The following is a 55,021-nucleotide window of genomic DNA, read 5'->3' on the forward strand; positions in this document are numbered from 1 at the left end:
GGGCGCGGGGGCAGGACAACCGCGCCCGTGCGCGCCGATGCGGCTGCGTCGGCTGCCGCAAGCAGCTCCCGTTGCAGGACCAGCAGCACCCTCGCCCGCGCCAGATCGATCGGTGCCGCCCCCCAGGCCAGAGCGGCGAGGCGGTAGGGCGACGGCGGTCCGGGAAAGATGGCGGCGGCGGCGGCCGGGGCCGGGGCCGCGGCGGCCGCAGGGCCGGTGGCGAAGGGATTTTCCCACCACATCGCCCGCGCCCCGCACCACCCGCCGATCAGCAGCACGAGCATCACGAGCGGGCCGCCCCGCATCCCGCCGCCGGCCTCGCCCCGGATTCCGGCCCGGACGCCGGAGGCGGCGTGGCGGGCCATGGCGGTCACGGTCGGGCTGGGCCGAACCGGCCGGCGGCGGTGGGATGCGCGTCATGCTCGGTCTTGTCCCACGCCGCCGCGCCGCCGCGCAGGGTGCGGGCATAGGCGAACACCGCGCGCCGCCCGGCGATGATCGCGATGACATTGGCGAGCGGCAGGCGCAGCACCGACCACACGCCCTCGACCAGACCATATTCGCGCGCGGTGAAGGCAAAGCGCAGCGCGATCCGCCAGGTGAAGGCCGCGCCATTGGCGGCGAGCACCGCGACCAGCAGCGGGGTCAGCGGCGGCGGCTCGGCAAGGCCGAAAGCGATCATCAGGCCCATCAGCGCAGTCAGCACCACCAGCGCATAGCCGACCAGCAGCACCAGCGCGGTGAGCGGCCCGCGCCGGTCGCGCGCGCGCATCCAGTATTCGCTCAGCCCCCCGGCCCAGCCCACGCGGTCCCAGCCGAGCAGCGCGATGCCCAGCACCCAGCGGCTTTTCTGGCGCACCACGGTGTCGAAGCGATGGGGGAAGAAGGCCCGCGTGGCGATCAGCCGGCCGTCCTCGCCGCGCGCACGCACGAAGCGGCAGCGCCCGCCCTCGGCGGCGATGGCGAGGCCGAGCTCGTAATCCTCGGTCAGCGAATCGCTGGCAAAGGGCAGGCCCGCACCGGTCTCGCCGCCCTGCCCCTTCACGTGCCGCGCCACCAGCCAGTCGAGCGCGCGGCGCGAGGTGGCGCAGCCGACGCCTGCCCCCGGCAAGCCCGCCCCCAGCGCATCGCGCACCACCATCGCCTTGCCGTGGGCCTCGGCGAATTCCTCGCAGTAATGCGCGCCGATGTGCCGCGCGAGCCAGCCGCGGTGGCGCGGCACCAGCGGCTCGACCGGGAGCTGCACGAAATCGGCGCCGGCGGCAATGGTCTCGTCAAGCAGGCCGAGCGCGCCGGCATCGACCATGTCCTCGGCATCGTGGAACACCAGCATCGCGAAGCGCTGCCGGCTGCGTTCCTCGTCGAGGGTGAGCGCGGCGAACAGGCGGTTGAGGCAATCGGCCTTGGTGGTGGGCCCCTCGCGCCCGTGAATCACCAGCCGGAAGCGCGGATCGCCGCGCGCGGCGGCGATCGCGGCGCCGATCGTGGCGGGATCATTGCGGTAGCAGCCGACATAGAGGCGCAAGGAGGCCTGCGGCCAGGTTTCGAGCAGGTGGCGGATGGTCTGGCCGATCACCGCCGCCTCGCGCCAGGCGGGGATCAGCACCGCGACCGGCCCGGCGAGGCTGCGATGCGCGAGGCTCGCCCGGCTGCGCCGCGGCGTGACCGCGCGGCCGCGGGCCCTGAGCCACAGCCACGCTGCATCCACTGCCAGATCGTCAAGCGCGCCGACGAGGAAGAACACCCCGGCGAACAGCAGCAATTCATGCTGCAACAGGGCGAGCCCCTGCCACAACGCAGGCTCTGCAATGGACAAGGCGACCCCCTTCCCCAATCGAGTTCTTAATCTACATTAGAGAAGGGCCCCTTGCAACTGCGCAGGCGATCATTGATAGTTTAAATGGCTCTAATTGCGGGACTTGTAGATAAGCGACAGGTCACCACGTGCCGGAATTGGGCATGCTTGCCCAGGGCTCGGCCGGCGCGAGATGACCCTCCTGCAGCAGCTCGACCGAGATGCCGTCGGGCGACTTGACGAAGGCCATGTGCCCGTCGCGCGGGGGGCGGTGGATGGTGTGGCCGGCGTCGAGCAGCCGCTGGCAGGTCTCGTAGACATTGTCGACGCGGTAGGCGAGGTGCCCGAAATTGCGCCCGCCGGTGTATTCCTCCGCCGGACTGCCGTCCTCGGGCGGCCAGTTGTAGGTGAGCTCGACTTCGGCCACCCCGGCCTGCCCTGGCGCGGCAAGGAAGATCAGCGTGAAGCGCCCGGCCTCGCTGTCGAAGCGGCGCACCTCCTCGAGGCCGATCAGCTTGAAGAAGGCGACCGTCGCCTCGGGGTCGGCGACGCGGATCATCGAGTGAAGATATTTCACCATGGCTCATTCCATTCAAAAACGGTTCATCGACGCTGATGCACAACTCGTCGCACCAACTCTTGTGGGGGAACATGCGATGAGCGGCGATGACATGCAACCGGCAAACACGGCCGGAGGTGCCCTGGGAGAGCCCGCCAGCCTGCGCTGGTTCGGCACGGCGGCGATCCTGTCGGTCGGCCTGATCGCGGGCGGATACCTCCTCGGCGATGGCCTCCTGCGCGCCAAGGACGCCGAGCGCGCGGTCACCGTGCGCGGGCTCGCCGAGCGCGATGTCACCGCCGACCTTGCGACCTGGACGATCTCCTACTCGGCCTCCTCGACCAGCCTGGCCGAGGCGCAGGACAAGGTGCGGCGCGACACCCAGGGCATCGAGGCCTTCTTCGAGGAGCTCGGCTTTCCCGCCGACGCGCTCCAGCCGACCGGCGCCAACGTGACGAGCTTCACCAACGAGGGGCTGACCACCTACACCGTGCGCCAGCGGCTCGCGCTGCGCACCACCGACATCAAGCGCGCCCAGAAGGCGGTCGCGCGGCAGTTCGACCTCGTCGGGCGCGGGGTGTTCCTCGAGGAGGGCTCGGGGATGGCCTACACCTTCACCAAGCTCAACGACATCAAGCCCGAGATGGTCGCCGCCGCAACCAGGGACGCGCGCGCCGCTGCGCAGCAATTCGCCAAGGATTCCAATTCGTCCGTCGGCAAGATCCGCGACGCGACCCAGGGCTATTTCGAGATCGAGGCGCGCGACGGCGATGCCGGCGGGTGGGGCTCGGCCGACAGCCCCTACAAGAAGGTGCGGGTGGTCACGACGGTGAGCTTCACGCTCGACTAGCGCGCCCGCTGGCTGCCGCCTGCCGACAATTTGCCACCTTTGGTCGCTCGCCGCGGAGGGTTGGTTGCGCCGCCACGTTGAGCGCGTTATCGCGCCCCCGACAACAGGGGCGTGGTCATTTCTGCCCGACTTCCAGGCTTCGCCCGGGTCGCGCCAACCTGAAACACCACAAGGCTCATGCTACAGCGTCTGCGCGAATTCTTCACTCCCCCGCCCCCGGCCCGGCTGCCGGCCGTTCCCGATGGCCGGCGCTACTACGCGATCGGCGACATCCACGGGCGGCTCGACCTCTACGAGGCGCTGATCGGCGCGATCGAGGAAGAGATCGCGGCTGCCCCCGGTGTCGATCACCGTATCGTGCTGCTCGGCGATCTGGTCGACCGCGGCGCCGACAGCGCGGGCGTGGTCGAGCGCACCCGCAGCTGGCAGCAATCGCGCAATGTCCGTGTGCTCGCCGGCAATCACGAGGAGATGTTCCTCGCCGCCTTCGACAGGCCCGAGGCGCTCCGCCACTTCATCAAGCATGGCGGGCACGAGACGCTGCTGAGCTACGGCTTCACCCGGCAGCAGCTGTCCGAGCTGTCGCTCGAGGAGATCTTCGAGGAGCTGCCGAAGGTCGTCAGCACGGCGACCCGCGACTACATCGCCGGGTTCGAGACGATGATCCGCGCCGGCGACTATGTCTTCGTCCACGCCGGCATCGACCCCTCGCGCCCGCTCTCCGAGCAGACCCGCGGCGACCTCCTGTGGATCCGCGAGCGCTTTCTCAGCCACGAAGGCCCGCTCGAGAAGGTCGTGGTGCACGGTCACACGATCTTCGAGAAGGTCATGGATTGCGGCAACCGGATCGGAATTGACACTGGCGCTTTCCGCTCGGGTGTGCTTACCGCGCTCGTGCTCGAGGGCGACCAGCGGCGCATCCTGCAGGCCCGGACCGTCGACGGCGGGACGGCGCAAGTGTTCCATGGCGACCGGGCGCAGTAGGCGCGCCGACCCGCATGCGGCGCCGACCGATGCCGATTTCAATCTGAGGGCCGAAGTTTCATGAAAATCGCGATGGTGGGATCAGGCTATGTCGGGCTCGTCTCGGGCGCATGCTTTGCCGACTTCGGCCATGACGTGGTCTGTATCGACAAGGACCAGGGCAAGATCGACCGCCTGCACGCGGGCATCATGCCGATCTACGAGCCCGGGCTCGAGGGGCTGGTCGAAAGCAACGTGAAGGCCGGACGCCTCAGCTTCACCACCGACCTCGGCGAGGGGATCGCCGGCGCGGATGCGATCTTCATCGCGGTCGGCACCCCCAGCCGCCGCGGCGACGGCCATGCCGACCTCACCTTCGTCTACGAAGTCGCGCGCGAGGTGGGCGAGAAGCTCAGCGGTGACGCGGTGGTCGTCACCAAGTCGACCGTGCCCGTCGGCACCGGCGACGAGGTCGAGCGGATCATCCGCGAGACCGGCACGGCGCACCGCTTCGCGGTCGTCTCCAACCCCGAATTCCTGCGCGAGGGCGCGGCGATCGGCGATTTCAAGCGCCCCGACCGCATCGTCATCGGCGCCGAGGACGAATTCGGCCGCGAGGTGATGCGCGAGGTCTACCGCCCGCTGTTCCTCAACGAGAGCCCGATCCTGTTCACCTCGCGGCGCACCAGCGAGCTGATCAAGTATGCGGCGAACGCCTTCCTCGCGACCAAGATCACCTTCATCAACGAGATGGCGGACCTGTGCGAGAAGGTCGGGGCGAACGTGCAGGACGTCAGCCGCGGGATCGGGATGGACAACCGCATCGGCGCGAAGTTCCTGCACGCCGGCCCCGGCTATGGCGGCTCCTGCTTCCCCAAGGACACGCTCGCGCTGCTCAAGACCGCCGAGGACTACGACAGCCCGACCCGGATCGTCGAGGCGGTGGTCAAGGTCAACGACAGCCGCAAGCGCGCGATGGGCCGCAAGGTGGTCGATGCGCTCGGCGGCTTCGAGGCCGCGCGCGGCAAGAAGGCTGCGCTGCTCGGCCTGACCTTCAAGCCCAACACCGACGACATGCGCGACAGCCCGGCAATCGCCGTCGCACAGACGCTGATGGACGCGGGCGTGGCCGTCGCCGCCTATGACCCCGAGGGCATGGAGCAGGCCCGCCCGCTGCTCCCCGGCGTCACCATGTGCGAGAACGCCTACGAGGCGATCGCGGGCGCCGATGTGGTGGTGATCGTCACCGAATGGGACGCCTTCCGTGCGCTCGACCTTCGCCGTGTCAAGGAGTTGGCCAACGCGCCGGTGATGGTCGACCTGCGCAACGTCTACAAGCCCGAGGACATGCGGGCGGCGGGGTTCCAGTATGTGAGCGTGGGTCGGGCGTAACAGCTGGGGCATTTTGCCCTTGAGCCCCTTCCCTTGAGGGAAGGGGTTGGGGATGGGTGTTCGACGCCCGCTGTTGCCGTACCCCCACCCCCAACCCCCTCCCCAAGGGGAGGGGAGAACCGAGCGCCTAACCCGGCGAAAGGTCGATCCCCTCGCCAAAGCCCGCGCGGGCGCCGCAGCTGATGAACTCCATCGCCTCGTCCGGCGTGTTGCCGATGTTGCCGCTGTAGTAGAAGAATATCCGCCGCCCCTCGACGCGGAACAGCGGCACCCGCTTGCCGCCCTCGGCGCGGGCGCTCCACCAGCCGGTCTTCGGATCGAACCGCGCCGCCGTCACGCTGAGATCGCACATGTGGGCATTGGCCCCGATCGCGTCGCCCTCTGCCGCGATGCTGCCGTCAGGATTGCCAGTGAGCGTGACGCGCTGATAACTCGCCTCGCGCAGCACCGGCAGGATGCGCGCGTAAAGCTCGCCCGTCCGCATCGCATCGGGCAGGGGCAGGGTGTCGTCGTGATAGGTCACGCTTTCGCCCGGCTTCAGCGCAATCCGGGGGCCGAGCAAGGCGCGCAGCCGCTCGATGCGCGCCTGATAGAGCAGCGAGATGCAATCGCGATCCTGCCCGCATTTCGCGCGTGACGCGAGCCAGCGGCGCTGCTGCGCAAGATCGCCCTTGCCGACCGCGACGACCTGCGCCCACATCGCGGCCAGCTCGCGGTCAAGGCTGCGCAGATCGGTCTCGTCCGAGACGCAGATGATCCTTTCGGTGAGGGTCGCGGCCTTGGCGCAATCGAAACTCGCGCGGTCGTCCACTTCGGCCAGCGCGCGGGTGGCGGCGATCAGGCTGCGCGCCTCTTCGGGCGTGAGGGTGACGATCGTCGGATAGGCGGTCGGCGCGGGGGTCGGCACGGGGGGCGAGGGCTCCTCGACAAGGTAATCATAGGGCGAGGCGACGTCGTTCCCTAGCCGCACCGGCCCTTCGATCCGCGCCGCGGCCAGTGCGCCCAGCGAGTGCGGAGGGATGATCGTCCCATCGATCCGCGCGCCCTTGACCTCGTCTTCCAGCACCCCGATGCTGCTGAGATCGGCGCGGGTGAGGTCGGCTCCGGAAAAGTCCTGAAACGGGTTGATGCACCACACGTCGATGGTGATGCCGCAGGCGAAGCTTGCCTCCGTCAGGTTGGCACCGCGGAAACTCACGTCGCGAAATGCCGCGCCCTGCCAGGCCGAGACGAAGCGCATTCCCGCCAGATCGGCAGCCGTAAAGTCGCTGCCCTCCGGGTCGACCCCGTGGGTCGACAGCCCCGGCCAGCGCACGCGGGCGGCCTTCGCGCCGATGAAGGCGATGTGGACGAGGCGCAGGTTGGGGATGTCCGAGCCCTCCCAGGTGGTGCCCTCCAGCTCGGTTTCGACCAGACAGGCCCCGGCCAGCAGCGGCGCGAGCGGGCGCATGTCGGCGCCCTTGAAGTGGCCGCCGTGGACCACCCGGCGCTTGCCAGCGGGCGCGTTCTTGAGAGCGTCGGCGAAGACCTTCGGGCTTGTGATCTCGCGCGCGTCGATGATCGCCCAATCGGCACGGGCGGCGGCGGCATCCTCGCCCGGGAGTGCGCAGAGATCGGTAAGGGGCGGGTCTTGCGACGGACCATCAGGCTCCAGCGCGGCCAGAGCGAGCGCGGCGGCGAGTGTGAACATCGGCGGCAAGTCCTCCCGATCAGGAGGTTACGCGAAGGCGGGGCGCGAGACAAATCCCGTTGGCTGGGGGGCCTCGTCAGTCCCTCCCCGTCCTCTCAATGATGGGGAGGTGGCAGACGCCGCAGGCGGCTGACGGAGGGGCCTGCCCGCTTGCCGCCTTACCCCTCCGTCACCGCTTCGCGGTGCCACCTCCCCATTCCTGCGGAACGGGGAGGGACTGGCCACATAACGATGATCCGGCCCGCCAACGGACGGGCCGCAAGGCCGACCGGCCGCCCGCAGGTGCCCGGACCCCCGGCCTTGAGCCGGGGGGAGGAACAGCACCGAGGACGTCCTCGCGGAGGCGAGGACGCACACAAACCTCATATCAGGGGGCCATCATAAGCCGGGTTCTGTCTCCCCGGACGGTATCCTTGCGGACCTGCGCCGGGGTGGCAGCCATTCATCTGGGCCGCCGGTTGCCCGGCGGCTCTAGCAGCCAACCCGGGTCTCTCGGCGCGAAACACGCCTGCCTTTCGGCGCGAGACCCCTATTCGGCCTTGCTCCGGGTGGGGTTTGCCATGCGGTTGCCGTTGCCGGCCCCCCGGTGCGCTCTTGCCGCACCCTTTCACCCTTGCCTGTGCCCTTTAGGGGCCATCGGCGGTATACTCTCTGTGGCACTTTCCCTTGCCGCTCTTGCGAGCGACCGGCGGGCGTTACCCGCCACCCTCGTTTCGTGGAGCCCGGACTTTCCTCGCATCTTGCGACACGCGGCTGCCTCAGGCCCCCTGACCGGGCGGCCTATAGGGGCACATTGTCAGGAAAGCAAAATTAGCGCGTCCGCCCCTGGTCGCGGTCGAGCAGGAGTTGCCACAGGATCGCGGCCACCTCGCCGTCGGGAACGCCGGTGATGCGCTCGGGCCGCCAGCGGCGCTCGAAGGCCTCCACGGCCTTGGCCTGATCGGTGATGTCGTAGCCGAAGCGCTCGAGCGCTAGGAAGAAACTGCCCCAGTTGTGGAACGGATTGCCCGCCGCAAGGCACGCGGGGCGCGGCAGGCACAGCTTGGCTTGCGCGAGGCGGTCCCACGGGAACAGCTCGCCCGGGTCGACCTTGCGCATCGGCGCGACGTCGGAGTGGCCGACGACATTGGCGCGCGGGATGTCGTACTGCTTCACGATCCGCGCCAGCAGCGGGATCAGCGCATCGATTTGCGCCTCGGCAAAGCCCCGGTAGCCGAGCGCGTGACCGGGGTGATCGAGTTCGATCCCGATGCTCGCCGAGTTCACGTCCGGGATGCCGCGCCAGTAGCTTGCGCCTGCGTGCCAGGCGCGGCGGTCCTCGGGCACCAGCCGGATCACCTCGCCTTGTTCGGTGATGCAGTAATGCGCGCTGACGCCGGCCTCGGGATCGCACATCCGCGCGAGCGCGGTCTCGACCGGCTTCATCTCGGTGTAGTGGATCACCACCATGCTGATCGGCAGCGTCCGCTCGCCGTGGTTGGGCGAGAGCACCTCGCGGTGGACCAACTCGTCTTCAGTGCCCCCCGACACGCGTCCGGCCCTAGCCGATCATGCCTTCGGGCTCGGGCAGCACCGCCCCCAGCACCAGCGCGCCATCGCCGAGCTTGTACTGGAGCCCGCCCTCCATCTCCTCGGCGAGCACCGCGATCATGTGCGCGGCCGCCGTGCGGCTGGTGATCTCGTGCGCGGCGAGTTCGCCCTGGAGCGCGCGGCCGATGGTCTCGTCGAAGGCGATCCGGTCACCGCGCGCACGGGCGACGATCTCGACCGCGCCCTCGCGCCGCTCGGCCCCGATGTCGAGCGTCCCGCCGCGCACCAGCGCATCCAATGCGATCTGCGCGAGGTTGAGCAGCACCTTGACCGCGGGCTTGGGCAGGCTCGGCTCGGCAATCGCCCAGTTCACTTCCACGCGCTTGGCGTCCGAGGCGAGCGCGTCGATCACCGCCTTGGCCTCGTCCACCGGGATCGCCTCGCCGAAGCCCCCGGCAGCGCCGAAGGCGAGGCGGAAGAACTTGAGCTTGTCGGTGCTGATCCTCGCCGATTGCTCGAGCAGATCGATCACCTGCGCGCGCATCTGCGGATCCTGCTCCTCGGCGAGCAGCTCGAGCCCGTTGGCGAGCGCGCCGACCGGCGAGAGCATGTCGTGGCACAGGCGCGAGCACAGCATCGCGGCGAGATCGGTCTGGGAAATCATGGGCGCATTCCTAGCCTTCGATCATGGTAAAGGGAAGTGCGGCAAAGCCCTGCTCCTCGTCTCTCCAGAACCTTGCGTCGTCGCCAGCGATGATCGCCCAGACCCTGCCATCGCCGCCGGCCGAGGCGCGATCGGTGGCGGAAGGGATCGCGGGGCCGCGCGGGTGCGAGTGGTAATAGCCGATGACCTGCGGCCCGCCGGCGCGCGCGGCGCGGTGCGCGTCGATCAGCGCCTGCGGGTCGATCTCGAAATGGGTTTGGGGGGACGGGTGGACGTTGCGGGCTTGGCGCGCCTCAGTGATCCGCCCGCCCTCGCCCAGCAGGATACCGCAAGCCTCACGCGAGTGCGCAGCGGCGGCATGGGCGCGCATGGCGGCGAGGGCTTTCACGCTAACCTCTAACTCCGTTCGCCCTGAGCTTGTCGAAGGGCCGCTTTTCCCTTTTGCGAAGCGCGAAATTGCGTCCCAATCCGCTCGAATCAGGGCCATCTTCTTTGCCCGCGACCAACCCTTGATCTGCCTTTCGGCGGCAAGCGCCTCATAGCGGGTCGGGAAATCCTGCGACCACACCAGTTCGACCGGCAGCCTGTCACTCGTAAAGCCCTTGATCGTGCCCGACCTGTGCTGCGCGAGGCGACGTTCAAGATCATCGGTGTGGCCTGTGTAGAAGGCACCGCCACGGCAATGAAGCATGTAGGCCCAGAACACCATGCGAGACGGCTAAGTGAAAGACGGCCCTTCGACAAGCTCAGGGCGAACGGTTAGGGGGGCGGGGTGACTGAACCGCAAATCATCACCGGCACCATCATCGGCCCCGGCCGCCTCGACAAGACGCTGGCGGACGCCACCGGCCTCAGCCGCGCGCGGGTGCAGGGGCTGATCGAGGAGGGCCGCGTCGATGTCGCGGGCAGGACTGCCGTCTCGGCATCGGGCAAGGTGGCGGAGGGAACGCCGTTCCGCATCATCCTCGCCGCCGCCATGCCCGCCGCCGCGCAAGCAGAGGACATCCCGCTCACCGTCGCCTTCGAGGATCAGCACCTGATCGTGGTCGACAAGCCCGCAGGCATGGTCGTCCACCCGGCGGTGGGCAACATCTCCGGCACGCTGGTCAACGCGCTGCTGCACCATTGCCGGGGGCAGCTCAGCGGCATCAACGGGGTCGCGCGGCCCGGGATCGTCCACCGGATCGACAAGGACACCTCGGGGCTCCTCGTCATCGCCAAGTCCGATGCCGCCCACGAAGGCCTCGCCGCGCAGTTCGCCGCGCACACCGTCCACCGCCGCTACATCGCGGTGTGCGCGGGGCACCCCTCCCCGTCCGAAGGAACCATCGATGCGCGCATCGGGCGCTCGGACGGCGACCGAAAGAAAATGACGGTGCTCCCCAACAATTCCTCGCGCGGCAAGACGGCGATCACCCATTACAAGGTGCTCCAGCGGCTCGACCATGCCGCGCAGATCGAATGCCGGCTCGAGACCGGGCGCACCCACCAGGTGCGTGTTCACTGTGCGTCAATCGGCCATCCGCTATTGGGAGACCCTGCCTATGGCCGCACACCCAAACAGCTTCGCCCCGCTCTCGAGCGACTCGGCTTTGCCCGCCAGGCGCTTCACGCCGCCGAGCTCGGCTTCCAGCACCCGCTCACCGGCGAGATGGTGCTATTCCGGAGCAATCTGCCGCAAGACATGGCGGAACTGATCGACCAACTCAGTCATTCTGATCGATGAATAGTGCACACAAGCGCATTCGCCCGGTCTATAAGTAACCCCGTGGCCCAGCGCGACGGATGCCCAGCAGGGGTCCCCGCCAGTCGGTCGACGCCAGAAAGGTTAGGTAACCAGTGACCAAGTCCAAATCTCCTTCGGTCCCGGCGCTGTCCGGTGAGCAGTCGCTCAACCGCTATCTCGCCGAGATCCGCAAGTTCCCGGTGCTGACGGCCGAGCAGGAATACATGCTCGCCAAGCGCTATCAGGAACACGAGGATCCCGAAGCCGCCGCCCAGCTCGTCTCCAGCCACCTGCGGCTCGTCGCCAAGATCGCGATGGGGTACCGCGGTTATGGCCTGCCCGTTTCCGACCTGATCTCGGAAGGGAACGTCGGCCTGATGCAGGGCGTCAAGAAGTTCGAACCCGATCGCGGCTTCCGCCTCGCGACCTACGCGATGTGGTGGATCAAGGCGAGCATCCAGGAATTCATCCTGCGCTCGTGGAGCCTCGTGAAGATGGGCACCACCGCGGCGCAGAAGAAGCTGTTCTTCAACCTGCGCCGGATGAAGAAGCAGCTCGAGGCTTACGAGGACAGCGACCTCTCGCCTGAAGACGTGACCAAGATCGCCACCGACCTCGGCGTGCCCGAGCAGGAAGTGATCAACATGAACCGGCGCATGATGATGGGCGGCGATGCCTCGCTCAACGTCAGCTTGCGCGGGGCCGAGGAAGGCTCGGGCGAATGGCAGGACTGGCTGGCGGATGACCGCCCGCTGCAGGACGAGACCGTCGCCGAGGCCGAGGAATCGCAGATGCGCATGGCGATGCTCAGCGAGGCGATGCAAAGCCTCAACGAGCGCGAGCGGCACATCCTCACCGAACGCCGCCTGACCGAGAAGCCCCAGACGCTGGAAGAGCTCAGCCAGGAATACGACGTCAGCCGCGAACGCATCCGCCAGATCGAGGTGCGCGCCTTCGAGAAGCTCCAGAAGGCGATGCAGCGGATCGCGGGCGAAAGGCTGCTGCCGGGGATTGCCTGACAGCGCGCCGGACGCGTCGCCCCAGCGCCACAAGATCTCCAGCCCCCCGGTCGCCGCATGCGATCGGGGGGCTTTCCTTTCGCCACAGCCTCGCTGCGAGGGATGGCACCGGTAGAACTGGAGTTTCACGCAGCGGCGCTGAGGGAGCGGAGGCGCACAGGTGTCGCGCTTGCGGCAAAGCCGCTTCCCAACGCCGAGCGGCGGCCTTTGTAGGCGTCGCCGCATCGGCGGGTATTGCGCAGGTATTTGTCACCTATTGAGGACATGCTTGCAGCGATCTGTGCCGTCAAAGCGGGGCCGATGCATGGTCACAAGGCCCATTTTCACAGCAGGATCGGCCATCCCGCCCTACCGTCGCCGAGAGGCGCAATCGGGTTGGAACCGGTGCCGTAATGCATTGCAAATAAATGTTTTTTCAGCGCCGACGCAGGGAGCGGCGCCGCCGACGCAGCCTTGCCCTCCCCTACATGCCGCCTGCCCCGCGCCCGCATCCGGTCGCCCCCGCACAGACCCTTGCCTGTTCAGGGATCACCGATGTTTCACGTGAAACATTTCGGGAACGTTACTTCTTCCCCGCCAGGTCCATCACCGCCGCGATCATCGCCCGCGCGCCCAGCGTGATGCTCTCGCGCGGGGCGACCTGGAACAGCGGGGAGTGGTGCCCGGCAATCGCCGGCCCGCCCGCCTTGGCCGCCGCGATGCGCTCGGGCGTCGTCCCGCCGACCGCGAAGTAGTAGCCCGGCACGCCGGTGCCGGGGGCGACGAAATAGGTGAAATCCTCCGCGCCCATGTTCTGCTGCTCGAAGGGCACCACCGCGCCCTCGCCCAGCGCGCGCTTCATGACCGCATTGAGGCGGCGGGCGAGCGCGGGGTCGTTGTTGGTCACCGGCGTGCCCGAGAACTTGGTCACCGTCACCGGCATGTCGTCGGGGAGCCCGTGCGCCTTGCCGATATTGACCGCGATCCGCTCGACCAGCGCGATCACCTGCGCGCGGGTCTCCTCGTCATTGGCACGCACGGTGAGCTTGAGGTTGGCCTCGTCCGGGATGATGTTGTAGGCGCTCCCGGCGTGGATCGAACCGACCGTCACCACCACCGGCTTGAGCGGAGAAATCTCGCGCGAATCAATGGATTGCAGCGCGGTGACGATCTGCGAGGCGATATAGACCGGGTCCTTGCCCAGATGCGGCGAGGCGCCGTGGGTGCCGATCCCGGGCACGCGCACATCGAGCGTGTCCGAGCTCGAATACTGGATGCCCTCGGCGGCCGAGACCACACCCGTCGGCAGGTTCGCCGCGACATGGAAGGCGAGCGCATAATCGGGCTTGCCGAAGCGCTGGTAGAGCCCGTCCTCCATCATCGCCTTGGCCCCGCGCACGCCTTCCTCGGCAGGCTGGACGACGAACATCAGCGTGCCGCTCCACTGCCCCTTGGTGGCCGCCAGCCGCCGCGCGGTGGCGATCATCGCGGTGATGTGGGTGTCGTGTCCGCAGGCGTGCATGGTGGGATATTCCTTGCCGTCCTCGCCCACCTGCTTCGCGCGCGAAGCATAGGCGAGGCCGGTCTTCTCCTCCACCGGCAGCCCGTCCATGTCGGCGCGGATCAGGATCAGCGGGCCCTTGCCGTTTTTCAGGATGCCGACCACCCCGGTACCGCCGACGCCAGTCGTCACCTCGAGCCCCGCCGCCTTCAGCTCGGCCGCCATCTTGGCCGCGGTGCGGTTCTCGAGGAAGCCCAGCTCGGGGTTCTGGTGGAAGTCGAGGAACAGCGGGGCGAGGTAGTTGTCATACTCGGCCTCGATCGCCTGCCTGGTGGCGACATCCTCGGCCAGCGCGGGTTGGGTGGCGGCGGCGGCGGCGAGCGCGAAGGCGCTCGCGGCGAGGTGGAACAGGCGCATGTCGGTGGTCTCCCCTGGAAGTTTGAGCGCAAGCTTGCCGCGCGCACCGCCCGCAGGCAAGCGGCCATGCTTCCCTCGTCCCCCGCGCTGCGCTAGAGCCAGACCATGATCTCGCTTATCCTGCGCTACACCGCCAAAGCGATCGCCGCCTTCATCGCGTTGACGCTGGTGCTGGTGGTGGCCTTCAAGTGGCTCCCCGTGCCCGTCACCGCGACCATGCTGATGGACGAAAACGGCATCACCAAGGATTGGGAGAGCCTCGATAATATCGACCGCAACCTTGTCTCCGCCGTCATCGCCTCGGAGGATCAGCGCTTCTGCCAGCACTCCGGTTTCGACACCGAGGCGATCGAGCAGGCGATGCGCGAAAACCTCGAAGGCGGGCGCATCCGCGGCGGCTCCTCGATCAGCCAGCAGACCGCCAAGAACGTCTTCCTGTGGCAGGGCGGCGGCTATTTCCGCAAGGCGCTCGAAGCGTGGTTCACCTTCTGGATCGAGCTTGTGTGGGACAAGCGGCGGATCATGGAGGTCTACTTGAACGTCGCCGAAACCGGGATCGGCACCTACGGCGCCGAGGCCGGATCGCAGCGCTATTTCGGCCACTCCGCCGCGCGCCTCAGCCGCGACGAGGCAAGCAGAATGGCCGCAGCCCTCCCCAGCCCCAAGAAGCGTTCGGTCAAGAACCCGGGCGGCTGGCTCGCGCGCCACGGCAACCGCATCGAGCGGCGCATCGGCATCGTCAGGCGTGACGGGCTCGATGCTTGCGTCTACAACTGACCGCGATGGCCCACGCGCACGCCCATAACCACCACGATCATGGCCATGCGCATCACGGGCATGGCCACGGGCACGGCGGCCACAGCCATGCCCCCGCCGATTTCGGCCGCGCCTTCCTGATCGGGATCGTGCTCAACACCGGCTTTGTCCTGCTCGAGGCCGCCGCCGGGCTGATCTACGGCTCGATGGCGCTGATTGCCGACGCAGGGCACAACCTGTCCGACGTGCTGGCGCTGGCGCTGGCGTGGATCGCCAGCATCGCCGCGCGCCAGCCGCCCTCGGGCCGCTTCACCTATGGCTACAAGTCCTCGACGATCCTCGCCGCCCTCGCCAATGCGCTGCTGCTGGCGGTGGCGATCGGGGCGATCCTGTTCGAGACGCTGCACCGGATGGCGAACCCCACCGAGCCGCAGGGCCTCGCCATGGCGGCGGTGGCGGGCGTCGGAATCGCGATCAACGCCTTCACCGCCTTCCTGTTCGTGAAGGGGCAGGGCGACCTCAACATCCGCGGCGCCTATCTCCACATGGCGGCCGACGCGCTGGTGTCACTGGGCGTGGTGGTGGCGGGGCTGGCGATCGTCTTCACCGGCTGGGCCTGGGTCGATCCGGCGGTGAGTCTCGTGATCCTGGCGGTGATCGCGTGGGGCACCTGGGGCCTAGCGCGCGATTCCGTCGCGATGGGGCTTCTCGCTGCCCCAGCGGGGATCGAACTTGACGAGGTGAAGCAGCATCTCGCCGGCTTCGAGGGCGTGGCCGCAGTCCATGATCTCCACGTCTGGCCGATGTCGACCACCGAGGTCGCGCTGACCGCGCACCTCGTCATGCCCGCCCGCCCCGCCTCCGACCGCTTCCTGCACGAGGTCGCCGCGAGCCTCGAGGCGCGCTTCGGCGTTACCCACGCGACGATCCAGATCGAGAGCGGCGATGCGCCTTGCGCCCACCCCTGCGGAGCCGACTGCTGATGGCCGCGCGCCCCCGCCCCTCCCCGGACGCGGCGCGCGAGGCGCTGAGCGATGCGATGGCGCGGCTGGCCGCGGGCGACCAGGCCGCGCTCGAGGAAATCTATCGCGCCACGCGGGTGAAGCTGTTCGGCATAACCTTGCGTATCTTGGGCGACCCTAAGGAAGCCGAGGACGCCTTGCAGGACGTCTATGTCAATCTCTGGCAGCGTGCCGACCGCTATGACCCGACCCGCGCGAGCCCGATCGCGTGGCTGGCGGCGTTCGCGCGCAACCGCGCGATCGACCGGCTGCGCACGGGCAAGGTGCGCGCCGGAGCGGTGCCGGTCGAGGAAGCCGCACCGCTCCCCGACGAGAACCCGCTTGCCGACGCGCTGCTGATCGATGCCGAGCAGACCGCGCAGATCCACAAGTGTCTGGGCGCCCTCGACGCGCGCACCCAGGGCCACATCCGCGCGGCCTTCTTCGAGGGCTACACCTATGCCCAGCTTGCCGAAGCCGCCGACGTGCCGCTCGGCACGATGAAGAGCTGGATCCGCCGCGGCCTCCAGCGCCTGCGCGCCTGTCTCGAAGCGAGCGAGACGGCATGAGCGGGCCCGAGGACAACACCCCCGAGGTGACCCGCGACGATCCGATGATCGCCGCCGAGTGGGCATTGGGCCTGCTCGAGGGTGAGGAGCTGCTCGCCGCGCGCGGCAAATACGCGACCGATCCGGCTTTCGCCTGGCGCAAGGAATGGTGGGACGGCTGGTTCGCCCCGCTCTCCGATGCCATCCCGGGCGCCGAGCCGGGCGAACACGTGTGGGATGCGATCGCCGCGCGCGTGGCGGCGGCGCAAGCGGCGGCAAATGCTGCCGGCGATTCGGCGGCCCCGGCGGCGAATGTCGTGGCGCTCGAGGCGCGGGTGCGGCTGTGGCAGCGGGTCGCGGGGCTTTCTTCGATCGCGGCCGCAGCGCTGCTGGCGTGGATGGTGCTCACCCCTGCGCAGACCATCGACACGCCGCAGCCGGCCGAACTGCTCGCCGCCACCGAACCGATGGTCGCCATCGTTCCGATTGGCGACACCGGGCTCAGGCTCGATGTCACCTACATCCCCGGCAGCGAACGCATGGTGGTCGCCGCAATCGGCCTCACTCCGGACGGGGTGCACGATCACGAATTGTGGCTGGTGCCCAAGGATGACGGGCCACTGCAATCGCTGGGCGTGGTCAAGCCGGGCGAGGTGCGCAGCATGATCCTGCCCGCCAGCGTCACTGCCAAGCTGGGCAGAGGCGCAGGACTGGTCCTGACCCGCGAGCCGATCGGCGGCAAGCCTGAAGGCAAGGAAGCTGGTCCGGTGGTCGCCAGCGGCGCCTTCAAGGAAGTCTGAGCCGCCTCGGCTTCGGCCAGGAAAGTCGGCAAATCATCCGCAATATCATTTTTGGCGCATCCGCCTTCCCGAGGATTCCGTAACGTCTGATGCAAGCGGGAGGGGCTTGCACTTGTGACGTAAACCCCAACGGAGATCCCCTTATGACCCTGAAGACCACCTTCGCCGCGCTCGCCGCGGCTACCCTCGCCGCGACCGCCGGCCTTGCCGCCCTCCCCGCCGCGGCGCACCAGCACAAGGCCGAAGCCGCCGCCGCGCCGAACATCGTCCAGGTCGCGATGAGCACTGGCGTCCACAACACCCTGGTCGCCGCGGTGAAGGCCGCCGGCCTCGTCGACACGCTCTCGAGCCCCGGCCCCTTCACCGTCTTCGCCCCCACCGACACCGCCTTCGCCAAGCTGCCCGACGGCACCGTCCCAACGCTGGTGAAGCCCGAGAACAAGGGCACGCTGACCAAGATCCTCACCTACCACGCGGTCGCGGGCAAGGTGACCAGCGCCGATCTCGTCGCGCTGATCAGGAAGCACGGCGGCACCGCGACGATCACCACCGTGGCGGGCGAAAAGCTCAGCGCGCGGCTTTCGGGCGACAAGATCGTGATCACCGACGCCAAGGGCGGCGTGACCGCGGTGACCCAAGCCGACGTCGTGACGTCGAACGGCGTGGTCCACGTGACCGACGGCGTGTTCCTGCCCGCCTGAGCCTTTCCCGGCTGGCGCCGTCCCTCGCATCCCCATCCCCTTGACCCCGAGGGGCGGCGCCTCTCCGACCCCGTCCGGCCTGCCTCCAGGGCCGGGCGGGGTTTTGGCCTGGAGGCGGGCTGGGGCGCTCACGTAGAGCGTTGGAAAGCGACGGTCAGGCACTCCGCAAAGGGGGGCTGACTGACCTTTGCGAACCAGTCCGGGTCGAAACCCTTCAACGTGGCCAGTTCTGCCATGAGGTCTGGCCACCACACCTCTTCCTCATGGCAAACAAGCTCACGCCCGTCCGCGAGCGTCACCTGACAGCAGATCAGGTCGGTAGTCAGCAGATCGCGCTTCCAGAAGATGACCTTACGGACGTCTTCGCGCGAGAAGGGGCTCAGGCCGCCGCTTCCTTCTTCGCAGCGTCGCCGCCATGCACCCGGATCGGGTCCTTCTTGCCCGCGACCACATCGGCGTCGAGCACGATTTCGGTCACGCCTTCCATGTCGGGCAGGTCGAACATCGTGTCGAGCAGCAGGCCCTCGACGATCGAGCGCAGCCCGCGCGCGCCGGTCTTGCGCTTGATCGCGCGCTCGGCGATCGCCTGGAGGGCGTCGTCGGTGAAGGTCAGCTCCACGTCCTCGAGCTCGAACAGCTTCTTGTACTGCTTGACCAGCGCGTTCTTGGGCTCCTGCAGGATGGTGACCAGCGCGGGCACGTCGAGATCGTGCAGCGTGGCGATCACCGGCAGACGGCCGACGAATTCGGGGATCAGGCCGAACTTGAGCAGATCCTCGGGCTCGCTCTTTTCGAGCAGCTCGCCCACGCGCCGCTTGTCGGGATCGGCGACATGCGCGCCGAAGCCGATCGAACGCTTCTGCAAGCGGTCGGCGATGATCTTGTCGAGGCCCGCAAAGGCGCCGCCGCAGATGAACAGGATGTTGGTCGTGTCGACCTGCAGGAATTCCTGCTGCGGATGCTTGCGCCCGCCCTGCGGCGGAACGCTGGCGGTGGTGCCTTCCATCAGCTTGAGCAACGCCTGCTGCACGCCCTCACCCGAAACGTCGCGGGTGATCGAGGGGTTTTCGGCCTTGCGAGTGATCTTGTCGATCTCGTCGATATAGACGATCCCGTGCTGGGCCTTCTCGACATTGTAGTCGGACGCCTGGAGCAGCTTGAGGATGATGTTCTCGACATCCTCGCCCACGTAGCCCGCTTCGGTCAGCGTGGTGGCGTCGGCCATGGTGAAGGGCACGTCGAAGGTGCGCGCCAGCGTCTGTGCGAGCAGGGTCTTGCCCGAGCCGGTCGGGCCGACCAGCAGGATGTTCGACTTCGCCAGCTCGACGTCGCCCGCCTTGCCCGAGTGCTTGAGGCGCTTGTAGTGGTTGTGCACCGCGACCGAGAGCACGCGCTTCGCCCGGTCCTGGCCGATCACGTAATCGTTCAGGGTGGTGAAGATGTCCATCGGCGTGGGGATCTCGCCGTCCTTCTTGCCGGCGATCCCTGCCTTGGTTTCCTCGCGGATGATGTCGTTGCACAGCTCGACGCATTCATCGCAGATGAACACGGTGGGGCCGGCGATGAGCTTGCGCACCTCGTGCTGCGACTTCCCGCAGAAGCTGCAGTAGAGGGTGCTCTTGCTGTCGGATCCGCTCAATTTGGTCATTCCTGTGTCCTCGAATCCGCTGTGCCAGGCGCCGGAACGTCGCGCACGGATTCGTCAAGTGTATCGCGTGGGCCCCATGAATCAACACATGGCGCGCGATTTCGTGCTGTTACCATATTGCCCGCCCTCCTCGGACCGTGGAAAAACCACGGCTCGCGGCGGATTGTCCCGCCCCGGTGCAGGTTGAGGCGGAAGGGTTACTCAGGCGCGCCGCCCGAACCGTCCTCAAGGCCGGTTTCCTCGCTGTCGGGCCGGGTCTCGAACACCTTGTCAACCAGACCGAAGGCACGCGCTTCCTCGGCCTCGAGGAAGGTGTCGCGGTCCATCGCCTTTTCGATCTCCTCGAGACTGCGGCCGGTGAACTTGACGTAGAGGTCGTTCATGCGGCTGCGGATGCGCAGGATCTCGCGCGCCTGGATCTCGATGTCCGACGCCATCCCGCGCGCCCCGCCCGAAGGCTGGTGGATCATGATCCGCGCATTGGGAAGCGCGATGCGCATGCCCGGCTCGCCCGCGGCCAGCAGGAAGCTGCCCATCGAGGCAGCCTGGCCGATGCACACGGTCGACACGCGCGGCTTGATGTACTGCATGGTGTCGAAAATCGCGAGACCCGCGGTCACCACGCCGCCCGGCGAGTTGATGTACATGCTGATCGGCTTGCTGGGATTCTCGCTTTCGAGGAACAGCAGCTGGGCGACGATCAGCGAGGCCATGCCGTCTTCCACCTGGCCGGTGACGAAGACGATGCGCTCGCGCAGCAGGCGGCTGAAAATGTCGAAGCTGCGTTCGCCGCGGCTGGTCTGCTCGACCACCACGGGCACCAGCGCGCCGGTCAGGGGATCGCGGGTGAATTGCCCCTGCGTGCCGTAGGTCTCGCCTGCGTTGCCGAACAGATCGATCATATGGTGCCTTTGCCTTGCTGCTTCACGAATTGGCTATGTCGGAGTGTCAGGGGCAATTTCAAGGGCGTTTACCTTGTTCATGTGAATTGCTCCGCGGGAGGGGGCGTTTTCCCCCTTGAGGCTTTGCGCGAGCGTGGCACATCAGGGTGATGACCTATCGCACCCTTATCCATGCGGGCGCCCGCCCCGCCCTCGCCCTGTTGCTCGCCACCACCGCCGCGCCCGCGCTCGCCAACGAGCCAAGGACGGCCTCTTTCGATGCCGAGCGGCAGATCGAAGCCATCCGCACCCTTGATGACGCGGGCCCGCAGCTGAACGCGGTCATCGTCTATGATGCCGATGCTGCGACCAAGGCCGGGGCGGATACGGTCGTCGGCACCCCGTTGCAGGGACGCACGGTGCTGGTGAAGGACAATGTCGAGACCGCCGAGTGGCCGACCACCGCGGGCAGCCTCGCCCTCGCCGATAATGCCACGGGCCGCGATGCGCCGATGATCGCCTTGCTGCGCGCGCGCGGCGGCGTTGTGCTGGGCAAGACCAATCTTTCGGAGTGGGCCAACATCCGCTCGAACAACTCCACCAGCGGGTGGAGCGCTGTGGGCGGGCTGACCAAGAACCCCTATGCCATCGACCGCAATTCCTGCGGCTCCTCGAGCGGCAGCGGCGCGGCGATCGCGGCGGGCTTCGCCTGGGCCGCCATCGGCACGGAGACCAACGGCTCGATCACCTGCCCCGCCAGCATCAACGGCCTCGTCGGCTTCAAGCCCTCGGTCGGGATCGTCAGCCGCACCCATGTGGTGCCGATCTCCTCGACGCAGGATACCGCCGGGCCGATGACGAGGACGGTGCATGATGCCGCCCTGCTGCTGACCGCCATCGCCGGGCCGGACGCGGCCGATCCGGTGACGCTGGAGGCAAAGCGGGTCGCGGACTACACCGCCGGGCTCGATGCTGCCTCGCTCAAAGGTGTGCGCATCGGCGTGCTGCGCGGCGCGGTGGGCGAGCGGGAGGATGTGAAGGCGCTGTTCGAGACCGCACTGGCTGACCTCGCGCGCGCGGGCGCGGTGCTGGTCGATGTCGACTATTCGCCGCCGGGCGAGCTGTGGCCGGCCGCGCTCCCGGTGCTGATGTTCGAGCTGCGCGAGGAGATGGACAAGTATCTGAGCGCCCGCCCCGTCGAGGGCGGCCCGCGCAGCCTCGCCGATCTGGTCGCCTTCAACCGCGAGAATGCCGCGGCGGAGATGCGCTGGTTCGGGCAGGACCTGTTCGAACAGGCGCTCGAGACCACCGATGCCGAAGCCTATGCCAAGAACCTCGCCACCCTGCGCCGCCTCACCCGCGCCGAGGGGATCGACAGGCTGCTTGCCGACAACAAGGTCGCCTTCCTCGTCGCCCCGACGACGGGCCCCGCGTGGAGCACCGACCTCGTCAACGGCGACAATTTCGGCGGCGGCATCGGGGCGGGCTATCTCGCCGCGATCGCGGGCTATCCGCATATCACCGTGCCGATGGGCGGGGTTGAGGGGCTGCCGATCGGGCTCAGCATCATGGGCGGCCAGTGGCAGGACCATGAAGTGCTGAAGGCCGGGGCGGCCTACGAGAAGGCGCGGACGGCGAAGCTGCCGGTGCCGACCTTCGAGCGGTGGAAGCCGGCGGGGGAATAAGGGAGCGTAGCCTGATATTCCCCTCCCCCTGTGGGAGGGGTTGGGGGGACGGGACGAGGCCGCAAGGCCTCGCCGCGCAGCCGCTGGCGTGGAGCCCCCTCCCCCCGACCCCCTCCCGCAAGGGGAGGGGGAGATGCAGGCCCTCGGACATTCCAAAGCCCAGAACGAACAACCCCCGGCCGTTGCAGCGGCCGGGGGTGATTGGGCAGGCTTTGGGCCTGTCGATGTCGTCAGGCCTGAGCCTTACTTCTTCGCCGCAGCCTTCTTCGCGGGAGCCTTCTTGGCCGGCTTGGCCTCGGCTTCTTCAGCCGGCTTTTTGGCAGCGGCCTTCTTGGGCGCCGCCTTCTTGGCGGGCGTTTCTTCCGCAGCGGGCGCTTCTTCAGCAGCCGCTTCCGCCTTCTTGGCCGGGGCCTTCTTCTTGGCCGGAGCCTTCTTCGGAGCCGGGGCCGCCTCGGCGCCCTCTTCGGCTTCGATCGCGGCCTGGAGCTCTTCCACGGTCACTTCACGCTCGGTGACTTCGGCCTTGTCGAACAGGAAGTCGACTACCTTGTCCTCGTAGAGCGGCGCGCGCAGCTGGGCGGCGGCCATCGGCTCGGACTGGATGTACTGGACGAAACGCTCGCGGTCCTCGGCGCGGTACTGCATCGCGGCCTGCTGGATCAGCATGCCCATTTCCTGCTGCGTAACCTCGACACCGTTGGCCTGACCGATTTCCGACAGGAGCAGGCCCAGGCGCACGCGGCGCTCGGCGATCGAACGGTATTCGTCCTTTTCGTCCTCGATCTGCTTCAGCGCCTCGGCGGGATCCTCCTCGCGCGCGGCTTCCTGCTGGAGCTGGGCCCAGATCTGCTGGAACTCGGCTTCGACCATGGTGCCCGGGACTTCGAAGCTGTGGCCCGCGGCGAGCTGATCGAGCAGCGCGCGCTTCATCTGCGTGCGGGTGAGCCCGGCGGTCTGCTGTTCGAGCTGCGCCTTCATGATCTCGCGCAGCTTCTCGAGGCTGTCGAGTCCGAGGCTCTTGGCGAAATCCTCGTCCAGCGTGGTCTCGGTCTCGACCTTCACCGCCTTCACGGTGATGTCGAAGGTCGCTTCCTTGCCCGCGAGGTGCTCGGCCTGATATTCGGCCGGGAAGGTGACGGTGATGGTCTTTTCCTGACCGGTCTTCACGCCGACCAGCTGGTCTTCGAAGCCGGGGATGAAGGTGTTCGAGCCGAGCACCAGCGCGGCGTCTTCCGCCTTGCCGCCGTCGAACTCCACGCCATCGAGCTTGCCGACGAAGTCGATGATCAGCTGATCGCCCTCGGCGGCCTTCTTCGTCTTGGGCGCGTCCTTGTAGCTCTTGTTCTGGCTGGCGATGTTGCCCAGCGCCTCGTCGATCTGCTCCTCGGTCACCGGAACGACCAGCCGCTCCAGCTTGAGGCCGTCGATGCTCGGCGCCTCGATCGTCGGCAGGACTTCAAGGCTGACGGTGATCGCGGCGTCCTTGCCCTCGGCATAGTCCTCGTTGAGGCCGATCTCGGGCTGCATCGCCGGACGCAGCGCCTCGTTGCGGAGCAGCGTGTCGACCGATTCGCGGATCGTATCGTTGACCACCTGCCCGTGCAGCGCTTCGCCGTGCATCTTCTTGACGAGGTTGGCGGGCACCTTGCCCGGACGGAAGCCGGGCATGCGCACCTGCGGCGCGATCTTCTTGATCTCGGCATCGATCTTCGCGGCCAGCTCGGCGGCGGGGATCGTGATCAGATAGGCGCGCTTGAGGCCTTCGTTGACGGTCTGCTGGGTCTGCATGGGAACTGGTCTGATGCCTTCTAAGCTAGAATTCCGTGATGCCGGGCCATCGGGTCGGCGAATTGGTGCGGGCGAAGGGACTCGAACCCCCACATCTTGCGATGCCAGAACCTAAATCTGGTGCGTCTACCAATTTCGCCACGCCCGCATGCCCGAACGAAGCCGCGCGGGAAGCGTGTGGCCTCCCGCGCGTATCAGCCGCCGCCCTTATCCCCCCCGCGCCAAAAGGGCAAGCGCAACACGCTTGATGCTGGCGCAAACCCCCGATAAGGGCGCGCTCCATGACCGAAGAAACCCCCGAAACCGCGCCCGCCACGTCTGGCGCCGACGTGCCGCCCGATCACCTGTCGGTCAATCCGCGCAGCCCCTTCTTCGATGCCGAGAAGCTCCAGCGCGGGGTCGGCATCCGTTTCAAGGACCGGGTGCGCACCGATATCGAGGAATATTCGATTTCCGAAGGCTGGGTCCGGGTGCAGGCGGGCAAGGCGGTCGACCGCAAGGGCCAGCCGCTCACCATCAAGCTGACCGGCCCGGTCGAGGCGTGGTACGAAGACCTCGGCGAGAACCCGCCGGTCGCCAAAAAGGGCTAAGCCCACCCGCGGACAAGCGGCGCGCTTGCCAAAATCGGCATTTGCGCCCACTTGGCGCGGGTTATGTCCCCCGTCAAAAAACCCGAAGTCGTCATCATCGGCCGACCCAATGTCGGCAAGTCCACGCTGTTCAACCGGCTGGTGGGCAAGAAGCTCGCGCTGGTCGACGATCAGCCGGGGGTGACCCGCGACCGCCGGATGGGCGACGCCAACATCGCGGGGCTGCACTTCACCATCGTCGACACCGCCGGGTGGGAGGACGAGGACGAGCTCTCGCTTCCCGGCCGGATGAGGAAGCAGACCGAGGCGAGCCTTGCCGGCGCGGACGCGGCGCTGTTCGTGGTCGATGCGCGCGCGGGCCTCACGCCGCTCGACGAGGAAATCGCCCGCTATCTGCGCGAGCAGGAAGTGCCGGTGGTGGTGGTCGCCAACAAGGCCGAGGGCAACGCCGCCGAGGCGGGAATCATGGAAGCCTATGCGCTGGGCCTTGGCGAACCGCTCGGCATCTCGGCCGAACACGGCGAGGGCGTCGCCGACCTGTTCGGCGGGCTGTGGCCGATCATCGGTGCCAAGGCGGAAGAGTGGGAAGAGGCCAACGACGCCGAACGCGCGGCCTTGCGGGAAATGGACGAGGAGGATCGCCCCTCCGGCCCCCTGAAGCTCGCCATCGTCGGGCGGCCCAATGCGGGCAAGTCCACGCTCATCAACCGCCTGCTCGGCGAAGACCGCCTGCTGACCGGGCCCGAGGCCGGGATCACCCGCGATTCGATCGCGATCGACTGGCAATGGACCGATCCCCGCACGGGCGAGGTGCGCGAGATCCGCCTGATCGACACCGCGGGGATGCGCAAGAAGAAGAACGTCACCGAAAAGCTCGAAAAGCTGTCCGTGGCCGACGCGCGCCGGGCGGTGGACTTTGCCGAGGTGGTGGTGCTGCTGCTCGATGCGACGCAGGGCCTCGAGCACCAGGATCTCAAGATCGCCAGCCTCGTGCTAGAGGAAGGCCGCGCGCTGATGATCGCGATCAACAAATGGGACGTGGCCGAGGACGCAAGCAAGCTGTTCAACGGCATCCGCGCCGCGCTCGATGATGGCCTTGCCCAGGTGCGCGGGCTGCCGCTGTTCGCGGTCTCGGCCAAGACCGGCAAGGGCCTCGACCAGATGCTCGCCGGGGCCTTCGAAATCCGCGAGGCATGGTCGAAGCGCGTCAGCACCTCGGCCCTCAACCGCTGGTTCGACGACGCGATGGAAGCCAACCCGCCCCCGGCGCCGGGCGGCAAGCGCATCAAGCTGCGCTATATCACCCAGGCCGGCACCCGCCCGCCGCGCTTCGTGATCTTCGGCACGCGCCTCGATCTGCTCCCCAAGAGCTACGAGCGCTACCTCGTCAACGGCATCCGCGCCAAGCTCGGCTTCGACGCGGTGCCGGTGCGCGTGACGCTCAAGGCCAACAAGAACCCCTACGCCAAGGACTAGCGGGCGATGCTCCCCGATCTCCTCGCCGCTGCCGCCGTGCAGGCCCCCTTCGCCTTCGAGATCATCGAACGCACCGCCTCGGCGCCGCGGGTGCAGCAGGTGGTGCAGCTCAGCCTTGCCCCGGCCTTCCTCCTGTCCGGCATCGGCGCGATCATGAACGTCATCATGGCGCGGATGATCTGGATCGCCCAGCGGATCGAGCGGATCGAGGACAAGATGGAGGATCATCGCACTCCCAGACAGGCGCGCGAGCTCGGCTGGCTGATGCGTCGGCGCAAGCTGATGCAGGGCGCGATCCTGTTCACCACTGCGGCCGCGGTGATGATCAGCCTCGTGATCGGCCTCTCGTTCATTTCGGCCTATATCACCGCGCAGATCGGCACGGTCATCGCCGGGATGTGGGTGACGACGATCGTGCTGCTGGTCACCGGCCTGTGGTTCTTCCTGCGCGAAACGCGGCTGGCGGCGATGGGCGTGGACCTGCCCGGCGAATAGACACCGCGAAGCAAGAAGGGGCAGCTGCCGCAACCGGCGCTGCCCCTTTTTTGTGCACCGCTTGCGGGCAGCCCCTAGGCGTTCAGCTCTCGCCTGCCGCCTGGCTCTGGAGCTGGCAATAATTGTGCAGCCCCATGCGCTCGATCAGCTCGAACTGGGTCTCGATGAAGTCGACATGCTCCTCCTCGTTCTTGAGGATGTAGGCGAACAGCTCGCGGCTGACATAGTCGCGCACGCTCTCGCAATATTCGATCGCGTCGCGAAGCAGCGGGATCGCCTCGTTCTCGAGCGCGAGGTCGGCGCGCAGGATCTCCTCGACGTTCTCGCCGACCTTCAATTTGTGGATTGCTTGGAAATTGGGCAGCGCCTCGAGGAACAGGATGCGCTCGGCAAGCTTGTCGGCGTGCTCCATCTCCTCGATGCTCTCGTGGCGCTCATAGGCGGCGAGCTTCTTGAGGCCCCAGTTGTCGAGCACGCGGTAGTGCAGCCAGTACTGGTTGATCGCGGTCAGCTCGTTGGTGAGCGCCTGGTTGAGATAGTCGATGACCTTCTGGTCGCCCTTCATGGGGAATGTCCTTTGCGAAATGTCAAAGCCGGTTGGCGGCAACGGCGTCATTCTAGACGCTGCCGGGGCCTGTCCGCAAGGGGGCGGGTGTCAAAATTCGTTATGAATCAGCAGGTTGCGAGGCGTTCGCAATCGCGGGTCAGGCGGCCTCTACTGCGAGGAAATCGCAACGCGCCGCCGCACGTTCGGCGTCGATGATTTCCTGCGCCTCTTCAAGGCACTGGCCGCAATTGGGGCGCTTGCCGAGGCAGGCATAGGTCGCCTCGGCATCGCCATCGCAGGTGAGGGCGGCTTTGCGCAAATCATTCTCACGGATGGCATTGCAGATGCAGATGTACATGAGTGCGCGAATCTTTCCTGCGAAGCGTTTGCAGGAGGCAATGTATGCGAACTATTCTCAATAACAAGGGGGAATCACCGCCGCAGCGGAAATAGCCGCCGATAGGTCAGGCAGCGCCACAGCCATTCGAGCGGGCCGTAGTTGAACCGCTCGAGCCACGGCTTCGACCACGCCAGCATCACGATCCACGCCAGCACCACCACGATGTAGAGCTGCGGGCGGTTCAGTTGGCCGAACAGCCCCAGCGCCCAGCCGTGGAAGACGAACATCATCACGATCGAGGTGCCGAGGTAATTGGTGAAGGCCGCGCGCCCCGCGGCGCGGATGCGGTCGCCCAGCCAGCCGGTCGCGGACGGCGCATGGGCGACCAGCAGCGCGGCTAGCCCCAGCACCATCCACAGCCGCGGCAGGGCGCTCATGCCGAGGAAGGCTGCCTGCGTGCCGAAGAAGCTGAACCCGTCGGCCTGCATCACCAGCCCGATGACGAGATGCGCCGCGCCGCCCGCGACGACGCCGATCCACCCCCACAGCACCAGCTTGCTGCGCTGAACGCCGCCCGAGAAGAAGCCGAGGCTGTAGAGCGCCATGCCGATCAGCATCAGCGGCAGCGTCTCGAACCCGAACAGGAAGGCGTTGGTGAAGGGATCGAGCCCATCCTCGCCGATGCGGTGAGCAACCAGCGCGGCGTAATCGCCCGAGGCGATCGCAGCGTTGACCGGCTCCTGCCCGGCGATCTGTTCCTGTATCTGGGCGATCATCCCGGCGCGCTGCTCGGCAAACTCGGGTGACGAGGTGCCGAGGTCGGTGCTGACGATCAGCCAGGGGAAGATCAGGAAGGCATAGAACACCACGCCCAGCATGTAGCCCGCAAGGCCGACCATGAGCTGGGTCTTGGCGCGCCATTTCATGCAGGTGAGCGCGATCAGCCCGAGGATCGCGTAGCCCGACAGGATGTCGCCGAACCAGATGAAGTAGAAATGAATGAGCCCGAAGCCGAGCAGCAGGACGAGCCGCCACGCCTGTAGCCAGCGCGTCGCGCCGCGCGCCCAGGCCTTCTCCATGAACAGCACCATCCCCGCGCCGAACAGCACGGTGAACAGCCCGCGCATCTTGCCATCGATCAGGATGAACTGGACGATCCACATCCAGCCCCCGGGATCGCCGGTGGGCACGAGGAACTTGCCGGGCGTGAAATAGGCCAGCATCGGCTGCCCGAAGGCGACGATATTGGCCCACAGGATGCCCATCACCGCAATGCCGCGGATGAAATCAAGCGTGTCGATGCGCGAGGTGGCGGCGACCGGCGCGACATCGTCCCCCGCCGCCTCGCCGGATGCTGCGTCCGCAGCGAAAGTCTCGTTCATGGCTGATCCCCCAAGCCGGTAAATTGCCCGGGGAGATTAGCGCATCGCGAAGGCTTGGGAAGTGCCGCCCGTCGATGCGGGGCGGCGCTCCGGCGCCTCAGCCCTGCCCGGCTACCACGCAGGCCTTGCCCTCGCGCTTCAGGGCGGCGCAGGCGCGGCCCGCTTCGGATTCGCTCGAAAAGCCGGAGGCGAGCAAGCGGGTGAGGCCGCCCGAGGGCACCAGCGTCTTGCGGGTCCCGGCAAGCGCGGCATGGCCGCCGACCTGGCTCCACAGCTTGTCGGCATTGCTCGCGACGCCGAAGGCGCCGAGCTGCACGCGCCAGCTGCCCTGCTTGCGCGGAGCGAGCGCGGCCGGAACCGGGGTGACGGTCGAGCCCTTGGGGGCCGAGGCGAGCGTGACCTGCGCCGGAGCGGGGCCAATCGGCCGCGGTGCGGGCGGCAGGCCTGCCGGCTTGGGCGCGGCAGCAGCGACAGTCACGACCGGCGGCTTGGCGGCAGGCTGGGGCGCAGCCACTGCCGGAACCACGGCAGCTTCCGGGCGGGTGGCGAGTTCGGCGGCGGCGAGTTCGGACTGTCGCTGCGAGCGGGCCCCCGCCTCGAGCTCGCGCGCCAGCAACTGGGCCTGCGCCCGCTGGGCTTGCGGCACGTATTTGTCCATCTGCGCGAGCGCCTCGCCCGCCTGCGGCAGGCCGGCCGAGTTCGCCAGCGTCATCAGCGCATAGGCGCGCGTCCAGTCGCGCGGGGCATAGTCGGCATTGAAGTGCGACAGGCCCAGCACATATTGCGCGCGCGGATCGCCGCGGTCGGCGGCGGCCTGGATCAGCGGCATGGCCTTCTGCTGCTCGCCTTCCTGGAACAGCATCAGCCCGTAATTGTCGGCGGCCTTCACATGGCCGAGGCTCGCGGCCTGCTCATAGAGCTGGCGCGCGCGCGCATTGTCGATCTCGACCCCGCGTCCGAGCCGGTAGGCCTGCGCAAGGTTGAACAGCGCGTCGGGATCGCCGGCCGCAGCCGGGCCCTGCCATTCGACCACGGCGCGGCTGAAATCGCCCGCGCTCCAGGCGTCGACCCCGGCCTTCACGTCCGCGAACGCGGGGGCCGCCGCCAGCAGCGTGCCGGCCAGCGCCGCGCCTCCGAAAATCGCCTTCCTGGATCCTGCCATCATGAACCGTGCCATCGATCGTGTCTCGCCTGCTGGTGCTGAGAGGAGCGTGAGCAAAAACAAAGCCGGGCACTGCTTAGCCGATCACGGTTAGCAAATGGTTGCCCGTCCCTCCGGCCAAGTGCGGCGGACTCGGGCCGGCTTGCCGAACCCGACGGCGATTGCGAGCGCGGCCAGCATGTTAACTCTAAATTAGGGGTATCCTGCGATCCCGTGTCCATCCAGCCGTTGTCGGGCGCTGCAATAGGGCAGCTGCGCAGCGGTTCAATCCATGGGGGACCCAGGCGTTGCGTGTACTCGCTTTGGCATCGCAGAAAGGTGGATCGGGCAAGACCACCCTGTCCGGACATCTCGCCGTCCAGGCCCAGCGCGCAGGCGCCGGCCCGGTGGTGCTGATCGACATCGACCCGCAAGGGAGCCTCGCCGATTGGTGGAACGAGCGCGAGGCGGAATATCCCGCCTTCGCCCAGACCACCGTCGCGCGGCTTGCCAACGACCTTGCGGTCCTGCGCCAGCAGGGCTTCAAGCTCGCGGTGATCGATACCCCGCCGGCCATCACCATGGCGATCCAGTCGGTGATCTCGGTCGCCGAACTGATCGTCGTGCCGACCCGCCCCTCCCCGCACGATCTGCGCGCCGTGGGCGCCACGGTCGACCTGTGCGAGCGTGCGGGCAAGCCTCTGGTGTTCGTCGTCAACGCGGCCACCCCCAAGGCCAAGATCACCTCGGAAGCCGCAGTCGCTCTGTCGCAGCACGGCACCGTCGCTCCGATCACGCTCCACCACCGCACCGATTTCGCCGCCTCGATGATCGATGGCCGCACGGTGATGGAAGTCGATCCGGAAAGCCGCTCGGCCGCAGAGATCGCCGCGCTGTGGCGCTACATTGCCGACCGGCTCGAAAAGAACTTCCGCCGCACCGTGTTTGCCGCAGCGCCCAACGGCGTCGGCCAGCAGCTTGGCGGCGTGCCGCGTCCCGCGGGCGGTTTCGGCCGCCGGGTCGCGCAGTAAGCGCGGGCGCGAACGGCCATGTCGGAACCAGGATTTGCCTCGCTCGGCCCCTCGCTGCTGGCCCGCAAGGGCGGCGCCAAGCCCGCGATGCGCCCGCAGGTCGCGCCGCTGGTGGCCGAGGAAGCAGTCGTGCCCGAGGAAGCGCTCGAGGATCTCGGCTGGAACGACATGGGCGAATCGGACAGTGACGGCGGGGCGCAGATCGTGCCGATCAGCGCCGATCTCGCCGTCGGCCCGACCACTGCGGGCCCTGGCCCGATCGTGCGTCGCCAGCAACGCCGCCTCGAGGAGCGCGTGCTCGCCGATGCGGCGATGACCGGCCCCGAGACCGACGAATACGACGAATACGAGGACGGGGAAGAAGAAGAGGAATCGCTCTACGGCGAGGCCTTCGACGCTGCCGATTACGATTACGACGAGGATGAAGAGGGCGAGGAAGCGGACGGCACCGCGATCTATTCGCCGCTCGCCCCACACATCGCCCTGCCCGACCCGGAGCCCGCGCCCGCCGCAACGCCCAGCCGCGCTGCTGCCAAGCCCCGCGTGCCCGCCGTCCAAAGCGGCCGCCGCGCCGCCTTCACCCTGCGGCTCGATGCCGACCGCCACCTCAAGCTGCGCCTTGCCGCGACCATGCAGGGCGTCAGCGCCCAGGTGCTCGTGACCGAGGCATTGGACCGACTGCTCGCCGAATATGACGAGCTCGACATCATCGCCAATCACCTGAAGCGCCACTGAGCGCCCGCCGCCACGACCACCACCACCACGACGTGAACCAACAGGATCTACGGGGGACTTTGACCATGGACCGCAGCATCACCACCGGACGGAAGAATTCGCCGCGGCTCGCGCTGGCCGTGACCACCGCGATCGCAGGACTGGCCTTCGCCGGCGCGCCGGCCTCGGCCGCGCCGCGTGCCGAGGCCTCCTTCGAGAACGCGCAGGAAGCGCTCGCCAAGGGCAAGGTCGAAAAGGCCATCAAGCACGCCGAAGAGGCGGTGCAGGCCGACGGGCGCAATTCCGGCTATCGCGCGCTGCTGGGCGCGGCCTATCTCGAGGCGGGTCGCTTCGAATCCGCCGCGACCACTTTCGGCGATGCGATCGCGCTGGGTGACAACAACCCGCGCACCGTGCTGAGCTTCGCGCTCGCCAAGATCGCGACCGGCGATTCGCGCGGCGCCGCGGCGATGCTCGACGATTATTCGGCGGTCATCGACCCGGCCGATCTCGGCCTGGCCCTGGCGCTCGCCGGCCAGCCCGAACGTGGTGTGGGCGTGCTGGTCAACGGCGTCCGCAGCGCCGATGAAGCGACCCCCAAGCTGCGCCAGAACCTCGCCTATGCCTATGCACTCGCCGGCAACTGGCGCGCGGCCCGCGTGATGGCGGCCGAGGACGTGCCCGCCGACCAGCTCGAAGCGCGCCTTGCCCAGTGGGCCCGGATGAGCGCTCCCGAGTTGGCGCCGCAGCGGGTTGCCGCGCTGCTCGACGTGCTCCCGCGCGCCGATGCCGGCCAGCCCCAGCACCTCGCGCTCGCCAACTTCCCGGCGCAGGAGATGACCGTCGCGGCGGCCCCTGCCGAAGTCGACGTCGACGCCGATGTCGCGATGGCCGCGGCGGAGCCGATGGCCGAGCCGGTGCAGATGGTCGATCCGGCCCCCTCCGCGACCTTCGCAGCCGCCTTCGCCGCGCCTGCGCCCGCCCCTGAGGCGGCGCCAGAACCGGCTCCCGTGACCTTCGCTGCGGCCGCGCCCCAACCCGCAGGGATCCAGTTCGTCTCGAACCCGGTCGTCCAGCAGCTCCCGGCAGCGCCCGCCGCAGCGCGCGCGCCGGCGGCGCCCGCTGCCCCGCGCGTCGCCCAGGCCGCTTCGCAGCGCCGCATGGCCGCGACGTCGGCTGCCGTTGCTCCCGTCCCGGCCCCGAAGGGCCCGGCCACGCACCTCGTCCAGCTCGGCTCCTATGACAGCAAGGTCGAGGCGCTGCGCGGCTGGAGCACGCTGCAAGCCAAGTTTCCGCAGCTGAAGGACCGCAAGCCCGTGATCACCGAGGCGATGGTGAACGGCCGCACCTTCTGGCGCGTCGCCGCCGACGGCTTCACCTCGCAGAGCGCGCGCGCGATGTGCGGGACGGTCAAGTCGGCGGGCCGCGGCTGCTTTGCCTACGCCGGCTCGACGCCCCCCGCGGGCGCGGTCAAGCGCGACGTCCAGGTCGCCTCGCGCAGCCGCTGATGCGGCGCACGCTTTCTCCTGAATGAGCAAGCCTGCTCCCGGACAGCCAGCCGCTGTCCGGGAGTTTTCTTATGCGCCCGCGCCCAGCCGGACGCCGCCCTTCCACAGGCCCAGCACCCGCCCCTGCGCGCCCTGACGGTCGAAGGGGGTGTTGTCGGCGGTCGCTTCCATCTTGCGGCGATCGATGATCCACGGCGCGTCGGGATCGATCAGCGCGAGATCGGCCTCGAGACCTTGGGCGAGCGCGCCCGCGGGCACCCCGAGGAGCTGCGCGGGATTGGTCGCCAGCAGCGCAAAGGCGCGGGGGGTGTCGATCACCCCGTCGCGCACCAGCCCCAGAACCATCGCGAGCAGCGTCTCGGCCCCGGCCATGCCGGGCGCGGCATCGGCGAAGGGCAGGCGCTTGTCTTCCGGCCCGCGCGGATCATGGCCGCTGGCGATCACGTCGACCGTCCCCTCGGCGATCGCGGCGAGCGCCGCCTGCCGGTCGGCCTCGGCCCGCAGAGGGGGCGAGAGGCGGGTGAAGGTGCGGAAGTCGGCGGTGGCCAGATCGGACAGCATGAAATGTGCCGGAGTGATCCCGCAGGTCACTGGAAGCCCGCGCGCCTTGGCCTCGCGCACCAGATCGAAGCCTCTCGCGGTCGTCACCTGCCGGATATGCAGCCGCGCGCCCGCGAGTTCGGCCAGCGCGATATCGCGCGCGATGGCGAGCGCCTCGGCCTCGGCCGGTGCGGCGGGGAGGCCGAGGCGGGTGGCGATCTCGCCCGCCGTGGCGGCGGCCTCTCCGACGAGGCCCCCATCCTCGGCATGGGTGACGACCACGAGGCCGAGCATCGCGGCATATTGCAGCAGCCGCAGCATCACGCCCGAATCGGCGATCCAGCGCCGCCCGGTGGCCACGGCTTTCGCGCCCGCATCCTGCATCAGCGCCAGTTCGGCAAGCTCGCGTCCCTCGATCCCGCGGGTGGCCGCGGCGAGCGGGTGCACCCACAGATCGGGCTTGCCGCTCTTGGCGATGAAGCCCACCCGGCTCGGCAGATCGAGCGGCGGGGACTGGTCGGGCATCAGCGCGGCGCGGGTGATTCCGCCGAAGTGGAAGGCTGGCTTGTCGACCGCGAACACCCCAAGGTCGACGAGGCCGGGGGCGAGCAGCTTGCCGCGCGCGTCGACGACGACGTCGCCATCATGCGGCGCGATATCCACACCAACAGCGTCAATCACCCCGTCATTACAGCGCAATGCACCGACAACTACCCCCGCAGAAGTGACCAATCGGGCATTGGTGATGGTCAGCGGCTGCACCTGCCTCATGCCCAGCCCTCCACGCCGCGCGCCTCGCGGGTCAGGATATCGAGGCACGCCATGCGGATCGCGACCCCCATCTCGACCTGCCGGGTGATCAGCGAGCGGCCGGCCAGATCGGCGACCTCGCTGTCGATCTCGACTCCGCGGTTCATCGGGCCGGGGTGCATCACCAGGGCATCGGGCCGGGCGAGCGCGAGGCGCCTCGTGGTCAGGCCATAGAGGTGGCGATATTCGCGCGGGGACAGGATGAACTGCCCGCTCATCCGTTCCGATTGGAGCCGCAGCATCATCACCACCTCCGCGCCTTCCAGGGCAGCGTCGAAGTTGTGGAACACCTCGACCCCCATCGCCTCGACCCCCTGCGGCATCAGCGCGGGCGGCGCGCAGACGCGCACCCGGGCGCCCAATGCGGTCAGGCACAGGATGTTCGAGCGCGCGACCCGGCTGTGCAGGATGTCGCCGCAGATCGTCACCGTCAGCCCGGTGAAATCCTCCGCCCCCTCCCCCCGCTCGGCCAGCGCGTGGCGCAGGGTCAGGGCATCGAGCAGCGCCTGTGTCGGGTGTTCGTGCTGCCCGTCGCCCGCGTTCAGCACCGGACAATCGACCTTGTCCGCGATCAACCCGGTCGCCCCGGACGAGCCGTGCCGGATCACGATCGCATCGGCGCGCATCGCATTGAGCGTGATCGCGGTGTCGATCAGCGTCTCGCCCTTCTTCACGCTGCTTGTCGCGGCATGCATGTTGACCACGTCCGCCCCCAGCCGCTTGCCCGCGATCTCGAAGCTCAGCAGCGTGCGCGTCGAGTTCTCGAAGAAGGCGTTGATGATGGTCAGACCGCCCAGCAGATCGGTGTGCTTCGCGCTCTGGCGGTTCAGCGCCACCCACTGCTCGGCCTGATCGAGCAGATAGAGGATCTCGTGCCGCGCGAGCTTGCCGATGCCGGTGAGATCGCGGTGCGGGAAAGCCAGCCTTCCGTGCGGAAAGCGGCCCTCGGGGGCGGGAGATGGCGTCGATGTCATTAAAGCCACGCCCTTAGTCGAGCCGCATCCGCCGCTCAACCCCGCGCCGTAAGCTTTCCGATAGAACTTGGGGGCCAAAGACCCTACATCGCATGCGCCAAGGCAAAAGGGACATCGGGATGAGCTTCGTGGGCAAGGTTTGGAAGATCCTCGTCGGGATCAAGGACGGGCTTGTCCTCCTGTTCATGCTGCTGTTCTTCGTCGCGCTGTTCGGCGTCCTCTCGGCCCGCCCCAACGCGGGACAGGTGCGCGACGGGGCGCTGCTGATCGATCTTGCGGGCATCATCGTCGAGGAGAAGAGCACGCTCGACCCCTTCGCCGCACTGCTCGCGCGCGAGGCCCCGCTCGATGAGACCCGCGCGCGCGACGTGGTGCGCGCTCTGGATGCCGCCACCACGGATGCGCGGATCAAGGCGGTGGTGCTCGACATGACCACCTTCCTCGGCGGCGGGCAGGTGCACCTCAAGGAGATCGCCGAGGCGATGGACCGGGTGCGCAAGGCCAAGAAGCCGGTGCTGACCTTCGCCATGGCCTATGCCGACGATCACATGCTGCTGGCCTCCCACGCGAGCGAGGTGTGGCTCGATCCGCAGGGCATGGCGGTGATCGCCGGACCGGGCGGCAGCAATCTCTATTACGCAGGCCTGCTCGAAAAGCTCAGCGTCAATGCGCGGGTCTACCGCGTCGGCGCGTTCAAGTCCGGGGTCGAACCCTATACCCGCTCCGGGATGTCGGAGGAGGCGCGCGCCAATATCGGCGGGCTCTACGGGGCGCTGTGGGAGGAATACAAGGCAAGCGTCACCCGCGCGCGGCCCAAGTTGCAGCTGGCGAAGATCACCGGCGATCCGGCGGCATGGATCGCCAGTTCGGGCGGGGACATGGCCAAGGCGGCGCAGGCTGCCGGGCTGGTCGACAAGCTCGGCGACCGCGTGGCCTTCGGCGCGCGGGTGGCCGAACTCGCGGGCAAGGACCCCTGGAGCGAGCGCCCCGGCACCTATGCATCGAGCGATCTTCCCGCCTATCTCGCGGACCTCGGCCAGATCAGGAAGGGCAAGGTGATCGGCGTGATCACGATCGCCGGCGAGATCGTCGACGGCGACGCGGGGCCGGGCACTGCGGGCGGCACGCGCATCGCCGAGCTGCTCGACGAGGCCTTGGACGACGATCTGGCCGCGCTGGTGGTGCGGGTGGATTCGCCGGGCGGCTCGGTCAGCGCCTCGGAGGAAATCCGCCGCGCGATCGCGCGCTTCCGCGACCTCAAGATCCCGGTCGCGGTGTCGATGGCCAATCTGGCCGCGAGCGGCGGCTACTGGGTCGCGACCCCGGGCGAACGCATCTTCGCCGAGCCCGAGACGATCACCGGATCGATCGGGGTCTATGCCGTGATCCCCACCTTCGAGAACGCCGCCGCGCGCCTCGGTGTCACGGCCGACGGCTATCGCACCACCGAGCTTTCGGGCCAGCCCGACATCATCGGCGGTTTCTCGCCGACGATGGACACGCTGCTCCAGACCTCGATCGGAGGAACCTATCAGGACTTCCTCAGGCTGGTCTCGGGCGCGCGCAAGCTGCCGGTCTCCCGCGTCGACCAGATCGCGCAAGGCCAGGTGTGGGACGGCGGCACGGCGCGCCAGCTCGGCCTCGTCGACGAATTCGGCGGGCTTGCCGAAGCGCTCGAATGGGCGGCGGCCAAGGCGGGCGCGAAGAAGGGCGAGTGGCACACGGTCTATCTCGGCGAGAAGGACGCGAATTACGATTCGCTGATCCGCCAGTTGGTCACCAGCGAAGCGGGCAAGGCGCGCTCGGCCCCGGCGGCCGACATTTTCGCGCTGACCGCGATGCGCTCGCAGGCGCTGGGCACGCGCATCGCCCGCGATGCCGAGCGGCTGCTGGGCACGCGCGGCGTGCAGGCCTATTGCCTCACCTGCCCCGCCCCGCTCGACGCCGGGGGTATCAAGCCCGTCGCAGCGACGCAGCGCCCGGAAGGGATGCTGGCGCTGCTCGCGTGGCTCGCGGGAAGCTAAATCGCACGAGGATCACCGCAGGTGCTTGCCAAGGGCGCCCGACCCGATTAATGGCGCGCCCCTGTCCGGGCCACAGGCCATGAGGACGGGCGCGTAGCTCAGCGGTAGAGCACACCCTTCACACGGGTGGGGTCACAGGTTCAATCCCTGTCGCGCCCACCATTTCTGCACAATCCGGTTTCTGCGGGAATGGCGCGGCACGCGCCGGGCGGTGATTTGCCGTCCCCCCTGATCCACCCTTGCATCCTTCGTCATTCGCCCCTCCCCGCTTGACCGCGTGCCGGTGTTCGCGGCAAGCCCGTCAACCTTGCTTCTTGCGGCCAAACGGGAACTGATGATGCGCGACACAATCCGGGGCTGGTGCCTCATGCTCCTCGTGATGTGTGGCTTCGCCGCGCCGGCCGCTGCGCAGTCCTATGCCGAGGGGCAGTTCGATCCCGCGATCCCGACGCTGATCGCGACCGTGGGCCATGCGCCGGGCGCGCGGATCACTTCGCCCGCCCAGGCCTATGCCTATCTGAAGGCCCTCGTCGCCGCCGCGCCCGACCGCACGCAGCTGGTGCAATATGCGACCAGCTGGGAGGGGCGGCCGCTCTACTACCTCGTGCTCTCGGCCCCCGCCAACATGGCGAAACTGGAGGCGATTCGCGCCGATATGGCGAACATCGCCGCCGGGCGCGCGGGCAACGGCACCGCGCTGCCGGTGACGTGGCTCGCCTATGGCGTCCACGGCAACGAGATCTCCTCGACCGACGCCGCGCTGATGACCGCCTATCACCTGCTCGCCGCCAAGGATGATCCGAAAGCGGCCAAGATCATGGGCAGCACCATCGTCGTCATCGACCCGATGCAGAACCCCGACGGGCGGGCGCGCTTCGTGAACAACTTCCTCGCCTCGACCGGTATTGCCCCCGATGCGGACCGGCAGGCCGCCGAGCACGACGAGCCTTGGCCCTCGGGCCGGGTGAACCACTACATGTTCGATCTGAACCGCGACTGGTTCACGCTCTCCCAGCCCGAGACGCGCGGCAAGGTCGCCGCGATCCGGGAATGGAACCCGGTGGTCGTGGTCGACCTCCACGAGATGGGCGGGGACGAGACCTACTTCTTCAGCCCCGCCGCCCAGCCCTTCAGCCCCAACCTCACCCCGGCGCAGATCCGCGCCTACGAGCTGATCGGCCGCTACAACGCCGCCGCCTTCGATGCGCGCGGCGAGCCGTACTTCACTAGAGAGGTATATGACCTGTTCTACCCCGGTTATGGCGACACTTGGAACGCGCATCAGGGGGCGATCGGCAGCACTTACGAACAGGGCTCGGCGCGCGGGCTCGTGTTCGCGCGGCGCGACGGGACCGAGCTGACCTATGCCGACGGCATCGCCAACCACTTCTCGGCAAGCCTCGCCACGGCGAGCGCGGTGGCGGACAATGCGCAGCGTTTCCTGTCCGATTTCGCCGCCTACCGCGCGGGCAATGCCAGCGGCGCGGCGGGCAGAGGCACCTATGTGATCGACCTCGGCAAGCGGCGCTGGAATGCGGAGCGGCTCGGGCGCCGCCTCGCCGCGCAGGGCATCACCGTGCTGCGCCGCGATGGCAGCGCGAGCGTTTGCGGCAAGTCCTATCCGGCCGGCTACCTCGCCGTGCCGCAGGCGCAGCCCGCCGCGCGGCTGATCCGCAGCCTGCTCGACCGCGACACGCCGCTCCCGCCAGATTTCCTCGCCGAGCAGGAACGCCGCCGCTCGGTCGATCTGCCGCACGAGCTCTATGATGTGACCGCATGGGCGGTGGGGCCGATGGCGGGCGTTGACGTGGCGCTGTGCAACGGCGTGGTCGGAGGCGACGCGCTGGCCCCTGACGCGCCGATTGCGCCCAAGGCCGAGGGCAGCGGCACCTTCGCCATCGCCGTGCCGTGGACCGACAGCGGGCAGGCGCGGCTTGTCACCCTTGCCTTGCGCGAAGGGATCGATGGACGCGTCACCGACAAGGCCTTCGCTGCGGGCGGCCGCCAGTTCCCGCGCGGCACCGTGGTCTTCCCCGCAGGCAGCAACACGCCTGAGATGATGGTGCGACTCACCGAGTTGGCGCAGGACATCGGGGCGCAGACCGTTTTCCTTGAAAGCGGGTGGGTCGACAGCGGCCCGAACCTCGGCAGCGAGCATTTCGTGCGCCTCACCCTGCCGCGCGTCGCGGTGGCGTGGGACGACGGGATCTCGCAGCTATCGGCAGGCGCGCTGCGCTACGTGCTCGAACAGCGGATCGGGCTGCCTGTCACCCCGATCCGCACCGCCCGCCTAGCGCGCGCCGACCTGTCCGATTACGACGTCGTGCTGGTGCCCGAGGGCGATCCTTCCGCCCAGCTCGGCGAGGGCGGGCAGCGCGCGCTGCGCAGCTTCGTGCAGCGCGGCGGGGTGCTGGTGGCGGTGGGCGACAGCCTCGAGACCTTCAGCAGCGGCGACAATCCGCTCCTTGCCGTGAAGCGCGAGGCCGCGCTGGGCCGCGATCCGGGCGAGGCCGGGGGCGACAAGGGCGACCTTGCCGAAGCGGTGGCGATCACCAGCGACGCCGAATACCGCGAGGCGATCAAGGACCCCGCCGCGCTCCCCGACACGCTGCCGGGCGCGCTGCTCAACGTGGTCGGCGAGCCCGACCACTTCCTCTCGGCCGGTTACGACGAGGGCGCGGTGGTGCTGGCGACGGGGACGCAGATCTTCACGCCCCTGGGGCGCGACAAGGGCGTCAATGCGGTGCGCTTCGCCGCGCCCGGCAACCTCATCGCCAGCGGCTATGTGTGGGACGAGAACCGTCGCCAGATGGCCTACAAGCCCTACCTGATGGCGCAGCCGACCGGGCGCGGGCTGGTGATCGGCTTCGCCCACGATCCCTCGACCCGCGGCTTCCTCGAAGGGCTCGACCTGATGATCGCCAACGCGGTGCTGGTCGCGCCCTCGCGGGTGCGCTGATCCGGGCGCGATAGTGTCCTAGCGGATTGACACGAGTTGTGTCATGCTGCCGGGCATGACGCTGTTCGATGCGCTCGTCGTGCTCCATGTCGCCACCGGCGCGGTGGGGCTGACGGCGTTCTGGGGGCCGATCGTCACGAGAAAGGGCGCGGCCAATCACCGCAAGTGGGGCCGCGCGGCGTGCTACGGCTTCCTCGGCGCGGGCGCGCTCGCCATCGCGATGGCCTTCCTGTCGCTTTACGGCCCCGAATACCGCCACCCCGAAATCACCGACCGCGTGCTGTTCGACGGGCTGTTCGGGTGGATGATGCTCTATCTCGGCGTGCTGACGATCGGCTTTGTCGATTACGGCCTCGCCGTTGTGAAGCATGCCCGCGACCGGAAGGCGCTGAGAAGCGCGCGCTATCAGGCAATGATCGCAGCGGTGGTGCTTACGGGGGCGTGGTGCGGCTTTTATGGCTTGCAGGTCGGCCATCCGCTGATGGTGCTGGTGGCCTTCATCGGGATCGTCGCGATGCTGATCCAGCAGCGCTACATCTGGCGCGGGACCGAGTTTCCGCGCGGCACCCATATCGGCGAGCACTTTCGCGCGCTGATCGGCATGGGCATCTCCGCCTACACCGCCTTCCTCTCGGTCGGCCTCATTCGCCTCGTTCCCGAGGAAGTTTTCAACCCCGCGATCTGGGCCGGGCCGAGCGTCATCGGGGTGAGCCTGATCCTCTGGTTCACCGTGAAGGGGAAGAAGGCCGCCGCCCGCAGGCCGGCCGCGCAGGCGTCAGGGACGAACCCACATCCGCAATAGGTTGGCGATGGTCTTGTCGAGCGTCAGCAGTTCGGCGGACTGGCTCGGCAGCTGCGCCCGCAGGGACGCGCGCAGGTTCTCCAGATCGAACAGCAGCTCGCGCTGGCTCGCATCGGCGATCAGGCTCTCGATCCACCCCACGCACACGATCCGCGTGCCGCGCGTCACGGGCCTGACCTCGTGAATCGAGCCCGAGGGGTAGAGCACCAGCTGCCCGGGCTCGCCCTTGACCGACTGGGTCATGCCCGCCGCATGGATCACCAGCTCGCCGCCATCATAGTCCCCGGGCGGGGTAAGGAAGAGCGTGAAGGACAGGTCGGTGCGCAGCCGCCGCTCGCCCGTTCCCATCAACGCATTGTCCACGTGCGCGCCGTAGCCCCCGCTCTCGCCGGTCCTGCTGATCAACAGGTGCGAGAAGCGCCGCGGCTGCGCTGCGGCGCGGATCACCGGATGCTCGGCGAGCAGCCGCGTGATCTCCTCGGTCAGCGAGCGTCCTGCGGTGGAGTCCATCGCCGCCTGCTCGTTGCGCTTGACCTCCCGCGCCACCGCACCCGCGGTCTCGCGCCCGTCGCGCCAGCTGAGCAGCGCGATCCGGTCATGAATGGCAGCGAGGCGGTCTGCCTCGGGGATGGCGTGGACAGCGAGGATCATCGCGGCACGTCTAGCGCCGCAGCAGGCCTTCCGCCAGCAAGCGATTGACCCCCGCGGCGACCTCGTCCGGCCCCAGACCCGGCGTGCTGCCCCACACCACGTAGCGCAGGCCGACGAAGACGTTCATTCCCATCAGCGCCCAGGCCTCGAGCTCGCCGAGGCCATCGCGGAATTCGCCCGAGGCCGTGCCGGCACGCAGGCGGTCGGCGATGCGCGCGGCGATGGTCTCGTAATGCTGGCGGTAGCTCGCCGGATCGACGAATTCGGCCTCGTCGATGATGCGGTAGATTTCCTTGTGCTCGGCGGCAAAGCGCAGGAACGCCGCCAGCGCCGCGCGTTCGATCTCGAGCGCGCCCATGCCTTCGCTCAGCGCCGAGCGCGCGCTGGTGCGCACCTTCTCGCTCATGTCGGCGACCAGCGCGCGGAACAGCGCGTCCTTGCTGTCGAAATAGGTGTAGAAGCTGCCGAGCGCCATCCCGGCCCGGCGCGTGATCGAGCTTACCGAAGCCTCGTGGAAGCCCTTCTCGCTGAATTTCTCGGCCGCCGCATCGAGCAGCTTGCGCAGCGTCCGCCGCCCGCGCTCGGTGCGCGGCGTCTTGGCGTCGACCGACGCTTCCTCGGCGAGCGTCGCCGCAGCTTCGCGAGTGTTGCCCATCTGCCTCTCCCTCGCCGCTTTCGGTAGGCCGCGCAAGGGGCCGCGACAAGTCTAAACATGAAAGGTGGTTTAACTTTCAATAATGATGGCGCCATAAGAGGGCCAGGAGAGGAAACAACCCGATGAACACCAAGCTTTGCACCCGCGCGCTGCTGCTTGCCGGCGCCGCCGGACTTGCCACCTATGCCGCGCCCGCCATGGCGCAGGACAGCGCCGACGACGTCGTGGCTGCGGCAGAGGAAGCTGCCGCCGATGCGGCTGCCGAAGAAGAGGGCGTGATCTACGTCACCGCCCGCCGCCGCGAGGAAAAGCTGCTCGACGTTCCGCTGTCGGTCACCGCGATCTCGGGCGACACGCTTGCCAAGCAGGGGGTGCAGGATATCGTCGCGGTCGCCCAGCAGGTGCCCAACATCACGCTCGAGGTCAGCCGCGGCACCAACACCACGCTCACAGCCTTCATCCGCGGCGTCGGCCAGCAGGACCCGGTCGCCGGTTTCGAGGCGGGCGTCGGCCTCTATGTCGACGACGTCTACCTCAACCGCCCTCAGGCCGCCGTGCTCGACGTCTATGACGTCGAGCGCATCGAAGTGCTGCGCGGGCCGCAGGGCACGCTCTACGGGCGCAACACCATCGGCGGCGCGATCAAGTATGTCACCGCCGACCTGCCCGACGACCTCAGCGTCAAGGTCCGCGGCACCTATGGCTCCTACAACCAGGCCGACCTGATCGTCACCGCCTCGACCCCGATCGGCGACAGCCTCAAGATCGGTGCGAGCGGCGCGCGGCTTTCGCGCGGGGGCTTCGGCGACAACCTGACGCTCGGCACCGAGAACTACAACAAGGACGTCTGGGCCGCGCGGGCTACGGTCGAATTCGAGAGCGGCATCGTCAAGGCGCGGCTTTCGGGCGATTACGTCAAGGACAACTCCGAAGCCCGCCAGGGTCACCGCTTCATCCCCGGCCTCGTCAGCGGCGCGCCGGTGCTCGACGACGTGTTCGACACCCGCGCGGGGCTCAACATCGTCGAGCAGGAGGTCGAGGCCTATGGCGGTGCATTGAACATCGCGATCGAACTCAGCGACACGCTGACCTTCAAGTCGATCACCGGCTACCGCGAGGACGCCTCGACCACCCCGATCGATTTCGACAGCCTTCCCGCGGTCGATCTCGACGTGCCGGCGATCCACGAGAACGATCAGTTCAGCCAGGAACTCCAGCTGCTCTACGAAGGCGACAAGCTGTCGGGCGTGCTGGGCTTCTACTATCTCGACGCCAATGCCTTCACCGCCTTCGACGTGGCGCTGTTCACCACGGTGGCTGGCCTCACCGCGCAGACGCTGGGCGATGTCGACACCGAGACCTGGTCGGTGTTCGGCGACTTCACCTACGACCTCACCGACACGCTCAGCGTCTCGGTCGGGGGGCGCTACACCAACGACAGGCGCACCAGCCTGGTGCTGCGGCGGACCTTCCTCGGCGGGTTCTCCAACCTGTTCGGCGGCACCGGCGCGGTGATCGCCACGACCAGCAACTTCACCGGCAGCGAGACCTTCGAGGACTTCAACCCGCGCGGCTCGATCAGCTGGCGGCCGACGCCCGATCACAACCTCTATTTCACCTATTCGCAAGGCTTCAAGGGCGGCGGCTTCGACCCGCGCGGCCAGACCACCGCGTGCCGCAACGCCACCGGCGGCGCGTGCAATGCGGACGAGGTATTCGACTTCCTCGCCTTCGATCCGGAAACGGTCGACAGCTACGAGGTGGGCTGGAAGGCCTCGCTGCTCGACAATCGCCTCAACATCAGCCTGGCGGGCTTCCTCGGCCAGTACAAGGACGTGCAGATCCCCGGCTCGGTCGGCTTCGACGCCAATGGCGACGGGGTGAACGAGAGCTTCATCGGGATCACCTCGAACGCTGCCGATGCGGACGTCAACGGGATCGAGTTCGAGGGCAATGCGCTGGTCGGCAAGGACTTCGCGGGCGAGGGCAGCCGCCTCACGGTCAACTGGTCGCTCGGCATCATCGACGCCAAGTTCAACACCTTCATCGATGCCTTCGGCAATGACGTCGCCGACCAGCGGGTGTTCCAGAACACCCCCGACATCACCGCGCACATGGGCTTCGACCTGGGCCTGCCGCTCGCCGGCGGGATCGTCGACTTCATCGGCCTCGCCTCGCTGCGCTCGGACGCGAGCCAGTTCGAGGTGCCCAACCCCTTCCTCGACCAGGACGGCTTCGTGCTGGTCGATGCGAGCATCGTCTACACCTCGGACGACGGGCGCTATTCGCTCGGTGTCCACGGCAAGAACCTGTTCGACAAGGAATATATCGTCGCAGGCTACAACTTCGTGGCCGGAGGCGTGGGCGGTGCGCCGTTCATCCCGACCCTCGGGCGCGAAGGCACGCTGACCGGCTTCTACGGCGACCCGCGCCGGGTGTTCGTCACCGCGCAGGTCAACTTCTGACGTCGATCTCCCCGAGGGGCGGCGGCCTCTGACCATCCACCGCCGCCCCTTCTCCGGGGACCGTCAGTCGGGGGTCTGCACCGTCGACGGGCTCGGCGTCGGGGCAGGCAGCGCGGGGGAGAGCGTGCCGCTCAAGCGGTCGGCGCTGCCCTGCTGCGGCTGCTTGTCGTACCAGCGCTTGGCGAAATAGCCGCCCACGCCGAGCATCACCATCGTCGGCAGGCTCATGCGCGCAAGCACGAAGGGCACCGCCGCGCCCAGCGCCGCGCCGGTCGCGCCGCCCATGGCGGGCGAGTTCTTGGCAAGCTTGGCGCCGATCGCGGCGCCGATGATCTTCCTGAGCATGATGTGTTTCTCCTTGCCGTGACTTACCGGCGCGCGGCCGCACGGGTTCCCCGGCAGATCGCAGCCACAGTGCAGCCTGCCGAGCCGCCCCAACCCCCCTTTCCTTGGGGAGCCCGAGCGGGCATAGGCGCGCTCCATGCACGACATTCGCCTGATCCGAGAGAATCCCGAAGCATTCGACGCAGGGCTCGCCCGCCGCGGATTGCCCGCGCAGGCCGCTGACCTGATCGCCCTCGACGAGGCGCGCCGCGCCGCGGTGACGGAGGTGCAGGTCGCACAGAGCCGCCGCAACGAGGCGAGCAAGCTGATCGGCGCGGCAATGGCCAAGGGCGACAAGGACGGGGCCGAAGCAATCAAGGCCGAAGTCGCCGCGCTCAAGGACGCGATGCCCGCGATGGAAGCGCGCGCCGAGGAGCTGGCGGGCCAGTTGAAGGTCGCGCTCGAGATCATCCCCAACCTCCCCGGCGCCGATGTGCCCGACGGCGAGAGCGAGGAAGACAACCGGGTCGAAAGCGAATGGGGCGAGAAGCGCGCCTTCGACTTCGAGCCCCGCGAACACGCCGACATCGCCCCCGCGCTCGGCATGGATTTCGAGACCGGCGCAAGGCTCTCGGGCGCGCGCTTCACCTTCCTGCGGGGCGGCATGGCACGGCTGCACAGGGCGCTCGGCCAGTTCATGCTCGACGTGCAGACCGGCGAGCACGGCTATGCCGAGTGCAACCCGCCGGTGCTGGTGGGCGACGATGCCATGTATGGCACCGACAAGCTGCCCAAGTTCGCCGAGGACAGCTTCAACACCACCAACGGGCGCTGGCTCATCCCCACCAGCGAAGTCTCCCTCACCGCCAGCGTCATGGGCGAGCTGCTCGACGAGGCCGCCCTCCCCTTGCGCCTCACCGCGCTCACCCTGTGCTTCCGCTCCGAGGCCGGGGCGGCGGGGCGTGACACCCGCGGGTTCATCCGCCAGCACCAGTTCGAGAAATGCGAGCTGGTGAGCATCGTGAAGCCGGAAGACTCCGAAGCAGAACACCAGCGCATGACCCGCGCGGCGGAGACCATCCTCGAACGCCTCGCCCTCCCCTACCGCAAGCTGCTGCTGTGCACCGGCGACATGGGTTTTGGCGCACGGAAAACCTACGATCTGGAGGTCTGGCTCCCCGGCCAGGGCGCCTATCGCGAGATCAGCTCGTGCTCGAACACTGGCGACTTCCAGGCCCGCCGCATGAACACCCGCTACCGTGTAGCAGGCGAGAAACGCACCGAGTTCGTCCACACCCTCAACGGCTCCGGCCTCGCGGTCGGTCGCACGCTGGTGGCTGTGATCGAGAACTACCAGAACGGAGACGGCAGCGTCACCGTGCCCGACGCATTGCTGCCCTACATGGGCGGCATTACCCGATTGGAACCTGCCCAATAATGCGCATTCTCCTCACCAATGACGACGGCATCCACGCCCCCGGCCTCAAGGTGCTGGAGGAAATCGCGCGCCAGTTCTCGGATGACATCTGGATCTGCGCCCCATCGGAGGAGCAATCGGGCGCGGGCCACTCGCTGACCCTCACCCGCCCGGTCAGGCTCCAGAAGCACGGCGAGCGGCGCTTTGCCGTCACCGGCACCCCGACCGACAGCGTGATGATGGCACTGCGCACGGTCATGCCCGATGCGCCCGACATCATCCTCTCGGGCGTCAACCGCGGCGCGAACCTCGCCGACGACATCACCTATTCGGGCACGGTCTCGGCCGCGATCGAGGGCGCGCTCGCGGGCATCCGTGCCATCGCCTTCAGCCAGGTCTACGCCCGCGAAGGCATGGGCGACGAGGTTCCCTTCGGCGCGGCGCGCGAATGGGGGCCGAAGGTGCTCGCGAAGCTGATCGACGCGCCGATGGCCGAGCGCACGCTGATCAACGTCAACTTCCCCGCGCTTCCTCCCGAGGCCGTGAAGGGCATCCGCGTCGCGCGGCAGGGCTTCCACGACTATTCGCGCGGCACCATCGTCGAAGGCCGCGATCCGCGCGGCTACCGCTATTTCTGGTTCGGGCTCGACCAGATCGAACACACGCTGGACCACGGCACCGACCTCGAGGCGATCGAGGAAGGCTATGTCGCCGTCACCCCGCTCCAGCTCGATCTCACCCACTATTCGACCATCGGCATCCTCGCCGAACGGTTCGCGGACTGATGGCCGCGCGGCCCGAACCCTCGGCGAGCCGCAACCCGTTCAAGCGCAAGGCCCTGCTCGCCGACCAGTTCCGCCCGCTGCGGCGACAGGTCAAGCTGCCCGTGTGGGGCGATCTCGGCCTGCGCATGGGCGCCGCCTTCGGCCTGATCGGTCTGGTTATCGCGATCCACTGGTGGGACCGCGACGGGCTGGTCGACAATGTCGACGGGAGCATCAGCTTTCTCGACGTCGTCTATTTCACCATGATCAGCATCACCACCACCGGCTTCGGCGACATCGCCCCGGTCTCGGACCGCGCGCGGCTGATCGAGGCGGTGATCGTCACGCCCGTCCGCATCGCCGTGCTGTTCATCTTCGTGGGCGCGGCCTACGATTTCGTCATCAAGCGCAGCTGGGAGAAGTTTCGCATGGCTCGCATCCAGGAACAGCTGACGGGCCATGTCGTGGTCCTGGGCTACGGCGTCTCCGGCTCGCAGAGCGTGGGCGAACTGATCGAGCGGGGGGTCGATCCGCGCTGCATCGTGGTGATCGACCCGTCCGAAGATCGCCTCGCCGAGGCCGAAAAGCTCGGGGTCAACGTGATGGCCGCCGATGCCACCCGCGACGAGAACCTCAAAGCGGTGCGCATCGCCGAGGCGCAGAGCGTGCTGGTGAGCGCCGGGCGCGACGACACCTCGATCCTGATCGTGCTCACGGTGCGCCACCTTGCCCCCAAGGTCCCCATCAGCGTGGTGGTGCGCGCCGACGACAACGAGCTGCTGGCGCGGCAGGCAGGCGCGAACAATGTCATCAACCCGGTGCGCTTCACCGGGCTGCTGCTGGCCGGCAGCGTCAAGGGCGCGCACATCGCTGACTACCTCGCCGACCTCGCCAGCGTCGGCGGCCGGGTGCAGCTGGTCGAACGGGTGGTGAGCGCCGAGGAATGCGGCAAGTCCATCTCCGAGCTCAAAAGCGGCGGCAAGGGCCTGCGCGTTTACCGGGGCGGCCGCCCGATCGGCTTCTGGGAGGAGGAGTGCCAGATGCTCCAGCCGGGGGATGTGGTGGTCGAGATCGTGCCGACTGCGGCGCACGAGGCGGGATAGGCCTGCAAGCGAAGCCGTCGGGAAGCGGACAAAGCGGACAAAGCGGACAAAGCGGACACCCTGTCCGCATTGCGATATTGGAATATCTGTAGCATTTACATTACCTTGCGACCAGTTGCGCCGAGCGGACGGACAGGGGAACGGGGCCTTGTTTCACGCCCGGCATAGCGAAACGGCCTCGCAGGCCGGACATAACAATGGGAAAGAGCCGATCGGATTGTAGCGGCTCCCGGAGGTGTAGGAAAATGTCGGCTATCGGTGGCATTCTGCCGAAACCTGCCGTTCGGCAATCGACCCCTTTGCGGTCGCGGAGCGCGGTCTAAGGGATGGTTAACCTTTCCTACGCATTTGCGCGTGCATGAACCTCCCGTGCCGCTGAGAGGGTGAAGCGCACCTTGAACGTGTCCAAGGCGCCAGCCCGTCGGTAGAAGGCGATGGCCCGCTCATTCCACGCTGGGGTCTGCCATTCCACCCGATCGATCCCGCTGGCGAGGGCGAAATCAACAGCTGCGCCCAGTAACATTGCACCTAGCCCTAGCCCGCGGCTTTCCTCGCGCACGAACAGGCAGTCAAGATGCGCCCAAGGCCTGGCACGCCACAGACCAAAGTCAAATGTGATTGCAGCGTAGCCAAGCACTTCCTCGTCTCGCGTGGCCACGAGGATCGCCACCGGCGGCACTTCGCTCGCGAGGATCGACAGGAGTTCAAGATGGGTGATCGTCGCCACGCCGCGCTCGAACCGGGCGTGCTCGGCGATCAGGGTGAGAAGAACGCTGCAGTCCTGCGGGACGGCAGGGCGGATGGCGACGTTCACCGCGCCTATCCTTCCACTGCCAGATCAAAGCCCTCGTCGATCCAGCCCGTGATGCCGCCGATCATGATCTTAACCGGTCGCCCTAGCTCTGCCAGCCGCAGCGCACCGCGCGCCGCGCCGTTACAGTGCGGACCGGCGCAATAGGTGACGAACAGGGTATCCGCAGGCCATTGGGCCATCTTCGAGCCGATGATCTTGCCGTGCGGTAGGCTTATCGCGCCGGGCACGTGGCCCTTGGCAAACATTGCGGGGCTGCGCACGTCGAGCAGCACGAAATCGGCACCTCTGCCGAGCGTCTCGTGAACGTCCCAACAATCGGTCTCAAAAGCGAATTGCGCGGCAAAATGTTGTCTGGCGGCCTCGCTGGAGGCGGGAGGAACGGCGGTAACTGCAGAATTCATGGCGGTTCTCCTTGGTTGTGCCGCCGCTGGATTGGCGGCACGCGAGCACGCTTGCAATTGGCGTAAACGGCAATATGCGTAAGGATCATGCCAATTGCTGCTGACTCATCATCGTCCTTGTCCGGTCCGCTCGTGGTTGCACTTGTTTATGACGGCCTCTGCACCTTCGAGTTCGGGATCGCCGCAGAAATTTTTGGCCTCGATCGCCCTGAGATGGGGCCGGGTTGGTATCGATTCGCCAGCGTCGCGATCGAGGCTGGGCCCATGCGCGCTCACGGAGGACTGCGGGTAGTGGCAGATGGCGGGAGCGAACTGCTGGAGCACGCTGATATCATCATCGTCCCCGGCTGGCGCGGAGCCGAGGCGCCGGTGCCGATTGCGCTCGCCGAGCAGCTGGTGGCGGCGCATCGTCGCGGGTGCCGACTGGTGTCGATCTGTTCGGGGGCCTTCGTGCTTGCCGCCACCGGTCTCCTCGATGGTCGCCGCGTGACGACCCATTGGCGCTATGCCGAGGAACTGCGCCGTCGCTTCCCCGCGCTGCTGGTGGACGAGGCGGCGCTCTATCACGGCGAAGACAGGATATTCACCTCAGCTGGCAGCGCGGCGGGAATCGATCTGATGATCGCACTCGTGCGACACGATTTCGGGGCCGAAGCGGCCAATTCGGTCGCACGCCGGATCGTTATGCCTGCCCACCGAAACGGCGGGCAGGCGCAATTCCTCGAACGCCCTGTTGCGTGGCGCCGCGAGAACGCGCTCGGCCCGCTGCTCGACGAGGTCCGCGCCAGCCTCGCGCGGCGCTGGACGATCGCGGCGATGGCGAAGATGGTGAACATGAGCCGCCGCACCTTCGAGCGGCGCTTTGTCGAGACGACCGGACTTGGCCCGGGCGAATGGCTCGCTGCCGAACGGGTCGAGGCGGCCAAAGACATGCTCACCAGCTCAACTGCGTCGATGGACGAGGTCGCCGCCGCGGTCGGCTTCGGCACAGCGCATGCAATGCGACATCATTTCCGTGCCCGGGTTCGACTTAGCCCGACCGCCTATAGGCAGGAGTTCCTGCCCGTCTAATCGACTAGGTTACGTGGGTTGAGACCGAACAGTGTGGCAGCATGAGCGCACAATCGGCGAGCGCGCTAACGTAGGCCTGCTTCGGCTGGAATCCACCCAATATCGGACATTCGGCTCCGCGACGTCCTTCTCCAAAAGCTGCCATGGTGCACGCCTGAAGCGTCCCGAAGGCGCCGGGCGATCGAGAAAGCGCTCGCCCTAAGACCGGAACCACACGAACACCGCCCCCATCGCCGCCATGCCGAACAGGAAATGCCCCGCGTCGATCAGGAACAGCGCCAGCGGCTTCCTGAGGTAAAGATAGTTGATCCCGATCGCCGGGATCATCACGCCCCCGGCAAAGCCCACCGCCATCATCATCACCACGAAGGGCTTGGGATCGGTGCGGGCGAGCAGGTGCCACAGCACCATCGCGATCAGCATCTCGAACAGGAAGGTCAGCGCGAAGATCAGCGCCATGTTTCCCTCGCGCAACTGGCTGTTTGTGAGCCCCGCCGCGCGCTGCCACGGCTTGCTGAGCAGAACGCCGTACCACAGCGCGCCCACCGCGAAAAATGCCGCAGCTCCCGCCAGCACCGGCCACAGGGCAAAGTCGGTCATGGGTGCGCTCTCCTTGTCTCGCGTGCCTCATGCTAGCCTAATGCGCCGGTCTCGTGTAGGGGCGCGCCGCAATGACCTCCGCTCCCCTCACAACACCCACCGTTCTGGCCGACCAGAAGCGCATCGGCATGGTCAGCCTCGGCTGCCCCAAGGCGCTCGTCGATTCCGAGCGCATCCTCACCCGGCTGCGGGCCGACGGCTATGCCTTCGCCGAGGACTACGCGGGGGCCGACGTGGTGCTGGTCAACACCTGCGGCTTCCTCGACAGCGCCAAGGAGGAGAGCCTTGCCGCGATCGGCGAGGCGATCGCCGAGAACGGCCGCGTCATCGTCACCGGCTGCATGGGCGAGGAGGCCGATGCGATCCGCGCGGTCCACCCGCAGGTGCTCGCGGTGACCGGGGCGCACCAGTACGAGCAGGTGGTGGAAGCCGTCCACCTTCACGCGCCGCCCTCGCAGGGCCCGTTCGTCGACCTCATCCCGCAGCCCGACATCAAGCTCACCCCGCGGCATTACTCTTACCTCAAGATTTCAGAGGGTTGCAACCATTCTTGCGCCTTCTGCATCATCCCTTCCCTGCGCGGCAAGCTCGCCAGCCGCCGCATCGACGCGGTGCTGCGCGAGGCCGAGATGCTGGTCGCGGCGGGCACCCGCGAGCTGCTCGTCATCAGCCAGGACACCAGCGCCTACGGGGTCGACATCCGCCACGAGAGCCGCGACTGGAAGGGCAGCCCCGTGCGCGCCCACATGACCGACATGGCCCGTGAGCTTGGCCAGCTGCGCACCCCCGAGGGCCAGACGCCGTGGGTCCGCCTCCACTACGTTTACCCCTATCCGCATGTCGACCAGGTCATCCCGCTGATGGCCGAGGGGCTGCTCACCCCCTATCTCGACATCCCGTTCCAGCACGCCTCGCCGAAGGTGCTGAAGCTCATGCGCCGCCCCGCCAACGAGGCCAAGGTGCTCGAGCGCCTCAAGTCGTGGCGCGCGATCTGCCCCGACATCGCGATCCGCAGCTCCTTCGTGGTCGGCTTCCCGGGCGAGACCGAGGACGACTTCCGCTACCTGCTCGACTGGCTCGAGGAAGCCCAGCTCGACCGGGTCGGCGCCTTCCGCTTCGAGCCCGTCGAGGGCGCGGCGGCCAATGCCCTGCCCGATCAGGTGCCGGAAGCGGTGAAGGAGGAACGCTACGCCCGGATCATGGAAGTGACCGAGCGCATCTCCGCCGCCAAGCTCGCGGGCAAGGTGGGCCGCACGCTCCCCGTCATCATCGACGAGGTCGGCGAGGCGGATGAGGACGGCGACATCGGCGCCACCGGCCGCTCGCAGGCCGACGCGCCCGAGATCGACGGCGCGGTCTACCTGCGCAACGTGCCCGCAACGCTCGCACCGGGCGATTTCGTCAGCGTGCGCATCGAGGACGCCGACGCCCACGACCTGTTCGGGGTGATCGCGTAGCCTTTGCGCAAAGCGGACAAAGCGGACACCCTGTCCGCTCTACGGACGCGCTTTATCCTGCCGATTCACAATAACTTGTCCGACCGTTACGCAAGCGGACGGACAGGGAAACAGGGCCTCTTTTTGCGCGCGCGGCGCACAGAAAAGGGGGGGTGAGGATCGACGATGGCAAAGAGCGACGCGCCACGATAGCGCGGCGTCGAACTGTAGGAAAATGGCGCGTGCCCCCGGCTACCTGACCGCGCCCTCCGTGCGCGCCACGCGCCGCAAGGCCGCCTGCGGGATGAAAGCCTCGGGCATGGGGCGCACATGCTTGGCGAGTTCGGCGGCGAGTTCGGGATAGTCGGCTAGCAGGTCGGGTGCCTCGGGCAGCAGCGTGGCGGTGTAGAACAGGTCGAGCTCGTCGGTCTGGAACGCGGCCAGCGCCTCGTTGCGCTCGTCCTCGTCGCGCAGCGCCCCGAGCAGCAGCGCTGCCGCCTCGTCGGCAAGCCCGTGGCACATCAGGCCCTGCACCGTCAGCCCCACCCCGTTCTTCCAGTTCTCGCGCAGGAAGGCCAGTTCGGGCGCGGCTTCCTTCGCGCGGCCCAGCCGCTCGAAGGCGCAGGCGCGGTCGCGGGCGATGATCAGCTTGGCATAGGTCGAACCCTGCATCTCGGCCACCCGCCGCGCCAGCTCGGTCGCCTTCAGCCCCTCGCGCCAGCGCCCCTGCCCGGTCAGCCGCGAGGCGCGGTTGATGACGAAGTTGACGACCCAGTCGTGCTCCGCGGGATCATACTTCGCCAGCTCGTCGAACACCGCATCGGCCTTCTTCGGCTGGCCGAGCGAATCATAGGCATAGGCCTCGATATTGAGCGCCCAGGCATCGCCCTCCTCGATCGCCGCACCTTTCGCCTTGCGCTCGCGCCAGCGCTGGGCGAGCGCGATCGCGTCTTCGAACTGGCCATTGTAGTGGAGTGCATGGGCCGCCGCCGAGAAGCGGTCGCGATCCTCGGGCGCATTGGTCAGCCGGGCGCGGGCGACGCGCACGTTCTCCTCGCCGACCAGCGACAGATTCTTCCCCGCGCGCGCCTCGATCTGCGGCCAGAAGGGCTCGTAGGTGCGGAAGGTCAGGAGGTCGATATAGCTTGCAGGGCCGGTGATCGAGACCAGCAGGCCCTCGACCACATCGGCCCGCCCGGCCTTCGCCGCCGCGCGCAGGGCAGCCATGGCAATCCCTTCATGCAGTTCGGTATCGAGGAAGGCGAACTTGCCGGTGGTCGCCCATTCGAGCGCGAGCGCGTCGAGATCGTCGAGACGCCCCGCATCGCGCGTGGCGCGGAACACGCTCCAATAGGTGTCGCGGTCAAGCTGCCCCAGCCCCACATCGGTGAGCCCGCGCAGCACTGCAATCATGCTGTCCGAATTCTCGAGCCGTTGCGCGAAGTAGATGGCAAGCCCCGTCGCCGGGTCGTCCGGGGTGAGCACGGCAATGTCGGCGGAGAGCTTCAGGCCATCTTCGAAGCGCTTCTGCTCGTCGGCGCAGAACGCCTCGGCGACCAGGCGCAGACGGCGCAGCGGCACGGGCGGCTCGGCGACGCGGCTCTCGAGCGCGGTGATCACCGGGACGCCGAATGTGCAGGGCTCGTCCGACCAGCGGTCATTATCCTTGCGGAACAGCGCCTGGAGCTCCGCGATGCTCATCGCGGAAAGATCGGGCAACGGCGCGGGCGCGGGTTCCTTCGCCGCAAGCGGCGCGGCAAGGACGGCTGCGGCGAGCGCGAGTGCGGCGCGCAAAGGCTGTGTCATGGTGCGATCCCCTTGTTCAGAGGGTCTTGTCCCGTGTTTCGCGGCGAAAGGGAAGAGGGGATGGGAGCGTTCTTCCAGCGCCGCGATGGCCACCCCCGTTAACCCCTCCCCCCCGCACGTCCCCGCGAGGGACGTTGCGTGGTTAATCGCTGGCAACTTACGCGGCCCAGCGGCATATTCGCTGACATGGTCCGGATTATCGCTTTCCTCATCGCGCTTGCCGCGCTGCAATTCGCCGCCCTGGCGCAATCGGCGGCAGACCGCACCGCCGAAGCCGCCGCCGAGGCC

49 protein-coding genes, 2 tRNA genes, 1 other RNA gene and 2 pseudogenes are annotated in these 55,021 nt (G+C 67.9%); 27 read left to right on the forward strand and 27 right to left on the reverse strand.

The window, feature by feature from the left end:
* The 3 genes and pseudogenes from AX692_RS09280 to AX692_RS09290 all read right to left on the reverse strand — a co-directional run.
* A pseudogene (locus tag AX692_RS09280) lies at positions 1–305 on the reverse strand (hypothetical protein); the annotation flags it as partial.
* 65 nt (positions 306–370) lie between these two features.
* Positions 371–1,816: a glycosyl transferase family protein gene (locus AX692_RS09285; RefSeq protein ID WP_073977645.1), complete on the reverse strand. Its 1,446-nt coding sequence runs from the start codon at positions 1,814–1,816 to the stop codon at positions 371–373.
* A 121-nt stretch (positions 1,817–1,937) separates the two neighbouring features.
* A complete protein-coding gene (locus tag AX692_RS09290; RefSeq protein ID WP_073973416.1) occupies positions 1,938–2,375 on the reverse strand; it encodes a VOC family protein in 438 nt (145 codons plus the stop codon).
* A gap of 76 nt (positions 2,376–2,451) precedes the next feature.
* Between AX692_RS09290 and AX692_RS09295 the strand changes: the two genes are divergently transcribed.
* The 3 genes from AX692_RS09295 (at position 2,452) to AX692_RS09305 (ending at position 5,559) form a co-directional block, all read left to right on the forward strand.
* On the forward strand, positions 2,452–3,204 hold the full coding sequence (locus AX692_RS09295; RefSeq protein ID WP_073973417.1) for an SIMPL domain-containing protein: 753 nt from the start codon (positions 2,452–2,454) through the stop codon (positions 3,202–3,204).
* 177 nt (positions 3,205–3,381) lie between these two features.
* A complete protein-coding gene (locus AX692_RS09300) occupies positions 3,382–4,188 on the forward strand; it encodes a metallophosphoesterase family protein (RefSeq protein WP_073973418.1) in 807 nt (268 codons plus the stop codon).
* Between the two features lie 60 nt (positions 4,189–4,248).
* Complete coding sequence (locus AX692_RS09305) at positions 4,249–5,559, forward strand: UDP-glucose dehydrogenase family protein (RefSeq protein WP_073973419.1); 1,311 nt, start codon at positions 4,249–4,251, stop codon at positions 5,557–5,559.
* Between the two features lie 127 nt (positions 5,560–5,686).
* On the opposite strand, the gene AX692_RS09310 is transcribed toward AX692_RS09305, so the two are convergent.
* From AX692_RS09310 to AX692_RS20530, 6 genes and pseudogenes are all read right to left on the reverse strand, one after another.
* A complete protein-coding gene (locus AX692_RS09310; protein WP_073975755.1) occupies positions 5,687–7,249 on the reverse strand; it encodes a hypothetical protein in 1,563 nt (520 codons plus the stop codon).
* A 365-nt stretch (positions 7,250–7,614) separates the two neighbouring features.
* An RNA gene (gene rnpB, locus AX692_RS09315) (RNase P RNA component class A) lies at positions 7,615–8,018 on the reverse strand.
* Between the two features lie 41 nt (positions 8,019–8,059).
* On the reverse strand, positions 8,060–8,698 hold the full coding sequence (locus AX692_RS09320) for an N-acetylmuramoyl-L-alanine amidase (protein WP_081095236.1): 639 nt from the start codon (positions 8,696–8,698) through the stop codon (positions 8,060–8,062).
* A gap of 91 nt (positions 8,699–8,789) precedes the next feature.
* Positions 8,790–9,443 carry a histidine phosphotransferase family protein gene (locus AX692_RS09325; RefSeq protein ID WP_073975756.1) on the reverse strand — a complete coding sequence of 218 codons (654 nt, stop codon included), beginning with the start codon at positions 9,441–9,443 and terminating at the stop codon, positions 8,790–8,792.
* Positions 9,444–9,453: 10 nt separating this feature from the next.
* Positions 9,454–9,831, reverse strand: coding sequence for a M67 family metallopeptidase (locus AX692_RS20525; RefSeq protein ID WP_269135519.1), 378 nt, complete (start codon positions 9,829–9,831; stop codon positions 9,454–9,456).
* 159 nt (positions 9,832–9,990) lie between these two features.
* Positions 9,991–10,152, reverse strand: a pseudogene (locus AX692_RS20530) (GIY-YIG nuclease family protein); the annotation flags it as partial.
* 63 nt (positions 10,153–10,215) lie between these two features.
* On the opposite strand from AX692_RS20530, the gene AX692_RS09340 reads away from it, so the two are divergent.
* Positions 10,216–11,169, forward strand: coding sequence for an RluA family pseudouridine synthase (locus AX692_RS09340; protein WP_073975757.1), 954 nt, complete (start codon positions 10,216–10,218; stop codon positions 11,167–11,169).
* Positions 11,170–11,282: 113 nt separating this feature from the next.
* Entirely contained in the window at positions 11,283–12,188 is a 906-nt protein-coding gene (gene rpoH, locus AX692_RS09345; protein WP_196490076.1) for an RNA polymerase sigma factor RpoH, read from the forward strand.
* Between the two features lie 562 nt (positions 12,189–12,750).
* Here the strand turns inward: rpoH and AX692_RS09350 are convergent.
* Positions 12,751–14,085, reverse strand: coding sequence for an amidohydrolase (locus AX692_RS09350; protein WP_073976026.1), 1,335 nt, complete (start codon positions 14,083–14,085; stop codon positions 12,751–12,753).
* A gap of 105 nt (positions 14,086–14,190) precedes the next feature.
* Between AX692_RS09350 and mtgA the strand changes: the two genes are divergently transcribed.
* The 5 genes from mtgA (at position 14,191) to AX692_RS09375 (ending at position 17,891) form a co-directional block, all read left to right on the forward strand.
* On the forward strand, positions 14,191–14,862 hold the full coding sequence (gene mtgA, locus AX692_RS09355) for a monofunctional biosynthetic peptidoglycan transglycosylase (protein WP_073976025.1): 672 nt from the start codon (positions 14,191–14,193) through the stop codon (positions 14,860–14,862).
* Positions 14,863–14,867: 5 nt separating this feature from the next.
* The gene (locus AX692_RS09360; RefSeq protein ID WP_073977646.1) at positions 14,868–15,824 is read left to right on the forward strand and encodes a cation diffusion facilitator family transporter; all 957 of its coding nucleotides are present in this window, start codon (positions 14,868–14,870) and stop codon (positions 15,822–15,824) included.
* Positions 15,824–16,411: a sigma-70 family RNA polymerase sigma factor gene (locus AX692_RS09365; protein WP_073974539.1), complete on the forward strand. Its 588-nt coding sequence runs from the start codon at positions 15,824–15,826 to the stop codon at positions 16,409–16,411. The genes AX692_RS09360 and AX692_RS09365 overlap by 1 nt, the downstream gene beginning before the upstream one ends.
* On the forward strand, positions 16,408–17,190 hold the full coding sequence (locus AX692_RS09370) for an anti-sigma factor (RefSeq protein WP_073974540.1): 783 nt from the start codon (positions 16,408–16,410) through the stop codon (positions 17,188–17,190). The genes AX692_RS09365 and AX692_RS09370 overlap by 4 nt, the downstream gene beginning before the upstream one ends.
* A 143-nt stretch (positions 17,191–17,333) precedes the next feature.
* The gene (locus tag AX692_RS09375) at positions 17,334–17,891 is read left to right on the forward strand and encodes a fasciclin domain-containing protein (RefSeq protein WP_196490077.1); all 558 of its coding nucleotides are present in this window, start codon (positions 17,334–17,336) and stop codon (positions 17,889–17,891) included.
* 379 nt (positions 17,892–18,270) lie between these two features.
* On the opposite strand, the gene clpX is transcribed toward AX692_RS09375, so the two are convergent.
* Both clpX and clpP read right to left on the reverse strand, forming a co-directional pair.
* A complete protein-coding gene (gene clpX / locus AX692_RS09380; protein WP_073974541.1) occupies positions 18,271–19,539 on the reverse strand; it encodes an ATP-dependent Clp protease ATP-binding subunit ClpX in 1,269 nt (422 codons plus the stop codon).
* Positions 19,540–19,736: 197 nt separating this feature from the next.
* Entirely contained in the window at positions 19,737–20,441 is a 705-nt protein-coding gene (gene clpP / locus AX692_RS09385) for an ATP-dependent Clp endopeptidase proteolytic subunit ClpP (RefSeq protein WP_073974542.1), read from the reverse strand.
* 149 nt (positions 20,442–20,590) lie between these two features.
* Here clpP and AX692_RS09390 point away from each other — a divergent pair, with 149 nt between their 5' ends.
* A complete protein-coding gene (locus AX692_RS09390) occupies positions 20,591–22,105 on the forward strand; it encodes an amidase (protein WP_073977081.1) in 1,515 nt (504 codons plus the stop codon).
* Positions 22,106–22,348: 243 nt separating this feature from the next.
* On the opposite strand, the gene tig is transcribed toward AX692_RS09390, so the two are convergent.
* The gene (gene tig / locus AX692_RS09395) at positions 22,349–23,893 is read right to left on the reverse strand and encodes a trigger factor (RefSeq protein WP_073977221.1); all 1,545 of its coding nucleotides are present in this window, start codon (positions 23,891–23,893) and stop codon (positions 22,349–22,351) included.
* A gap of 63 nt (positions 23,894–23,956) precedes the next feature.
* Positions 23,957–24,041, reverse strand: a tRNA-Leu gene (locus AX692_RS09400).
* 133 nt (positions 24,042–24,174) lie between these two features.
* Between AX692_RS09400 and AX692_RS09405 the strand changes: the two genes are divergently transcribed.
* From AX692_RS09405 to AX692_RS09415, 3 genes are all read left to right on the forward strand, one after another.
* Positions 24,175–24,483 carry a DUF3297 family protein gene (locus AX692_RS09405; RefSeq protein WP_073977220.1) on the forward strand — a complete coding sequence of 103 codons (309 nt, stop codon included), beginning with the start codon at positions 24,175–24,177 and terminating at the stop codon, positions 24,481–24,483.
* 63 nt (positions 24,484–24,546) lie between these two features.
* Positions 24,547–25,959, forward strand: a complete 1,413-nt coding sequence (gene der / locus AX692_RS09410) for a ribosome biogenesis GTPase Der (protein WP_073977219.1) — start codon at positions 24,547–24,549, stop codon at positions 25,957–25,959.
* Between the two features lie 6 nt (positions 25,960–25,965).
* Complete coding sequence (locus AX692_RS09415; protein ID WP_073977218.1) at positions 25,966–26,454, forward strand: DUF2721 domain-containing protein; 489 nt, start codon at positions 25,966–25,968, stop codon at positions 26,452–26,454.
* A gap of 82 nt (positions 26,455–26,536) precedes the next feature.
* Here the strand turns inward: AX692_RS09415 and bfr are convergent, their stop codons facing one another.
* From bfr to AX692_RS09435, 4 genes are all read right to left on the reverse strand, one after another.
* Positions 26,537–27,019, reverse strand: coding sequence for a bacterioferritin (gene bfr / locus AX692_RS09420; RefSeq protein ID WP_073977217.1), 483 nt, complete (start codon positions 27,017–27,019; stop codon positions 26,537–26,539).
* 139 nt (positions 27,020–27,158) lie between these two features.
* Positions 27,159–27,359, reverse strand: a complete 201-nt coding sequence (locus AX692_RS09425; RefSeq protein WP_073977216.1) for a (2Fe-2S)-binding protein — start codon at positions 27,357–27,359, stop codon at positions 27,159–27,161.
* A gap of 74 nt (positions 27,360–27,433) precedes the next feature.
* Positions 27,434–28,723: a DUF418 domain-containing protein gene (locus AX692_RS09430; protein WP_073977215.1), complete on the reverse strand. Its 1,290-nt coding sequence runs from the start codon at positions 28,721–28,723 to the stop codon at positions 27,434–27,436.
* A gap of 97 nt (positions 28,724–28,820) precedes the next feature.
* On the reverse strand, positions 28,821–29,888 hold the full coding sequence (locus AX692_RS09435) for an SPOR domain-containing protein (protein WP_330997332.1): 1,068 nt from the start codon (positions 29,886–29,888) through the stop codon (positions 28,821–28,823).
* 284 nt (positions 29,889–30,172) lie between these two features.
* Here AX692_RS09435 and AX692_RS09440 point away from each other — a divergent pair, with 284 nt between their 5' ends.
* The 3 genes from AX692_RS09440 (at position 30,173) to AX692_RS09450 (ending at position 33,117) form a co-directional block, all read left to right on the forward strand.
* Positions 30,173–30,895: a ParA family protein gene (locus AX692_RS09440; protein WP_073977214.1), complete on the forward strand. Its 723-nt coding sequence runs from the start codon at positions 30,173–30,175 to the stop codon at positions 30,893–30,895.
* Positions 30,896–30,913: 18 nt separating this feature from the next.
* Entirely contained in the window at positions 30,914–31,630 is a 717-nt protein-coding gene (locus AX692_RS09445) for a hypothetical protein (RefSeq protein ID WP_073977213.1), read from the forward strand.
* A 65-nt stretch (positions 31,631–31,695) separates the two neighbouring features.
* Positions 31,696–33,117 (forward strand): tetratricopeptide repeat protein, encoded by a 1,422-nt coding sequence (locus AX692_RS09450; protein WP_073973374.1) that lies wholly within the window; start codon positions 31,696–31,698, stop codon positions 33,115–33,117.
* Between the two features lie 69 nt (positions 33,118–33,186).
* On the opposite strand, the gene AX692_RS09455 is transcribed toward AX692_RS09450, so the two are convergent.
* Together AX692_RS09455 and AX692_RS09460 are read right to left on the reverse strand one after the other, a co-directional pair.
* Positions 33,187–34,428 carry a dihydroorotase gene (locus AX692_RS09455; protein ID WP_073973373.1) on the reverse strand — a complete coding sequence of 414 codons (1,242 nt, stop codon included), beginning with the start codon at positions 34,426–34,428 and terminating at the stop codon, positions 33,187–33,189.
* Positions 34,425–35,441 carry an aspartate carbamoyltransferase catalytic subunit gene (locus tag AX692_RS09460; RefSeq protein WP_073973372.1) on the reverse strand — a complete coding sequence of 339 codons (1,017 nt, stop codon included), beginning with the start codon at positions 35,439–35,441 and terminating at the stop codon, positions 34,425–34,427. Before AX692_RS09460 ends, AX692_RS09455 begins: the two co-directional genes overlap by 4 nt.
* 119 nt (positions 35,442–35,560) lie before the next feature.
* Between AX692_RS09460 and sppA the strand changes: the two genes are divergently transcribed.
* The 4 genes from sppA (at position 35,561) to AX692_RS09480 (ending at position 41,226) form a co-directional block, all read left to right on the forward strand.
* Positions 35,561–37,465 (forward strand): signal peptide peptidase SppA, encoded by a 1,905-nt coding sequence (sppA, locus tag AX692_RS09465; protein WP_073973375.1) that lies wholly within the window; start codon positions 35,561–35,563, stop codon positions 37,463–37,465.
* A gap of 87 nt (positions 37,466–37,552) precedes the next feature.
* Positions 37,553–37,627: transfer RNA gene (locus tag AX692_RS09470), tRNA-Val, on the forward strand.
* Positions 37,628–37,799: 172 nt separating this feature from the next.
* Complete coding sequence (locus AX692_RS09475; RefSeq protein WP_230960774.1) at positions 37,800–40,424, forward strand: M14 family metallopeptidase; 2,625 nt, start codon at positions 37,800–37,802, stop codon at positions 40,422–40,424.
* A gap of 55 nt (positions 40,425–40,479) precedes the next feature.
* The gene (locus AX692_RS09480; RefSeq protein WP_073974306.1) at positions 40,480–41,226 is read left to right on the forward strand and encodes a hypothetical protein; all 747 of its coding nucleotides are present in this window, start codon (positions 40,480–40,482) and stop codon (positions 41,224–41,226) included.
* Here the strand turns inward: AX692_RS09480 and AX692_RS09485 are convergent.
* Together AX692_RS09485 and AX692_RS09490 are read right to left on the reverse strand one after the other, a co-directional pair.
* Positions 41,200–41,877 carry a Fe2+-dependent dioxygenase gene (locus AX692_RS09485; RefSeq protein ID WP_073974303.1) on the reverse strand — a complete coding sequence of 226 codons (678 nt, stop codon included), beginning with the start codon at positions 41,875–41,877 and terminating at the stop codon, positions 41,200–41,202. The genes AX692_RS09480 and AX692_RS09485 overlap by 27 nt on opposite strands.
* 10 nt (positions 41,878–41,887) lie before the next feature.
* Positions 41,888–42,532: a TetR/AcrR family transcriptional regulator gene (locus tag AX692_RS09490; protein WP_073974302.1), complete on the reverse strand. Its 645-nt coding sequence runs from the start codon at positions 42,530–42,532 to the stop codon at positions 41,888–41,890.
* Positions 42,533–42,654: 122 nt separating this feature from the next.
* Here AX692_RS09490 and AX692_RS09495 point away from each other — a divergent pair, with 122 nt between their 5' ends.
* On the forward strand, positions 42,655–44,997 hold the full coding sequence (locus AX692_RS09495; RefSeq protein WP_073974301.1) for a TonB-dependent receptor: 2,343 nt from the start codon (positions 42,655–42,657) through the stop codon (positions 44,995–44,997).
* A gap of 63 nt (positions 44,998–45,060) precedes the next feature.
* Here the strand turns inward: AX692_RS09495 and AX692_RS09500 are convergent, their stop codons facing one another.
* Positions 45,061–45,342, reverse strand: a complete 282-nt coding sequence (locus tag AX692_RS09500) for a hypothetical protein (protein ID WP_073974300.1) — start codon at positions 45,340–45,342, stop codon at positions 45,061–45,063.
* Between the two features lie 136 nt (positions 45,343–45,478).
* On the opposite strand from AX692_RS09500, the gene serS reads away from it, so the two are divergent.
* Genes serS through AX692_RS09515 form a run of 3 tightly spaced genes read left to right on the forward strand, consistent with a single transcriptional unit; the run spans position 45,479 to position 48,605 of the window.
* The gene (gene serS / locus AX692_RS09505; protein WP_073974299.1) at positions 45,479–46,759 is read left to right on the forward strand and encodes a serine--tRNA ligase; all 1,281 of its coding nucleotides are present in this window, start codon (positions 45,479–45,481) and stop codon (positions 46,757–46,759) included.
* Complete coding sequence (surE, locus tag AX692_RS09510; RefSeq protein ID WP_073974298.1) at positions 46,759–47,523, forward strand: 5'/3'-nucleotidase SurE; 765 nt, start codon at positions 46,759–46,761, stop codon at positions 47,521–47,523. Before serS ends, surE begins: the two co-directional genes overlap by 1 nt.
* Complete coding sequence (locus AX692_RS09515; RefSeq protein ID WP_230959806.1) at positions 47,523–48,605, forward strand: potassium channel family protein; 1,083 nt, start codon at positions 47,523–47,525, stop codon at positions 48,603–48,605. The genes surE and AX692_RS09515 overlap by 1 nt, the downstream gene beginning before the upstream one ends.
* A 340-nt stretch (positions 48,606–48,945) precedes the next feature.
* Here the strand turns inward: AX692_RS09515 and AX692_RS09520 are convergent, their stop codons facing one another.
* Positions 48,946–49,419, reverse strand: coding sequence for a GNAT family N-acetyltransferase (locus AX692_RS09520; RefSeq protein WP_073974297.1), 474 nt, complete (start codon positions 49,417–49,419; stop codon positions 48,946–48,948).
* Positions 49,420–49,424: 5 nt separating this feature from the next.
* Positions 49,425–49,820: a rhodanese-like domain-containing protein gene (locus AX692_RS09525; protein WP_073974296.1), complete on the reverse strand. Its 396-nt coding sequence runs from the start codon at positions 49,818–49,820 to the stop codon at positions 49,425–49,427.
* 87 nt (positions 49,821–49,907) lie between these two features.
* On the opposite strand from AX692_RS09525, the gene ftrA reads away from it, so the two are divergent.
* The gene (gene ftrA / locus AX692_RS09530) at positions 49,908–50,891 is read left to right on the forward strand and encodes a transcriptional regulator FtrA (protein ID WP_073974295.1); all 984 of its coding nucleotides are present in this window, start codon (positions 49,908–49,910) and stop codon (positions 50,889–50,891) included.
* A gap of 198 nt (positions 50,892–51,089) precedes the next feature.
* Here ftrA and AX692_RS09535 read toward each other — a convergent pair whose 3' ends face one another.
* Complete coding sequence (locus AX692_RS09535; protein ID WP_073974294.1) at positions 51,090–51,491, reverse strand: DUF1761 domain-containing protein; 402 nt, start codon at positions 51,489–51,491, stop codon at positions 51,090–51,092.
* Between the two features lie 71 nt (positions 51,492–51,562).
* Between AX692_RS09535 and rimO the strand changes: the two genes are divergently transcribed.
* The gene (gene rimO, locus AX692_RS09540; protein ID WP_073974293.1) at positions 51,563–52,948 is read left to right on the forward strand and encodes a 30S ribosomal protein S12 methylthiotransferase RimO; all 1,386 of its coding nucleotides are present in this window, start codon (positions 51,563–51,565) and stop codon (positions 52,946–52,948) included.
* Positions 52,949–53,179: 231 nt separating this feature from the next.
* Here the strand turns inward: rimO and AX692_RS09545 are convergent, their stop codons facing one another.
* Positions 53,180–54,733, reverse strand: a complete 1,554-nt coding sequence (locus tag AX692_RS09545; RefSeq protein ID WP_155644795.1) for a hypothetical protein — start codon at positions 54,731–54,733, stop codon at positions 53,180–53,182.
* Between the last annotated feature and the right edge of the window lie 288 nt (positions 54,734–55,021).

The organism is Erythrobacter donghaensis (assembly GCF_001557325.1).
Taxonomy (GTDB): Bacteria; Pseudomonadota; Alphaproteobacteria; order Sphingomonadales; family Sphingomonadaceae; genus Erythrobacter; species Erythrobacter donghaensis_B.

Bases quoted from the DNA above. Each gene is read 5' to 3' on its own strand.
- AX692_RS09290 (WP_073973416.1), bottom strand. From the start codon at position 2,375: ATGGTGAAATATCTTCACTCGATGATCCGCGTCGCCGACCCCGAGGCG.
- AX692_RS09295 (WP_073973417.1), top strand. From the start codon at position 2,452: ATGAGCGGCGATGACATGCAACCGGCAAACACGGCCGGAGGTGCCCTG.
- AX692_RS09300 (WP_073973418.1), top strand. From the start codon at position 3,382: ATGCTACAGCGTCTGCGCGAATTCTTCACTCCCCCGCCCCCGGCCCGG.
- AX692_RS09305 (WP_073973419.1), top strand. From the start codon at position 4,249: ATGAAAATCGCGATGGTGGGATCAGGCTATGTCGGGCTCGTCTCGGGC.
- AX692_RS09310 (WP_073975755.1), bottom strand. From the start codon at position 7,249: ATGTTCACACTCGCCGCCGCGCTCGCTCTGGCCGCGCTGGAGCCTGAT.
- AX692_RS09320 (WP_081095236.1), bottom strand. From the start codon at position 8,698: ATGGTGGTGATCCACTACACCGAGATGAAGCCGGTCGAGACCGCGCTC.
- AX692_RS09325 (WP_073975756.1), bottom strand. From the start codon at position 9,443: ATGATTTCCCAGACCGATCTCGCCGCGATGCTGTGCTCGCGCCTGTGC.
- AX692_RS09350 (WP_073976026.1), bottom strand. From the start codon at position 14,085: ATGCGCCTGTTCCACCTCGCCGCGAGCGCCTTCGCGCTCGCCGCCGCC.
- mtgA (WP_073976025.1), top strand. From the start codon at position 14,191: ATGATCTCGCTTATCCTGCGCTACACCGCCAAAGCGATCGCCGCCTTC.
- AX692_RS09360 (WP_073977646.1), top strand. From the start codon at position 14,868: ATGGCCCACGCGCACGCCCATAACCACCACGATCATGGCCATGCGCAT.
- AX692_RS09365 (WP_073974539.1), top strand. From the start codon at position 15,824: ATGGCCGCGCGCCCCCGCCCCTCCCCGGACGCGGCGCGCGAGGCGCTG.
- AX692_RS09370 (WP_073974540.1), top strand. From the start codon at position 16,408: ATGAGCGGGCCCGAGGACAACACCCCCGAGGTGACCCGCGACGATCCG.
- AX692_RS09375 (WP_196490077.1), top strand. From the start codon at position 17,334: ATGACCCTGAAGACCACCTTCGCCGCGCTCGCCGCGGCTACCCTCGCC.
- clpX (WP_073974541.1), bottom strand. From the start codon at position 19,539: ATGACCAAATTGAGCGGATCCGACAGCAAGAGCACCCTCTACTGCAGC.
- clpP (WP_073974542.1), bottom strand. From the start codon at position 20,441: ATGATCGATCTGTTCGGCAACGCAGGCGAGACCTACGGCACGCAGGGG.
- AX692_RS09390 (WP_073977081.1), top strand. From the start codon at position 20,591: ATGACCTATCGCACCCTTATCCATGCGGGCGCCCGCCCCGCCCTCGCC.
- tig (WP_073977221.1), bottom strand. From the start codon at position 23,893: ATGCAGACCCAGCAGACCGTCAACGAAGGCCTCAAGCGCGCCTATCTG.
- AX692_RS09405 (WP_073977220.1), top strand. From the start codon at position 24,175: ATGACCGAAGAAACCCCCGAAACCGCGCCCGCCACGTCTGGCGCCGAC.
- der (WP_073977219.1), top strand. From the start codon at position 24,547: ATGTCCCCCGTCAAAAAACCCGAAGTCGTCATCATCGGCCGACCCAAT.
- AX692_RS09415 (WP_073977218.1), top strand. From the start codon at position 25,966: ATGCTCCCCGATCTCCTCGCCGCTGCCGCCGTGCAGGCCCCCTTCGCC.
- bfr (WP_073977217.1), bottom strand. From the start codon at position 27,019: ATGAAGGGCGACCAGAAGGTCATCGACTATCTCAACCAGGCGCTCACC.
- AX692_RS09425 (WP_073977216.1), bottom strand. From the start codon at position 27,359: ATGTACATCTGCATCTGCAATGCCATCCGTGAGAATGATTTGCGCAAA.
- AX692_RS09430 (WP_073977215.1), bottom strand. From the start codon at position 28,723: ATGAACGAGACTTTCGCTGCGGACGCAGCATCCGGCGAGGCGGCGGGG.
- AX692_RS09435 (WP_330997332.1), bottom strand. From the start codon at position 29,888: ATGATGGCAGGATCCAGGAAGGCGATTTTCGGAGGCGCGGCGCTGGCC.
- AX692_RS09445 (WP_073977213.1), top strand. From the start codon at position 30,914: ATGTCGGAACCAGGATTTGCCTCGCTCGGCCCCTCGCTGCTGGCCCGC.
- AX692_RS09450 (WP_073973374.1), top strand. From the start codon at position 31,696: ATGGACCGCAGCATCACCACCGGACGGAAGAATTCGCCGCGGCTCGCG.
- AX692_RS09455 (WP_073973373.1), bottom strand. From the start codon at position 34,428: ATGAGGCAGGTGCAGCCGCTGACCATCACCAATGCCCGATTGGTCACT.
- AX692_RS09460 (WP_073973372.1), bottom strand. From the start codon at position 35,441: ATGACATCGACGCCATCTCCCGCCCCCGAGGGCCGCTTTCCGCACGGA.
- sppA (WP_073973375.1), top strand. From the start codon at position 35,561: ATGAGCTTCGTGGGCAAGGTTTGGAAGATCCTCGTCGGGATCAAGGAC.
- AX692_RS09475 (WP_230960774.1), top strand. From the start codon at position 37,800: ATGATGCGCGACACAATCCGGGGCTGGTGCCTCATGCTCCTCGTGATG.
- AX692_RS09480 (WP_073974306.1), top strand. From the start codon at position 40,480: ATGACGCTGTTCGATGCGCTCGTCGTGCTCCATGTCGCCACCGGCGCG.
- AX692_RS09485 (WP_073974303.1), bottom strand. From the start codon at position 41,877: ATGATCCTCGCTGTCCACGCCATCCCCGAGGCAGACCGCCTCGCTGCC.
- AX692_RS09490 (WP_073974302.1), bottom strand. From the start codon at position 42,532: ATGGGCAACACTCGCGAAGCTGCGGCGACGCTCGCCGAGGAAGCGTCG.
- AX692_RS09495 (WP_073974301.1), top strand. From the start codon at position 42,655: ATGAACACCAAGCTTTGCACCCGCGCGCTGCTGCTTGCCGGCGCCGCC.
- AX692_RS09500 (WP_073974300.1), bottom strand. From the start codon at position 45,342: ATGCTCAGGAAGATCATCGGCGCCGCGATCGGCGCCAAGCTTGCCAAG.
- serS (WP_073974299.1), top strand. From the start codon at position 45,479: ATGCACGACATTCGCCTGATCCGAGAGAATCCCGAAGCATTCGACGCA.
- surE (WP_073974298.1), top strand. From the start codon at position 46,759: ATGCGCATTCTCCTCACCAATGACGACGGCATCCACGCCCCCGGCCTC.
- AX692_RS09515 (WP_230959806.1), top strand. From the start codon at position 47,523: ATGGCCGCGCGGCCCGAACCCTCGGCGAGCCGCAACCCGTTCAAGCGC.
- AX692_RS09525 (WP_073974296.1), bottom strand. From the start codon at position 49,820: ATGAATTCTGCAGTTACCGCCGTTCCTCCCGCCTCCAGCGAGGCCGCC.
- ftrA (WP_073974295.1), top strand. From the start codon at position 49,908: ATGCCAATTGCTGCTGACTCATCATCGTCCTTGTCCGGTCCGCTCGTG.
- AX692_RS09535 (WP_073974294.1), bottom strand. From the start codon at position 51,491: ATGACCGACTTTGCCCTGTGGCCGGTGCTGGCGGGAGCTGCGGCATTT.
- rimO (WP_073974293.1), top strand. From the start codon at position 51,563: ATGACCTCCGCTCCCCTCACAACACCCACCGTTCTGGCCGACCAGAAG.
- AX692_RS09545 (WP_155644795.1), bottom strand. From the start codon at position 54,733: ATGACACAGCCTTTGCGCGCCGCACTCGCGCTCGCCGCAGCCGTCCTT.